The following is a 54,933-nucleotide window of genomic DNA, read 5'->3' as shown; positions in this document are numbered from 1 at the left end:
TGTGGCAGCCGGCGCTAACGCAATCACCCTGAAGAAGGGTATTGATAAGGCTTCCGATTTCTTGGTTGGCAAGATTCAAGAAAATGCAAAACCGATTGCAGATAGCAACGCCATTGCTCAGGTCGGTACGATCTCTGCCGGTAATGACGAAGAAGTTGGCAAGATGATTGCCGACGCCATGGACAAAGTTGGCAAAGAAGGTGTGATATCTCTTGAAGAAGGGAAATCCATGGAGACCGAGCTTGAGGTCACTGAGGGCATGCGTTTCGATAAGGGCTATATCTCCCCTTATTTCGCAACAGATACTGAGCGGATGGAAGCGGTTCTGGACGAGCCCTACATCCTCTTAACCGATAAGAAGATCGGCTTGGTACAAGATTTGGTGCCTGTTCTTGAGCAAATTGCTCGCACTGGTAAGCCTCTTCTGATTATTGCTGAGGACATTGAGAAAGAAGCCCTCGCCACCTTGGTGGTGAACCGCTTGCGCGGCGTGCTCAATGTGGCTGCAGTGAAGGCTCCCGGTTTCGGTGATCGCCGCAAAGCGATGATCGAAGACATGGCGGTGTTGACCAACGGCCAGTTGATTACGGAAGACCAAGGTCTAAAGCTTGAAAATGCCAAGCTGGAGATGTTGGGTACTGCCCGTCGCGTCACCATCAATAAAGACACCACCACGATTGTTGCCGAAGGCAATGAGGTGGCGGTGAAGACGCGTTGCGAGCAGATCAAGAAACAGATGGATGAGACCGATTCCACCTACGACAAGGAGAAGCTCCAAGAGCGCTTAGCCAAGCTGGCCGGTGGCGTTGCTGTTGTGAAGGTGGGAGCAGCAACCGAAACAGAGATGAAGGACAAGAAACTTCGTCTGGAAGATGCCATCAATGCCACTAAGGCCGCTGTAGAGGAGGGCATCGTTCCTGGTGGCGGTACAACCTTGGCTCACATGGCACCAATCTTGGAAGAGTGGGCAGCCGCCAACCTGTCCGGCGAAGAGTTGATCGGTGCAAACATCGTGGCCTCAGCGCTGACCGCTCCCCTGATGCGCATCGCTGAAAATGCTGGCGTGAATGGTGCTGTCGTTGCTGAAAACGTCAAGTCCAAGTCGTTTAACGAGGGCTACAACGCTGCCAACGGTGAGTATGTCGACATGCTTGCTGCTGGCATTGTTGATCCGGCCAAGGTGACTCGCTCTGGTTTGCAAAATGCTGCTTCGATCGCTGGCATGGTGCTGACCACAGAATGCATCGTGGCTGATATGCCAGAGAAGAAAGAAGCTGCTGCTGGCGGCGGTGGCATGGGTGGCGACTTCGACTACTAAACCAAGTTTCCCAAATGTGTTTTCAGCCTTCGTTCACGCGGGGGCTTTTTTAATGGATGGGTTGCCAGCAATCCATCTGTGTTTGCTGCTGAAAGCAATGAACAGAACTCAAAGACTGGGCCTGAGACTCCGGGTAGAAGAAGAAGCGGAAAACCTGGGAATTAATGTGCAGTCCCATGGAGAAAAGGCCTATGCCGAATGGGTAGATCTCCTTCGTTCCCATCAAATCGGTATAACAGCTGCTTTTGTTGTCTCTATGGCTTTTATAAGCCTTCATTCAAGGGTTTGTGAACGGTGAATTGGCTGGACGAAACTTGACTTAGCCGAGCCAGCCTGCGCTCAAAATGACAGCTAAAGCTAGGAAAAATGAAAGTGTTGTCCAGGTAATGCGATTGAGGGTTGCTTCTGCACTACTAGAGCTGGTGAACGATGAACTTCCACTTGCCGCAATCCCTCCCATTCCATTCCCTTTGGGACTATGCAAGAGAACAAGAAGAATCAGAACGGCGCCACTGCCGATCCAAACCCAAGAGAGAACAGTCGTAAGCATGAGTTGATCTTACTTAAACGGGTTGAGGCAGCTTGGTCTTGGCTGGAGCTGAGGCTTCGATTGGTTCAATCAAGGAGATTCCCGTCATGGCTTTGGGTTTGTCCAGATTGAGCAGCTGAAGAAGCGTTGGCGCAATGTCGGCAAGCCCTCCATTCTCACGGAGGCAAATGGAATTCCCCAATCCTTGGACCTTGCGTTTCTCGCCCTCGATCAAAATGACTGGGACTGGATTGGTGGTGTGTGCTGTCCAGGCTTGACCATCTGGTCCTTGCATGCGCTCTGCGTTTCCGTGGTCTGCAGTGATCAGCAACGTGCCACCCATTCGCCCCACGGCATCCAGGAGTTTGCCGATGCAGCGATCAACAGTCTCAATCGCTTGCTTCGCGGCTTCCATCATGCCGGTATGTCCCACCATGTCTGGGTTGGCATAGTTGATCACAACGAGGGAGTGCTCACCCTGCTGGATCGCAGCAACACAGCTTTCGGTGAGAGTGTCGGCTGACATCTCAGGTGCTTGGTCGTAGGTGGCGACACGGGGAGAGGGAACGAGGTGCCTCTTTTCTCCTTGAAGGGGTTGTTCTATTCCCCCATTCATGAAGTAGGTGACATGGGGATATTTCTCAGTTTCTGCTGTGCGGTACTGCTTCAGGCCGGCATCTGCGACCACCTGCCCCAGAAGCTGATCGAGTGATTCGGGTGGAAAGACAACGGAGACAGGCAGATCAGTTTCATATTGCGTAAACGTTACGACATCCAGCGTTGGCTGATGAATGCGCTTGAAGCCTTCAAACTCCGGGAGTGTGAGGGCCTGAACAATCTGTCTGGCTCGATCTGGACGGAAGTTAAACATCAGCAACGCATCACCATCTCGAAGTGGATCGTCGGAGAAGCGAACGGGTTCTAAGAATTCGTCGGTGATGCCTTTGGCGTAGCTGCTGGCCAAGACGGACGAGGGCTCATTGTCGTTACGGTCCAAATCAGGATCGGTCAGTAAGGCAAAAGCCCGTTCTGTTCTCTCCCAGCGATGGTCTCGATCCATCGCCCAGTAGCGGCCGCACAGACTGGCAATGCGGCCAATCCCATGACTGCTGATCGCGGCTTGGATTTTGCTCAGGTGTGTTGGTGCGCTTTGGGTCGGGGTGTCTCGACCGTCTGTGATGGCGTGGATAGCGACGTTCTTCAGACCCTCTTCTTCTGCCCATTCGAGAAGTCCACAAACGTGGTCTACATGGCTATGTACGCCGCCATCGGAGCAGAGGCCGAGCAGATGGAGGGTGCCACCAGTGTTGCGTAGACGTTCGGCGACCGATTGAAGAGCTGAGGTGCCGCCAAGCCGCTTCTCGCGCACGGTTTCACTGATACGCACCAATTCTTGACGGATGATCCGCCCGGCTCCAATGGTGAGATGGCCTACTTCTGAATTCCCCATCTGACCGTCGGGGAGACCCACATGAGATCCGCTCGCTTCAATAAGCGCATGGGGATAGGCATGCCAGAGCGCATCGATGACAGGAGTTGACGCGCTGCGAATGGCATTGTGCTCAGTCGAGTCACAGATCCCCCAGCCATCCAGGATCGCAAGAACCACAGGTGCAACGGAACCGTTGCGGAGAAGATTCGTTTCGAGGTTGTTCGGTACGTTCACTCCGTCAATCTCAGTTCTTAAGTCCCTCTGCTGATGCAAGTTACCTCCTTGATGCCCAAAAGGTTTTGATTCGTACTGTTCAGGTTTGCAAAAGCTGATCGTGCTGGCGAAAATCGTTCATACACTGATCGCCTTAAAAGAAAGCGATGGCAGATCGAGACGTTGGGGATGATCGGATTGAAATTCTCTCTGCGGATGACTTGCGAAAAACTGTGACGCGCCTGGCGTCTCAGGTTTTGGAGTCTGTGCCAACCGTTGAATCTCTGGTGCTTCTGGGGATCCCAACCCGCGGCGTTCAATTGGCTGGTGTCATTGCTAGCTCATTGAAAGATCAGAGCGGTCACGCTGTTGCCACTGGCACGCTCGACCCCACCTTCCATCGCGACGATTTAGGTCGAGTGGGTGTGCGCATGGTCCAGGCCACCGACCTTCCCGTGAGCGTGGAGGGAAGGGATGTTGTGCTCGTCGATGACGTTGTCTTTACGGGGCGAACTGTGAGAGCCGCGCTGGAGGCAATCCAGGCCTGGGGCAGACCACGCCGAGTTTCCTTGCTGGTCATGGTGGACAGAGGCCATCGGGAATTGCCAATTCAGCCGGATTTCTGCGGCAGGGTTGTGCCGACGCGTCGATCGGAAAGCATCGAACTGCGCCTGCTTGCCCTGGATGGGGAGGAGGGCGTTTTCCTTCGACGCGTCAATGAAAACAACCCTGAATGATCAGGCTTGCCTTAACTCGCCGGGGTCAGCTCGTCAGCTCGGAAGTGGGCTTTATAACGGCCAAAAGCCACAACGACAGGAAGGGTTGGGCTGATTGGACGTCCCTTCCAATCGTCGAGCACCTTGAAAACCTCTCCCTCACTTCCTTCCATATCGAAACTTTCTCCACGATGTTGGGGGTGATTGAAAACAACAACACTGGTGGAGACGACAACCTTGTCACCCGGCTGCATGGACGTCCGTTCAAGTCAGGCGATTGTCTCACGGAGAGTCAGTTCAAGGCCCTTCTTTAGTTCTTGGCCTGACACAACGTCTCAGGGCCGTCCTCAATGATGGTGCCGCCTAGATCGTTGCAACCGGCCATGAATGCTTCCCACGGAGGCATTCCTTCGCGGATGTGTGCTTCCACTACGTCGTTCAATAGATCTCTCGCCACAGTGTGAGCCGGCAAGGCTCCATGGCTGTGGTGTTCTTTCTGGTCTCTTAAATCGTCAATGGCCTGCTCTACTTCCTGGCGTATTGGTTCGGCTTGGCGTTGCCACCAGGGATGATCGAGCTGGTTGAGGGCGCTGAGTGCTTCCCACCACTGATCTTGGTTCACAAACTCTCTCAGCTGTTCAAGCTGAAGGCGATTGCGATTCCAGCTTTCCTTGAGGCTTTCGCTTAAGCGGCTTCCGGGTCGACCATCGTGCTTCTCCAGCGGACGAAGCATGGTCATTGCTTCGTCTAAGTTTCCAGCGCGAAATTGAGTGAGAGCCTGGTCGCGCAGCTCATCGCGCCAGAGTTTTAGCTGCCTTTGATCTTGCTCTTTTTGCTGTGGAGAGCCAACGCCTGAATTCACGAGCTGCTCTTGAAGGAGTAGAGCTTGACCTGGATCAGCTTGACCCCAGGTTTGTTGAGCCAGCCTTCGTCGACAAATGGCAAGCTCTTCAGGCGCTTTCTGTCCGAGCCAACGCAAGGAGGCTAGTTGCTCTCCATAGCGCAAGCAGGCTGGCAGGTCATCCCTGGAGAGCGCCCGAGTTAATTTCAGCGGCAGCTGTTGCTCCCATAAATAAGTCGCAGCACAAAGTGCTGCGACTCCACCAAGGGTCGCGGTGATCCAAAAATGGGGCAGGTGGCGACGCAGCGCCAAAGTCCAAAGCCTCTTTGCGGCAACTCCTTTCTATGGAGGGCAGAAAGGACTCTCAACGGTGTGTGGACGGACCATTTACTGCACAGTTATCAGAGTGCACGGTTCGATGGCCAAACCCGTTCTTAAATCTTCCCCGCTCATGACAAGTTGAGCGTCGTCATCAAGGTGAAAAGCGAGGCGCAGGCAATCTTCTCCTGGTTGGCCAAGTGGATTGAGCTCAAGGTGAATGGTCTTGTTTAAAAGAGGTCGAATGGTGTCTGGAGCGTTGCTGTTGTCTCGAACGGTGGGGAGCCCTCCGACGAACACCACTTCGTGTCGCCGTTCGCCTTGGGGTTCACCGAGCACGAGTTCAAGATCCTTTTGATTGAGGCGGCTTGCGCTTAGCTTCAGCACTAAAGGTTGAAGAGAGGGCCATGGCTGGCCGCTCAGAAATAAGGGATGCCAGTGATGGGCGTTACTACGACGATCCCAGCAGCGCAAATACACACCTTTTTGAAGGAGATCTCTGATCCTCACCCCAGGGGTGAGATGGAGCGCACCGGTGGCCACGGCTTGAACAGGTGGTGGTGTCAGCAAAGGCACCGGCTGCATGGTCTCTGATAACCATTGGCGCATTAGCGGAAGATGAGCTCCACCACCAACGGCGACGACGGCGTTGAGGTCTTCTGGTCCGCAGCCCTGCTGGCGGGCCGAGGCCAATGTGCGATCGAGCAGTCCCTCAAGAACCTTGAGCAATCCACGGCGCTCAAGAAGCGCGTTGAGTTGGTTGCGATTGAGCGACAAGGTGATGGGATGCGCGAGGTCGGTGCTGCTGGCCAACTCACTGAGGGTCTGTCCCTCGCCGACATCGGGGTTGCTGAGGCGGCATTTCAAACGTTCAGCCGCATTTAAAAGGCTCGTCTGACTTCTCAGAATCAGGTCGGGATCGTTGGGGAGAAGGTGATCCAGGATCCAGTGATCAAGATCCCTGCCGCCCAGGGCGATGCCGGCTTTCCCTAAGACCCTTGCCGAGCGCAGGGTTTGTTTGCTGTTTTTGAGGTCTAGTCCCCGAAAGCGCAGCAGCTGCGCCAGTGGAGCTGCCCTTCCCTCTCCTCCTTCTAAAGCGACAAGGGAGAGGTCCAACGTGCCCCCGCCAAGATCCACTACTAACAACTTGGAGCCTGCAGGCAGTCCTGCGCCTATGGCTGCGGCTGTTGGCTCATCTACGAGCGCCACCTCGTCAACCGGAAGGCTCCTGCAGGCCTGCAACAGCCATTGGCGATAACCAAGGGCCTGATCAACCGGAGCTGTGAGCACCAGCCGCTTCACCGACACTGTCTTTGGGAGGCATTTCCAGATCTGGTGCAACAGAATTTCGCCAGCTTGCTCAGGGCTGAGGGGATGGGATGGCAGGTCGGATTTGTCTAAAACTCCGATCCAGCGTTTGAAGTCACGATGAAGTTCTAGGGATGTCCCATCGGAGAGTCCGCTATCGAGGACTTGCCGGCCTACAAGAGGTTGATGGTTGGGACGAGCGTTGCTCCAGATAAGGCTCGGGACTTCACCTAAGCGCTGACTGATCGGTGGGAGGTCTAGAAGTTGAGGGGTGGCGGCGCTGCCGTCCTGAAAGGCCACCACCGTATTGGTGCTCCCAAGGTCGATGGCAAGAGTTCCTTGAGCGGAAAGATGAAGGTTTTGTTCGTCCTTTGGGGGCTGAACCTCAGCCATGGTCATCTTGATAAGGAGTCAAGGCTACGGGGCCCAGCGATGGATCGGTTGAGACGCCTGGTGTTTTCCTTCTACAGGGAGGATCCAGAGATTGAGGCTGAGTTGGAACCGCTGCGTGATTGCCGCATGTCCCGTGGTTGGGGATGCATTCGGATTGAGTGCATGGATGGCAAACACCTTGAAGAGGTGAGTGGTTTGATGTCTCACCTCAGACGTCCACTCCTCGCGATGGGCTTAGGTCGCCAGATCGTTTTGCGTGTGCCGGGTCGTCCCCAGCGCGCTTATCTCATGCAGGTTCCGTTTCACAGCGATTTGCTCACCTAGAGTGAAGTGTCGATGATTAGACAGAGATGATTTCTGCAGGTGTGGACTCAAAAGACCTCGCGAAGCGTGGCGAGAGCTTGATTCGTCAGTCCACCAACCGTTATCTAACAACAGTCAAGATCGCTTTTCGCGCAAAGCAGCGTCGTTTTGATGACTTTGATGGTCTCCTTGAGGAATCCAGCGTGAAGCCGGTTCATCGCGCCATCGTTGAGCTCTCCGATGAGCAGGATCAGCCTGATCTCCTGCCTGGATGATCCAGCAGGAGGGGCCTGGCTGGCGTCTCGCCCGTGACTTGAGCCGTAAGGACTTTCCCTTCCTCATCGGAGGGGAGTCTTGGGCAGTAGAGCTCACTGAGATGGAAGTGAAGGGGCTGTATGCCCTTCTTGTAGAGCTCGAGCACCAATACATGCTGATCCGTGATCAGCTGATGGAGGAGGAATCCATCACCCTGGAGTTGGAACAGCAGGAGTGGTGGGGGTGTTTCGATGGCACCCGTGATCGCTGGGGGCTGCAGGTGGTGCTTCAAGGCAATGGGATGCAACGGCGAGGACTGGAAGGCGCTTGGCCTGCTACAGCCGCTCAAGCGTTCTTGGCTGCTTTGAGAACAGTGTGGGATTAAACATCGGATTAGTTGGTCTGATCAATCAGTCTTTATTGATTTCTCCACGGAGATGCAGGGCAAACCGCACAGCTTTTCCACAGGCTGATGCGTCGTTTTTGAGTTGCGGGCTGCACCCCGTGGAAAAAACATATCTTTTGGGTCTCATGTGGTATATACGAGTGCGGCCTGCGGGTCCCCTGGGGAAGGACTAATCCCAGTTCAGTACTGCGTTTATGGCCTCAGTCTCATGGAGAGATTGGTTGCCGATGGGTTGATTTGCCTCTCTCGCTAGCCCCTTGTGCTTGTGGAGAACAGGCCATAGATTCTGGGCCAGGTGACGAAGGAGTCTGGAGTGGTTCAAGGCCAATTGTTGACCGATCAGGTTGTTGATTCCGAAGCTGTTGTTGCAGGCCAAGCAACGCCTGAGCCCGTCCAGGAAGAGGACATCGTTAGTTTTCAATCCGACATGCCCTTGCCCTTGCACCAGGCCATGGCGGACTTTATTGAGCGTTGCCCGAATTGGGATCAGTACCGACTCGTTCAGGCTGCTTTGGCGGGATTTCTTGTTCAGAACGGTGCCGACTCCCGAGAGCTCACCCGCCTTTACGTTGGCAACATGTTCCGTCGCGACTCTCTTCGCCACGATGTTTGAGTCCGGCAGCTGGCCATCAATAGAAGGGCGCTAAACGGAACGCTGAAGAGCAGTCCGAGGCTCGCTGCCATGAGCCCAAGCAAGTTGATTCCTAGAAGAAGTCCAATCAAGGCCATTACTTTGAGGCGATTGGCTTGAACAAGTTTGCGACTGTGCTCCATGGCTCGGAGTGGCCGATAGCCGTGATGGATCAGCAACGGAATGGAGAGAAGCTGGCCAACCAACCAGATGGCGATGGCGACACCACCCAACACGACAACCAAGCTGGCGAGAACACCACTGTGTGGTGCCAAAAATTGACTCAAAAGACGAATCGAACTGATTCCGCCAATGCCGATGAGGACCTCTAAAACCGTAAGGCCGCAGGTCTGCTTCAGCAACCAAAGAAATCGGCGTCTTGCCGTGGGTTGCTCTGGGTTTCGATCCAGTCCTCCGGGCAGGTGTTCGTCTGCCAGCTGCAGCAGAGCCAACAAGGGAGCTAGCGGCACAAGTGCCGCCATCACGAGCACAAAATCGCCGGTGTATTGAAGCAAGCGATTGCTGCTGAGCTGGAGATCTCGTGCGACCACACCTAAGCCCATCAGGCAGCACAGCATCAATGCAGTGAGGCCGATGAAGGACCAAGGAGCTTTCCTGAAGCCGATCCAGGCCCTTGGAATAATGGTGGCAATCGGCAGTCGCTCAGCAGAAATACTTGCGAGCGAATCATTGAAGTGGTCCAAGCCTCTTTAATAAATCCATCGCGATTTCTGTGTCAACCGGAAGAATGGAAAGTCGATTTCCGCGACGCACAACAGTCAGTTGGTCTGCTTGGTACGACTCGCGAAGATCATCAAGGGTCAACATGTCAGCGAACTGACCGCGATAGGCGAGTCGTACGCAATCCCAGCGCGGTGAGTCTGGTTTGGAAGCGGAATCGTGGTACTTGGAGTTTGGATCAAATTGAGTTGGATCCACGAGTCCGGTCTCCGTCACCTCCATTAGGCCGATGATTCCTGGCGGCTTGCAGTTCGAGTGATAAAAGAAGGCCTGGTCTCCAACGTTCATGGTGCGCATGAAGTTACGAGCTTGGTAGTTGCGAATGCCATCCCAAAGGGTGCTCTTCTCTTTTCGCAGATGCTCAATTCCATAAACATCAGGTTCACTTTTCATTAACCAATATGAGATGTCAGTCATGGTGATGGATTTGCGGAAATGGGGCCTTCGCAATTGCCCTGTGCCTTTAGTTTGCGAAGGAAAACTGAAAACTAAGTCAGATCGGCTTTAAGGGCCTCGATGGTGTCCCTATCAGTGAATGTCTAAGGACCTCGGAGGAAGATGGCACGTCCTTAACTATTCATTGGGGATATTGGTTGACAATTTTTCTGAAGTGATCGCCCCTAGCCTCAAAGTCTTGGTATTGGTCGAAACTGGCGCAAGCTGGTGAAAGCAAAAGGCTGACGGCGTTGAGTTGCTTCCCAGCTTGTATGGCGGAAGGAACCGCATCAACGAGATCAATGTGACAACTCACAGGTCCTGTAAAGCCTGAATCAAGAATCAGTGTTCTCAGCATCTCTCGATCGCGCCCGAAAAGGGTGATGGAGGAAGCCCTCTTTCGCAGAAGCTCAAGCCATCCATGCGCATCACCTTCTTTCGTTTGCCCACCAGCAAGCAGGGCAATTGGACCTGGCACGGCTTCGAGGGCTACGGCTGCGGCGTCGTAGTTGGTGGCTTTGCTGTCGTTGAAGATGTTCATGCCATGGGTTATGCCGAGAGCTTCTAGTCGATGGGGAACTCCCGAAAAGCTGCGTAGCCCGGCCTCGATCAATTCAGGAGACACTCCGGCTTCCAGCGCTGCTGCCGCAACCATCAGCATGTTTTGCTGATTGTGTTGACCAGGCATGCCGATTGCGTTCGCTGGGAATAGGGGGCCTTCGTGACGACACACCATCCCTTTCTCATCAATCCAAAGGGCAAGACCTTTTTCACCAGCTTTTGTGCTCGAAGCGCTTACCCAGGCTGCCTGGGGCCATGAGAGGCGTTGGCTGCTGAGGTGTGCGTCATCAGCATTCAAAATTGCGTGTTCAGAGCGCTCCAGAAGTCCTTGTTTGATCGCGCGATAGGCATCGATCGTTTTGTGGCGCTCCAAATGGTCGGGAGTCAGCGTGGTCCAAATGCCAATGGTTGGTCTTACTTCAACCGCTGATTCAATTTGGTAACTACTCATCTCCATCACGATCCAATCCGGTTGGGTCTGGGCTGGATCCATGCACTGCAGCCCTAATTCTGCGGCGGAATCGCCCACATTTCCTGCCATCGGGGCATGCAGTCCCGCTTGGTTGAGAACGTGATGCAGCAAATGCGTCACGGTGGTTTTGCCGTTCGTGCCTGTAATCCCAATCCAAGGGCACTCGCGGAGGGCTTGCCATGCCACGGCCATTTCACCTCTCACGGTGACGCCGTGATCGCGCAGCTGCATCAAGGTGGGATGGTCCCAGGGGATCCCTGGACTGATCACGACTTGCTCAACTTGATCCAACCAGGCTTGAAAGCTGGAGAACTCAAGAGGGCATCCCAGCTCGGTTTGGATGCCTTGATCTCTTAGTTGTTGTGCCTTGGATTGTTGTTGGGGACCATCGTCCCTTTCGAGCACTATGACGTGATGGCCTTGAGCATGAAGGAGGCGCGCTGCGCCGACCCCGGAGCGGCCAAGCCCCACGATCAAGCTGCATGCCATTGTCCAACTCCTGTCCCTAAAGGGAAGTGGGCGATACTGGAATCGAACCAGTGACCCCTACCGTGTCAAGGTAGTGCTCTACCTCTGAGCTAATCGCCCCCAGCTCTCAAGTTTGTCCTTTGAGATGGGTGGTTGATGAATGGCTCAACCAGGCACTGAAGTTAGCAGTTGGAGTGCCGTTTAAATCCACTCCACTCACTGGCGGAGGATGTCAACGCGCCATCTCTCGCGTTTCGTGCGTTCGATGTTCATGACCTCGATGCTGCCTCTCTCTTGAAGCTGCAGGCGGTCTCCAACTTTTAAATCCCTACTTGCCAGCCGCACGGGTTCCCAATTGAGCCGCAAACGCCCTTCTTTGATTTGTTTGACGACTTTTGAGCGGGAGATGCCAAAGCCTGCAGAGACAATGGCATCAAGACGGCATGAGGCCTCAACGCTGCTCAACCGGCGAGCAACTCTCTGAACAGGCCATTGCAGTGCTTCGAGTGGCAAGGATTCGCAGGCGATGATCACCTCGCGAAGGCTGCCTCGTTGTCCCTGCAGCAGGGCCGCGGCTTCCGGAGTGCAAATGGCCTGGGCTCCCCTATCTCCACGAATCCATAGGTCACCGAGAGACTCGTCAGCTATGCCGATGCGTTGCAGGGCCAGACGCATCTCTTCGGGAGAGGTTGGATCGAACAGGAAATTCCCCTCCACATTCAGACCAGCTAAAGGGCAAGGGGGCTCAGGCTCTGGGGAGGCTGCGTGTTGGATCAGCAACCGCTTGCGTTCTGCTCCGGGATAGCCGCCATCACGGCTGATCTTTAGTTCTGCCAGTGACTCAAGCTGATTGGCATCTTCCAGCACCAAGGCTGATAAGAAGGGACTCCATCGCGGTTGTCTGGTCCGCTGAACGTCTTCCGCAAGGTCGATCAATGCGCCCATCGTTGTGGGATGCCTGCAGGTCCGAAGCAGAGCATCGCGAGGAAGACTCATAGTTCGCTGAGGCGAACCACTTGCTGGGGACGTGCCTTTTGGACGGTTTGCCAAGGCAATTCCATCCCTGGCCTCGTTTCTAAGAGCAGCAGCCAGCAGCCTTCGATGTTCCGATTGCGCAGGATCCTGACGCCGTCTTCGTTTTCAGACGGCACGCTGGCGGCGGCCGCATAGCTACCCATGAGGCCTGAGCCCATGCCCAGAAGTCCTCCAATCAAGGCTTCTCCCCAGGGACCAAAGATTGCAAAAGTGTCGAGCGTGGTGATCTGGGTGAAGGTGCAGCCGGCAAAAAATCCGAAGGGCATCAACCAGCGCGCCATCGATTTCTGACGTCGACGGCGCGCCAGGCTTGGGTTGAGCAGGTCAACATCGTCCATCGCCTCAGCGGGCAAATCAGAATCAGAGATGGGTTGTTGTTCCTGTGGTTCGGACCCTTTCCCGGGGGCGGGTGCCACGAGGGCGACGCGAAGCAATGGCGTGCCTAAGTCTTGGAGCGAGAGGCGAAGACGGTCGGCAGCAATGCGCTCATTGAGAACCAGAACGCAAACGGGCATGAAAAAACAGCAGCCGAATGATCATTCTCTCTCGGAACTGTTTCCCCTGGAGCCGATTCTCTTGGAACTGTTTGGGCTGGAAGACACTTAGAGGAGAAGCTTCGGGCTGATCCCTACAGTTCATGGTGGCTCTCTCCCGCCGCTGGATGACAAAAGTTCTTGTTTCAGACCCCATTGATCAGGCGGGGCTCGACATCCTTGGCCAAGTGGCTCAAGTCGATGAGCGCATTGGGTTGTCACCGGAAGAGCTCAAATCGATCATTGGTGATTACGACGCCCTAATGATCCGTTCAGGGACCCAGGTCACAGCCGATGTGATTGAGGCTGCTGATCGGTTGCGGATCATCGGTCGTGCCGGCGTGGGGGTCGACAACGTGGATGTACCTGCGGCTACTCAACGCGGTGTGTTGGTGGTGAATTCACCAGAGGGCAACACGATCGCAGCGGCAGAGCATGCGCTTGCGATGTTGCTGTCGGTGTCTCGTCATGTGCCGCAAGCCCATGGTTCGATGCGGTCTGGGGCGTGGGATCGCAAAAAATATGTGGGAAATGAGCTCTATAAAAAAGTTCTCGGCGTGGTGGGGTTAGGCAAAATTGGCTCCCACGTCGCTCGCGTCGCGAAAGCGATGGGCATGGATGTGATCGCGTTTGATCCGTTCATCTCTGCAGAACGTGCCCAGCAGATGCAGGTGCGTCTCACCACTCTGGAAGCACTCTTCCAGCAGGCCGATTACATCACTCTGCATATTCCTCGCACACCTGATACGGAAAATCTGGTGAATGCCGAGCTTTTGCGCACGATGAAAAGTACGGCACGGATTGTGAATTGTGCGCGCGGTGGAATTGTTGATGAGCCTGCGATCGCGGAAGCGATTGAATCCGGGGTGATCGCTGGGGCCGGTCTGGATGTATTTGCCTCTGAACCGTTGGCTCAGGACTCCCCTCTGCGCGCCGTTGAACGAGGACTTGTCTTGACCCCTCATCTCGGAGCATCGACGGAAGAGGCCCAAGAAAATGTGGCGGTCGATGTCGCTGAACAAATTCGTGATGTGTTGCTGGGGCTGCCTGCCCGCAGCGCCGTGAATATTCCAGGGCTCAGTGCTGAGATCATGGAGCGCCTCAAGCCCCATCTCCAGTTGGCGGAAACCCTCGGTTTGTTGGTGAGCCAACTCAGTGGCGGTCAGATTCAGGAGTTGGAGGTGCGCTTGCAAGGTGAATTCGCCAGCCACCCTTCACAGCCCCTTGTGGTAGCAGCCCTTAAGGGCTTGCTCAGTACTGCGCTGGGAGATCGGATCAACTATGTGAATGCATCGCTAGAGGCCAAGGGCCGAGGCATTCATGTGCTGGAAATTAAAGACGATGCCAGTCGCGATTTTGCAGGTGGCTCGCTGCAGCTCACCACTCGCGGTGGTCAGGGAGGTCACAGCGTCACCGGTGCGGTGTTCGCCGACGGTGATTTGCGCGTAACCAGCATTGATGAATTTCCGGTGAATGTTCCGCCCAGCCGTCACATGCTGTTCACCAGGCACCGCGACATGCCAGGCATCATTGGTCACCTTGGCTCTCTTCTCGGAGAGCACAATGTCAACATCGCATCAATGCAGGTGGGGCGTCGCATCGTTCGTGGCGATGCCGTGATGGTTCTCAGTATTGATGACCCGATTCCACCCGCCCTGTTGACCACCATTCATGGCATTAACGGCATTCAGGAAGCCCATCCGGTCACGCTGTGATGTGGTGGCGCCTCTCCTTGCCCTTGCCTCCTGACCTTGAGGAGTCTCTTCTCTGGAAGTTGGAGTCCCTAGGGCTGCATCGCTTGGCTGTTCAACATGCCCCAGAGTCGCCGGATCAGCGCACACTGCTGGCATGGCTTCCAGCGTCGGAGTGGCCGCAGGATCAACGGGATCAGTTGCTGAACAGCCTTCGCCCGATGGCGGATACTTTTGGACTCGCCTTGGCAGAGCCGCTTTGGGAGGAGTTGGCCGATGAAGACTGGAGTCTTAGTTGGAAGAAGCACTGGCAACCAGATCCGGTGGGTCAGCGCTTGTTGATCCTTCCGGCATGGCTGCAGGTCCCTGAGGAGTACGCCCACCGTTTGGTTTTGAAGATGGACCCTGGCAGCGCTTTTGGGACCGGAAGTCATCCCACCACTCGCCTCTGCCTGGAAGCTCTCGAGGCGATGCCGCCCCACCATCAGCGGGTGGCCGATTTGGGCTGCGGGAGTGGAGTCTTGGGCTTGGCTTCTTTGGCTCTTGGCGCCAGCGAGGTTCTCGCTGCAGATACCGACTCACTGGCGGTTCGTGCGACGACAGACAACGCTGCCCTCAACGGTTTGAAGGCCGAGCAACTTCGCGTTAGCCATGGATCGATCGACACGCTTGCGACCTTGTTGAACGGAGAGGAGGCCGATTTGCTCCTCTGCAACATCCTGGCTCCGGTGATCGAAGCTCTAGCCCCGCAGTTCTCTTCTGTGCTGAAGTCCACAGGTCGCGGACTTTTGAGTGGCCTTTTGGTGGATCAGGCACCTCGGCTGATTGAGGTTTTGGCTGAATATGGCTGGCAGGCAAGGCCAATCGGGGAACAGGGTCGCTGGGGCCTGCTCGAAATCAAGCGCATTTTTCGATAAGCCCTTCTTATTAATGCCCCTTCTTTGATTGGGCTTCAACAGAAAACCCTGATGAATCCCGTATCAAGGCGTCTGTCCGATGTAGAATGGTTCCGTCCAGCAGATTCAGATCGATCCGATCTCTGCGCATTACTTCCATCCATGGCTTCTTATAAGGTCACCCTGGTCAGCGAGAGCGAAGGTCTTAACAATACCATCGAAGTTCCTGACGATCAGTACATCCTCGATGCTGCTGAAGAGCAAGGCGTCGATCTTCCCTACTCCTGCCGTGCAGGCGCATGTTCCACTTGCGCAGGCAAAATCACTGCCGGCACCGTTGATCAGTCCGACCAGAGCTTCCTGGACGACGACCAGATCGAAGCTGGTTTCGTTCTGACCTGTGTGGCTTACCCCACCTCGGATTGCACCATCAAAACTCACGCTGAAGAAGAGCTTTATTGAGTCCTTCAGCCCTGAGCTGAGGTCGTCATCAAAGCGATCGTTTGGCCACCCTCGCGGGTGGCTTTTTAATGTGAATACGGCTCTTAGGCTTTGGTCATTCCCGTGACACCTGTTTCTGCATTGCGTTCGGATGTTCAGGCACTGCTAGAGCATGGATCGGTGCATGCCAGTCCAGGGGGGCAGTACAGCTTTCGGGTGATTGGACCCTGTTGTCGTTTGTTTGATCGGGAGGAGCTCCCCTGGCCCTGTTGTCGCTTGGCTTGGCGCAGCAAGGAGCCAAGTTGGCGCCGGGTGGGGCGCCGATTTGTGCCAGATCTTGCTTCCAGGCGCTGCCCCTCATATTCGGTTGAGTTGCTCCAGCCGGGCTCTCGCCCTACAGCTACTCTCCTAACGCTCTTTTCGATGCGTTTGACGCCTGAGTTGCAGGAATGGTGGTACAGCCGGCTACCAAAATCAATGCTCGCTTTGAATCACACTCCTTCGCAGTCATTTGCTGAAGAGCAACATTGAAAGCACTTTGCTAGGCAGACTGCATTCTTCGGATTAGTTGTTGTGAGGAGAGATGGGCTTGATCCTTATTGTTCTTCAAAAGTGTCTTGAATCTTCAGGCTTTTCACTGATCAGTTGAGCTAATATTTTCTCTGTGGCATAGAACTTACTGCTCTAATGCTGCGCCTATGGCCATTGTGAAAAAACAACATCTCGCTTTGAAGTCAATGCAAAGAGGCAGGATTTGTCAGCAGAGTGTTGACTTATTGGGATGTTAGTCTAACAATTTTTCTGTGATGGTGAGGCTGAGATCTGAATGCTGAAGCCTGAGATTAATTAATTCTTGGTATTCTGTTGATTCATACGCAGTGACTGCTTTCTCTTTTGAATCAAATTCAACAATGATATTGACTGAGCCAGGAGTGCCTTCCCTTACATCAGCCTGAAGGTCACGTATTAGTAAACGCGCGCCGACTGTTGGAAGCCAAGCGGTGAATTTTTTGATATAAGGAACCATCCCTAGGGGGGTGTGAATATTGCCAGTCACAACCCAATAGCCTTTTGTCATGAATTTAAAGATTAGAAGAGCATGATTGCGGCTCAGTTCCTATAGACGAATCAAGTGGAGCTGAGCACTATGCAATGAAAAGAATAATATTACGCAATTAGGTCCAAGGATTTCACAACTCTCCGATCTTTTGGTCGAGAGATGATCTTGTCTGGAGACAAACGTATCCTGCATTTTTATGGTCAGGATGCATTCGCCTCAATCTCTTCGTCAAGAAGCGAAGGCGCTAAAGGCAATCGTGAGAATGATTCGGGTTACTTCGATTGTTCCGGCGATTGTTAGAACAGTTGCTGATTTTGTGACCCATGCTGCTGGCTTTCCTCTCTTAAGAATCAGGTTTGGTCCAGAGAAATTCAGTTTTGATGCATGTGGGAAGACAATGCTGTCTGCTTGCCCTGTTTTTAAGCCTTGACTAAGCCTTGAGTTGATTCCGATAGCTTTGTCGCTATATGCATATCCAAGGCAAACCGCAGCCGTTCTATTGAATGCTGATTGAGCTGATCCTGCTTGTGAAAGCCAAGACCTCATATAAGGAACTGTATATCGTCCGAATGTTTCTGAATATTCGGCTGAGTCCACCATTGCATCAATCACAGCATGATGCCCTTTTAACGCTTGGATTTCAATGTATTTGCTGATCTCGCTTTGATCATGAGGTGTCCTCCCTAAAATATGTTTGAAATCGAGCTCAATTGTTCTTTCTGGAGAACATTTGTCGTAGAAGTTTTTCTTGTAGAAGTCAGATTTAGCGAGCCCCCGTACAAAATCTTGAATCGAAATGCGCCCATCTCTTAATTGTGCTTCAAGAGAAGCGGATCTCTCATTGTCCATGACATGTGCATTGCCATAGACATGTTGGTAGGCAGCGCTTAGAGCCTTCTCTAGTGCCTCTGCAGACAGGTCCGGATAGTCCTCGAAAGTGACTTTGCTCCCGCATTGATTGTGAAGGCGAGGGCCTATGGCGAGTTTCATTCCCTCGCACTGTCTTCGCTTGAATTCGCTATTGCGTAGTGCCGCGGACTGGGAAGATTTATTCTGTGCACTCTTATATGAGATAGAGGGCGTAGCTTCGCGTTCACCGCCAAAGCTTGTGATGACTGATGTTGAGGAGAGCATTGTTGAAGAGACTCCAGATTTCTTTACGTAGAATATATCTTGAATTGGTTGAAAATATTACGTGGTCTGGTTGAAATTTTTTGTTTCGCAAGGTGCCAACATTTTATTTAAATTAAGTTAATAGACGTTTGTTGCCTTGTTGTTTTGGCCTTTGCTGGATCTCGTCTTGAGGGATTCAGCCTGAATCTCTGGACATGCTTTATCGCTGGCTTTTTATGCGTCTTCTATGCATAAATAAAGGGCCCCAAGATTGCTTGAGGCCCTTTATTCACACTTTTTGTGGCGGAATTATCTAATCAAAGGATTAGAAGTAAATTTTTCCGCCGCCCCATTCGACACCCAAGACTTTGGGAGCTACCAGGATGTACCCAGACATCAGGCGAAGATCTTCATCGGTGAGATCGCGCATGGCGGGGTAAAGATCTCGACTGCGCATGCTGGGATGCAGATCGGCAATGCTGTACTCCCCGTCATAGGACGTGGGGTCTTGGATGTAATCCACGAGAGCCGCAACGTTGTCACGGACTGGAGTGGCCAGCGCAAGCGTTTCAGTATCTAGGCCTACATTCTGGTTGGTTTTGGTGATACCGCCGGCGTGGCAGGTGCCGCAGCTGACGTTGAACACCTTCCGTCCTGTCTTGATTTCCTGCTCACTGAAGGTGACCAGGGCGCCATCGCCGTCAGCTGGCACCGTGAGGGTCTCGGCATCCCACTGGGCGGCCTGGGCGGGGGCACTGATCAATAGTCCAAGCAGCACCGGCAGTGCGATCAGCAGTCGATTCAAGGATCGACGCAATGTGGAGAAAAAAGAGGCCATGAAAGATGTCAGAGACTGACGTAGACAGCGCACCAAGTCCTTGTATCACGGGGTGGGATGCGGATGAGGCCCTAGAGGGTCTAGTGATCACGAACTGTTGCAGCGCGGGCACGCTCATCAAGAGTGATTCACGTCCACATTGAGGAAATCCTTGGCCAAAATTGTGTTCGGGAAAATGGCACGGGCCTCGGCAACTAAATCGTCGGCGGTGACTGCGTTTCCAGGGGCATAGCGAGGGCTGAGGTGGGTCAACGCCAACTGCTTAACGCCGGCTTCCGCAGCGGTCTGGGCCGCCATGGTGCTTGTGGAGTGTTGCCTCTTGAAAGCCATGTCGGCTTCGGCATGGGAGAAGGTTGATTCATGGATCAGCAGGTCGGCTCCCTGAGCCAACTGCACCGCTGCTTCGCAGAAGACGGTATCTGTGCAATACACAACGCTCACACCAGGCTGGTCTGGCCCGCATAAGGTCCGGCCATCGATGGTTCGACCGTCGTCCAACTTGACCGATTCGCCGCGCTTCAGAGCTGCATAGACCGGCCCCGGCGGGATCTGTAGCTCTCGGGCCTTATCGATGTCAAAGCGACCTGCTCTTGGTTTTTGTTCGACTCGATAGGCGTAAGCCGGAACGCGATGGTTGAGGGGGGCCGCGGTCACGATCAGATCGTCGTCTTCGAACACAACGCTGTTCTGTTCGGCTGCTTCGTGTACGCGATGGATCGCAAGCGGATAGCCGATGCGGGTGGAACTCGTGCGCAGAACCCCTTGGAGATACGCATCCAAGGGGTCAGGGCCGTAGAGGTCCACCCCATTGCTTGTGCCGCCGAGCCCCAAACTCGCCAACAGCCCTGGCAGGCCAAAGACATGGTCACCATGCATGTGGGTGATGAACACTCTTCTCAGTTGGGAGAGGCGCAAGTCGCAGCGCAAAAATTGATGTTGGGTTCCTTCTCCGCAGTCGAATAACCACAGTTCTGATCGCTGTGGCAAACGCAGCGCCACAGACGAAACATTGCGCCCACGGGTGGGCACGCCTGAACTGGTTCCAAGAAAGGTGACCTGCACGTCACAACGCGCTGACGCATCAAATCTGCCATGGGGACCTAGCCGCGTCCGAATCATCAGGTCACACTGAGCTGCCTGGTTCCGCTTGTAGTGCTCACTCGTACGTCAGCGTTCTTTCCTGTGCTGGCTGCTGCTTTGACCATGCCGATCGCTGTGATGGCGGTCAGCTTTGATCAGCGGGTTGCGCAAGCGGCACAGGAGCCGTCCATGCGGGTGTTGCTGTCTCAAGCTCCGGTGGTGAGGCTTCGCGCTGATGGCCAGCAGCCATTGCAGGTGAGGGGTCTGGGCGGCGGCAACCAACGCATGCGCGCGATCGAGGTGCGTCTGCGAGCGGGGCGCCTCAAGATCAGAGGTCAAATGAGCGACGGGTCGTCTCGCTCACTTTCAGCTCGCTCTGCGATCGAGGTGCAAAGCGACGATCCCCGAGGGATCTGGCTCGGCTCACGGCGTTATCGCGGGCGGTTGCAGTTTTTAGTGCGTCGCGGCCAGGTGCAGGTGGTGAACCACCTTGGGGTTGAGACCTATCTGGCCAGTGTGGTGGGGAGTGAAATGCCCCATCGTTGGCCGTTGCCGGCCTTGCAAGCTCAGGCCGTCGCGGCGCGCACCTATGCCCTCAGACAGCTCGGGAAGGCTGGAGACTTCGATGTGAAGGCCAGCGTGTCTAGCCAGGTGTACCGCGGGGTTGAATCCGAAACCCCCAGCACGATCGAAGCCGTTCAAAGCACGCGCTCGTTGGTCTTAGTTCACGCTGGCCGGATGATCAATGCTGTGTTTCACAGCAGCTCTGGTGGTGCAACGGAACCCAGTGGTGAGGTTTGGCGCAATCAACTTCCCTACTTGGTCAGCGTTGCGGATCACGATCAGCACAGTCCGGCGCATCGCTGGAACAAACGTTTTGATGATGATGCGCTGCGTGAGCTCTTTCGAGAAACCGGAGGCGTCAAGCGCTTGCAGGTTCTCAAGACAAGCTCAACCGGTCGGGTGCGTACGGCGCGTGTGCAGGGCCCACGTGGCTCTTTGGTGTTGACCGGCAGGGAGCTTCGCCAGCGTCTCGGCCTCAAAAGCACGATGGTTCAATTCGAGCTCATCAATGGTTCCACCGAGTCTTTAATCGCATCTGCTGAGACAGCCCATCAAGCAGCCCCTCCTTTGATTGGTCTTTGGCAAGACTCTGCGAGTGCTCCTGATACCTCTTCCAGCACCTCAGGTCGACTGGCGTCTCTACTGCCACCACCGCCGCTCCCCCCTCTCAACCCGTCAGCCTTTAATCAGCCACGTCCTCACCTCAGGGTGGGTGAGATCGTTCTCGAAGCGCGTGGTCAAGGCTTTGGGCATGGGGTTGGCATGAGTCAGTGGGGAGCCCATGGACTGGCGCTTCAGGGTGCTGATTTTCGTCAGATTCTTTTGCACTATTACCGCGGTGCAGAGATTCGCCCCTATCGCTCCAGTGATGACCCAACTGTGGCGCTTCGGCTCCGTTCAGAGTCAGCCTGGTGGGGTTGATGTCAGTGGCAGCTCTTCGTGTTCAAGATTCCAGACACGATCACCATCGTGCGCAGGCGCAATCCGCTGCAGCTCATGGAGGCTGTGGTTGATCAGCTTGAACAAGGAGTGCGGGACTCTCTTGAGCAACAGGCATTTCGGCCCCTTGGTTTGGCGACGGGACGCACCATGGAGCCGCTTTATGCCGCATTGGTCTCACGTTTAAGGGATTGGCCTACGGACCGTCTGCAGCTGTTGCGTCAGCGCTGGCTCAGTTTCAATCTTGATGAATATGTGGGTTTGTCACCGGAGCATCCCAGCTCCTTCTCTGCCTTTATGGGGCATCACCTGGTGCGGCCACTCGGGCTTCATCCGGCGCAGGTGTTGTTGCCAGATGGAGCTGCTGCCGACCCTGAGGCGGCCGCTGATCATTTTGCAGCTGAGATCCGCAGCGCTGGTGGGATTGGCTCGCAGCTGTTGGGATTGGGCAGTAATGGGCATGTGGGATTTAACGAGCCCCCATGTGGTCCAGATATGCGCTGTCGTGTGGTCAGACTCAGCCCCGCTACGCGATCACAAAATGCCCCTGCGTTCCAGGGCAGTCCAGGGTTGGTTCCGGAGCAAGCGATCACCCTGGGCCTGCACGAGATCCTGGCGGCGAATGAACTTCACTTGATCGTGACCGGTGCGCCTAAGGCGGGGATCCTGCGCAAGGCGTTGGATCTGGATGGTGATCCAGAGGTGCCTGCCAGCTGGCTACGGCGTCACCCAAAACTTTGGTTGTGGGTGGACGATGCGGCATGGGGTGAGGAAGGGCATTGAATCCATGACGATGCCCCAATGGCACTTTTGGATTGACCGTGGCGGAACCTTCACGGATCTGGTGGGTCGCGCTCCCAGTGGTGAGCTTGTGGTTCGCAAAGTGCTCTCAGAGCCAACGATCGATCGTGGTGATCCCGCTGTTCGTGCCATCCGAGAGGTGATGGGTTTGCCTCCGGCGGCCCACATTCCGCCGGGCTTGATCCAGGAGGTGCGATTGGGAACAACAGTCGCCACCAATGCCCTGCTTGAGGGGGCAGGGGAGCCTGTTGTTTTGATCACCAACCAGGGTCTGGCGGAGTTGTTGTTGATTGGTGATCAACATCGCCCTGATCTGTTCGCACTGGAGATTCCTGCTCCGAAGTCGCTTGCAGTGGCGGTTGTTGAATCCGGGGGGCGATTGAATGCCGATGGGAAAGAGGTGGAACCGCTTTGCCTTGATCCAGAGCTGGAGAAGACGCTTAGCGTTCATCGCAGTGCCGGTATCAACGCCTGCGCCATTGCCCTGATGCATGCGTGGCGTGAGCCGTGCCATGAGAGGCGACTGGCTGAGTTGGCGCAAGCGATCGGTTTCACCACGGTGGTTTGCTCCCACCAGGTGAGCCCACTGCCGCGCCTGGTCCCCCGGTCTCAGACCACCGTCGTTGAGGCAGCGGTGGAACAGCTGCTCTTTCGCTATCTCCAACAGGTGATGCAGTCACTTGGAGGGCAGACACGACTGCGGGTGATGACCTCGAGTGGTGGTTTGCAAGGTCTTGAGCAACTGTTGGCGAAGGACACAATCCTGTCTGGGCCTGCTGGCGGAATGGTCGGGGCGGTTGCAGCAGCAGTGGATGCTGGCCTAGGAGGTCAGGCGCTCGTAGGTGTGGACATGGGTGGCACCAGCACCGATGTGTTTTGTTTGCCAGCAGGAGCCTCTGACAAGGACTGGGAGCGCAGTGCTGAGACCAAAATTGCCGGCCTCGAGCTTTCTGCTGCACGCCTTCCGATCCATACCGTCGCCGCAGGTGGGGGCTCGATCATTCGTAGTGACGGCGATCGTTTGCAGGTTGGTCCTCGCTCTGCAGGCGCTAGCCCTGGACCAGCTTGCTATCGCTGTGGCGGCCCCTTAACAATCACCGACGCTCACCTTTTTCTAGGTCGATTGCAGGTGGAGGCCTTTCCCCCAGTGTTCGGCCCAGCGGAGGATTTGCGTCCGGATCTGGAGGTGGTACGGCAGCGCTTTGGGGAGCTTGCTTGCCGATTGGGACGCGATCCTGAGTCGCTTGCGGAGGGAGCGCTTGATCTCGCGGTGGAAACGATGGCTAATGCCATTCAGCAGGTGTCGTTGCTTCGTGGTCACGACATTCGTGCAGGCGCGCTTGTGGCCTATGGAGGAGCGGCCGGACAACTGGCATGCCGAGTCGCGGGAGTGCTGGGTCTCCGCCAAGTTTTGATCCATCCACTCGCTGGAGTGTTGTCGGCTTTTGGCCTGGGTCAGGCGCGCCTGCGGGAATGGCGTCAGGTCGTTGTGAGGCGTGCTCTTGAAGCGGACTTGTTGGCGTCCCTTCCTGGAAGGATTCGCAAGGAGTTGGGCTTTGCTGAGGAGAAGCTGCAGGCAGCTGGAGCAGGCCATGCGTCCCACTTTGAGCAGCGCATTCGGCTTGAACTTCGGGATGCTTCGTCCGAACAGGGATTGCTAATCCCGATCACTGATCTCACCTCCACCCTGCAACTTTCAGAGTTGGAAAGTGAGTTTGACCAAGCTCACCATCAGCGCTTTGGCTACAAGCCTTCCCGCACCACAGCCTTGATGTTGGAGCGGTTGGAGGTTGAGGTTGTTGCGGCACCAGCCCGCATTCACGACGACACCCAGATGGCATCAGCGCCCCAGTCGGTGTCTGGAGCTCTCAGAACAACAGCCACCATTCACTGGGCTGGGCTGGGTTGGCTGGAGGTTCCTGTGGTGCAGCGCTGCGATGCTTTGTTGCGTGAGCCATTGCAGGGCCCAGCCTTGATTCTTGATGCCACGGGCTGCACCGTGCTGGAGCCTGGCTGGTGGGCCCGCTGCGACTCCGCTGGCAGCTTGCTGCTCACTGCTGCTGAGCTGCCGTTTCAACGGTCAGCTCGGGATCAGCTTGTTGATGTTCCAGATCCGGTGGACTTGAGCCTGTTTCATCACCGCTTCATGGTGATTGCTGAGCAGATGGGGGAGCGGCTTCGGCAGACGAGCCGCTCTGTGAATATCCGCGAGCGGTTGGACTTTTCCTGTGCGTTGTTCGACCACAACGGGGCATTGGTTGCCAATGCTCCCCATATCCCCGTGCATTTGGGCTCCATGGGTGAGGCGGTGGTGGACCTGCTGCACCAGATCCAACGCGGAGAACGCCCGCCTCTGGAACCGGGCGAAACAGTGCTCAGCAACGACCCGTATCACGGAGGCACCCATCTCCCAGACATCACGGCGATGACCCCTGTCTTCGGAGAGGGGGAACGCCCGAGTTACTACGTTGCTTGTCGCGGACACCACGCTGATGTCGGGGGGCTCACGCCTGGTTCCATGCCTCCTTTCAGTCGTGAGATCGGAGAGGAAGGCCTACGGCTCCGCAACTGGCCACTCCTGCGAGGTGGAGTCTTGGATGTGGATGGCTGGAAGGCGATTTTGAGGGCAGAGCGGCAGTCGCCGCGCTCTCCCGATGTGCTTTGGGCGGATTTACAGGCTCAGGTGGCGGCCAACCGCCTCGGCGTGGACCAGCTCGAACAGTTGATGCTGCGTGAGGGCCCCAGGCGCGTCAATCGCTACATGCATTTTGTTCAAACCCATGCTGCGGAAACGGTGCGTCGTGTGATCAGTCGTTTGGCGGATCAGCAGTTCAGCGTGGAGTTAGACCATGGCGGCCGTTTGGAGCTTGCTTTGTATCTGGACCACAAAGCGCGAGCAGCTTGCCTGGATTTCACGGGGACGAGCCCCCAGGGAGAGCACAACTTTCATGCTCCGCTAGCAGTCACCAAAGCTGCTGTCTTGTATGTGCTGCGCTGCTTGGTGGATGAATCAATCCCCCTCAATGCGGGTTGCTTTGAGCCGCTTACTTTGGTGGTCCCCCAGGGATCACTGTTGAATCCACACCCCCCAGCTGCAGTGGTGGCAGGCAATGTGGAGACCTCTCAGGCGCTCTGCAACCTGTTATTCGCAGCGATGGGGGTGATGGCGGCGGGGCAGGGAACGATGAACAACCTCACGTTTGGAGATGAACGCTCTCAGTACTACGAAACGATTGCCGGAGGTGGTGGGGCAGGTCCGGGTTTTCAGGGGTCATCCGGTGTACAAACCCACATGACCAACTCCAGACTCACAGATCCGGAAATCCTCGAGCAACGATTTCCTGTGCGTTTGGAACGGTTTCAGCTGCGCCGGGGCAGTGGGGGAAAAGGACGCTGGTCAGGTGGTGATGGACTTGAGCGTGAGATTCGTTTTCTTTCACCTATGACGGTGGCTCTGCTGTCTGGGTCTCGCCGCGTTGCGCCATTTGGTTTGGCTGGTGGGCAGGCAGGTGCTCTGGGGATGACTTGGTTGAGTGAAGGTGAAGGCCCCTGGCAAGAACAACCAGGCTGCTTCGAGCAGAGGGTTCAAGCCGGTGATCGGCTTTGGATTGCAACGCCTGGCGGTGGTGGCTGGGGAAAGGCGGAACCTACGCGATGAATTAAAGGTTAAATTTCTTCGAATTGCTAAGTAGTAATCTCCTGTTTTGTAGTTTTTAATGGGATTGAAGCTTATTGCTCAGACCAACTTGAAAAGAGCTTGAACCTTATTAGTCAAAGGAAATCATGGTCTTCAGAGTGTTCATCTTGGCCGGCTTGAATAAATAGAGCGCTCAGAAATGGGATGATGCAGATGCCAACGAATAATTCCATAGAGGTTAAGCCTGTTGTCCATTCACCATGAATCGCGGTCGTCATAAGGGGGCGTATTGATTGTTACCTGGACAATCTTTTCTTGTTAAATCTGATGCTAAATGCCTGCAATGAGTATTTTGACCTTCAGAGATTTTGTAGCCATTGATGCAAATGTGTGCTGCTCTTTGGAAATTGATTTGTGTAGTGGAGTGGAACTTATTCCCCTCACTTGAAAAGCGAGACCTGCCTTCAAGAGAGATCTTGTCATTGCTGAATAAAGTGGTAATCCTTGTCATGCCAATGGATTTAGATGAAAATAATGTGCTTGACTCCTTTGGCTTTCCTTATCAAGAGTTCGGTCGATGAGCCCGCTGCAGAGTTGGTTGATTTGCTACATAAGGCATGGCCAGCCACTGCTGCAGCTGCAGACTTCAAGGTATTTCATGATGCGTGTTCTCTAACACGTTGTCATGTATCTGGATTAACCAGGATGATAGAAACGGATATCATATTTTTCTAGAGCAACGGGTTCATGATCCGATGAGCGAAATTGAAGCATTTCGACAGCAATTGATAGAGGCTAATCCGCGCTGTGCTTCTGGCAGTAATGACCCAATCACTTCGAATGAAAGGAGGGATCTGATCCATGTGGATCTGGTTGTCGCCCACCAGGCATTGGATAGGCTTACTGACAATCTTTTGAAGGAAATGGGCCATGCCTATAGCAAGGAAGCTTTGAGCTATTACGCACAGCTGCGTGGCGAATTGTGCGCTTACTTTAATGGAGTTTCATTGCTATTAGATGACTATCACGATGGAATTGAGTCGTCCAAATAATTACCGCGCACCATTTATCTCAACACTATGTTTTGCGTCTAAACTTATGGCTCCCGATGAATGTACTGATAAGTCTGATTCTATTGATGCAAAACAGGAGCCTCTAATGAGGCTCAGATTGAGCCACTCTAAAGCCATTGAGCAGCATTCCCTTTATGATGGTTACCAGATTCCTCGTCATCGATTGAATCAATGTATTGAGGGTGTTGATACTGCGGTTAGCTGGGATGATCTGACGGGAAGAAAGTAAAAGCCTTGCACGCGGAGGGCCGGATAATTCATATCCCTAAAGAGAAAGGAAGTGAGATGAGAATGAAGGATAAAAATCCTGCTTCGCCCTATTAAATATTACAATTGTTTCTCCGTTTCTTTGATAGCTTCTTAGGAGAGAATTGTGATTTTAGGAGTCTATGCTGATCTTTGCTATTCCATCTAGTCGTCTACACGTCTAGGGCTGGGGGTCAATATCTATCTACTGCTGATCAGTGTGTTGCGTGCTTATCCCTGACAAAATCTACCTTGTCCTTTGTTGGTTTTGATTTGCAGTTGATAGCGAATCATAAAAATACGCCAAATCTTCGTCTATGACTTTGATTTGAGCTGTAAAAGAAGAGAGGCCGCCCCTCCCGGATGGAAGAGACGGCCTAGCTCGCTCGTTTATGCATATCGCTAACCAAGATCCAGTGAATCTGTATCGGAGAAGCGTGAACCTCGAAACGACAACAGTGAACGGAAAGAGGAGTGCGAAGCGTTTGGCGTTTGGCGTTTGGCGCCTGGGGCCTGGTTCCTAAGTGGTGAGTGGTTGAACTCCTTAGGGCACCTGTTTCGGTGCAGATGGAGTGTCGATCGACGTGGCGTTCAAGAGATTGCCTACCGAAGGACGGAACTCGCCGTTGGGTGAAAAACTGTTGGAGCAGGGGCCAAGTGGTCAGGCTGCTTCTTTGATCTGCTGAGGTGGAGTATCGGCCGTCATGGCTCCTCCGATTTCGATACACAAACTGTGGCGCAGGCGAGCGAAAAGCACATCGGTGCAATGGCGCATTGCTATCAGAAGCAAAACCGACGAGATTAGGAATGGCGTGATTGTTGCTCTCGCTTCAATGCTGTTATGGCATTGCCTAGCGTCCGGAATCAGGTCAAACCATCGCTTGGAAAGCGTTCTTCCCACGGAGCCAGCACAGGCAGTCATAGACCGGGGATGGAACGGCTACTCCCGTTTTGAGCGCCAAGAAGGTGTTCTGGCCCACCCATCCCTTGGAGATCATCCATCGTCTGATGTGATTTGATTCTCTTTTTGCCTCTTTTGCTGAAGCTTTTTAGCTCGCTGCTGCACTTCGTAGTTGGAATTTCGCGTAAAGGAATAAAAAAAGACCACAAGAACCGCTGCCAGTCCTAGCGCTAAGAAGATAATATAATATCCAGGTAAAATATCTAGCATGTAGATTATGTTTTCTTAAATATAGCATGAAAGCGCTTATGGCCTAGTGTTCTTACTGTTGTTGCTTTGGAAGCACTTGTCACACCAAAGATACTGAATGCATGGAATACATGATTGATTTTCGCGTTCTTTAGCTTAGTTGATTAATGTTGAGATTGAATTTCCTTTCGCGCTTTGTTTGGTGAAGATGTCTGTCATCAGAGCTTGTTGACAGGGGTTGTCTTGATTGAACCTCGAGGAGTTAACTTTTTTGGCGGTCATCCTTTTGAGTAAAGGACGAGAGGTAAATCTTCGGCCGCTCCACCCTTTGGATGAAACGGACTTGTCCAGACTGATTCGGGCGGCACTTGTGGAATTTGGTGCTGATCGCCCCGGTTTTGCTTGGCAAGATCCGGAGCTAGATGCCATGAGCAAGACCTACGCCGCGTCTGGATCGATTTATCTCGTGGCCGTGGAGGGTGGGAATATTCTTGGGGGAGCTGGACTTGGACCCTTAAGAGGTGTGGAGGCTACTTGCGAATTGCAGAAGATGTACTTAGCTCCATCAGCGCGGGGGAAGGGTATTGGTTGGCGGCTTATGCGGAGCCTGTTGAAACAGGCTCGTGTGCTTGGCTATCGCTGGGTTTATCTCGAAACTCTTTCGGGAATGGTGGCGGCTCAACGGCTTTATCGGGCTTGGGGATTCCTAAAGATTGAACGCCCCCTTGGTCAAACAGGTCATGGTGGTTGCGACTGTTGGTTCCTCAAGGAACTGCATGGAATAGGGGGGGCTGAATAGCAAAGATCTACTGCTGAACAACAGGAATGAGGATGGAAAGGCCAAAACGTTATCCCTCGTACTGATCGGTTGGATCTCTTGAAGGGCCTTACTTGTTGCCCTTTTTCTCCTCTTTTAGGTCGATGCCAAGATCTTTCATGGCTGAAACCGTATCGCTCACCGCTGGTACGTAGGCAATCCTTCGTCTGACTTTGTCGAGCAGATCAGTGAGCTTGGCCGGTATTAGTTGTCTTATTTTCATGGGTCCCCTTTAATTGTAGATGATTTTGTCTTGAACTCCTTGAAAGTTTAGCGGTTTCAATAGCCCGTTTTCAATGTCCTTTATGGAAGTTCCTTTTGATGCAGGAATTGTTATAGCTCCCCTAAATGGGTGACGCATATGGTGTCTCCTATCACCCGTTTGGGGGAGTCTTTTTGGATGTTGGTGGCTGATAGTGATCTCATCACTCAGACCTACCTTTGATGCTTGTACTTCCAGTCTTTGCCATGAGGAAAGAGCGAAGAGAGCTCGTTGAATTAATGTCTATTCCCTTTAAATATGAACCAAGCTATTTCCAAACGAAGCTGTCTTTCGAGAAGTTTGTGTCTGAGATGGCAGCTCCAACTCTGCTTCACTCCCTCTCCATGATTAGGGGGTAAGGGGCAGTGGATCAAAAGCAACGGGCCGCTGCGTATCGATTACTTGCAGCAATTGAAGCCAATGAAATTACAAAGGATGATGCCAGTCCATATGCTCGTTCCATGGACTGTCTATTCTTAATGGGGTGGTTCTTTCTATCTGTACATATCCAGATTTCTGTGAACGGTTGCTGACCAGTATTGCTATCGATTGATCTGGTGTTCAGCTAGAACTGTTGTGGGTATTGCTTCCTCTCCCGCATAGAACACAATCAGATCCACGTCGATAGGCCCTAATGCTTTACCGGTATGAATCGTATTGACGACTTCAATCAAAGCATCGCCTTTTCGGTAAATCTTATGGCTTCCATCTTTTAATTGCAGTTCTAATGTTCCTTGTAAAATCACTGCTGCATTGATCACAGGATGGTAGTGCCAAGGTAAGGTCACTCCGCTTGCTACTTGGATCCTAAGGACTTTGATCTTTGGCGGCCCATCGGGATAATTCGGCAACTTACTGCCATCCCACATTTTGCTGGAGTTTGCTAACTCCTCAATCTTGACTCCATGGCTTGTGGAATGCTCGTAGTGGCTTTTTGCAAGTAATGGCCACAATAGTGATAGCGTAAGAACTATAGATACAGGGATAAATGTTTGTTTGATCCGACTATCCTGCAATGTTTTTGCCGCTGAGGTTAGGTTCATTGCTTAATCTTGTCGCTACATTTTCTTATGCTAATGCAAATCTTATTGCGAATCAAATAATATGTAGAGGTGGTGCTTTTGAAGGAAGGAACCCCCACAGCAAAAACTCAGCTTTTAGCGGGAGTTCCTTCCTGAGGGCTGAGATCAGCTGTAAACCTTGGCCATGAAGGGACCTGCCTGATCGTCAGCAAGAACAGGGGTTACCTCCCAATCCAAATACTCAGCCCATTCAGCAGCGTGCTCGTAGCAGGCATCAGCATTATCTGCTTCAACCAAAATCCAGCCTTCTACCGAGCCAGGGCCGTGAAACCGTTTCCATGATTTGCATTCCGGAAATGGTGCACCTGTTGATAAAAACTTTTTAGCCGCAATTGCGTGATAACCAGTTTTGAACGTCCAATGCATCAAAAAGGTCATTAATGCTGATCAATGAAGGCCTATCCATTTTGCATGGCTTTCCGAGAAGTCACGTAGCCTGTGATACGACAAATGGTGTTGTTGCTGCGCTTGTGGCTAATGGCTTTACTCATGAACGATGAGTGGTTAAATAATATTTCTAATCATAGGAATTCGACGCAGTTGGTGGCTCGCTAAAAATGATAAGAAGATGGCTATCGCTGTTGCCCCAAATCCAAGTATCCAGATGTTCTTTATTCCTAATGAATAACAGCTGAGCATGGCCCCAGCAAGGACCGGTATGTGAATCAAATAGGCGCCAAAACTGTCCTTGCCTGCTTTTGCTAGCCAATGGCTGTCCAGCTGTTCATTTGCTTGGCTCAAAGATAAAATTGCAGCGATAAAACCCCAGCCGATGAATGGAGTTGAAAATGCCATTAATGGTGTAATAAGCTCCAAGGATTCCTTGCTATGGGATAGTATGAATGGTGCATAGTTTGCTGTCATTAGTGCAAGTGTAGCCACCAGAGATAGATATAGCCACCGCAATGCCAGGCGCTTGTTAATACGTTCTAACCAATGGTGTGATGCTGCCTTGCAACCAACAAAGAACAAGAAGCCATACGTCCAGAGGTGCATTCCCTGATAGCCAAGTCCATCGAAATTGGAGTCTTTTAAGTCAGTCCAAAAGCCAGAAAAATGACCCATTGCTAGCTCCAGTGCTCCAAGAGTTGCAGCGCTGATCAGCCAGGATCGCCAGCCGGGTACAGGTTTTGTATTGTCAACTAGAAATGTGCTTTTTCTGGCAAAAGCCCAGCAGCAGTATATTGCATTGAATAAGATGAGTACTAAAAGGAACCATTGTGGGCCAATCCTATTGAGTGGAAGCTTGTTTATTCCCTGCCCAAATACAGTACTACCTGGAATGAGTAGGCCTGCTAATGGTGTTATATTGTTAAGTAGTAAAATTGCAATTATTAGAGGAATTCCAAGGCGTAGTAAACGGTGTTTGACGTAATGTTTAATTCCTCTTTTGTGCACTGAATTCGGTACGAGGTAGCCTGAGATTAGGAATAGGATATTCATATAAAATGTATTGCAGATCCAGCCAAACCAAAAACTTACTGCTTCATAAGTAGGTGCTAATTCAATCGTGTTCTTGATGTCAGTTGTGAAAAGTGTGCCCACTAATATCGTATGAGTTGCAATGACCATGGCGATCATTACGGCTTTGATTTGATCTAAAAAGTACAGCCTCCCTGTGTTGCTTATTTCCCCTCTTTGCATGATTGGATCTTGGCTTTTGATTGGTTTGTATCTCTTGATGAGGTGTCTCTGATGTCTTAGGTCTTTCCTGGACCTTCCTGTTCATTATGAGCCTTGGATTCATCGCTTTCTAAAATGTGAGATTGAGTGGCTTGCAGCTTGTTTTTGGTTTTTGCTTCTCGAACTGAGGTGGTTATCCAGGATTCCTTTGCTTTTTTCTTCCTTGCTTGTCCCAACGATGCAGATGGAGGCCCCTGACTCATGACCCCAATAGCAGGAACCGCCTCGGACTTACGGGCGTTGTTGTCGCAAGAGTCCTGCCATGTGATGCCCTGCTGTTTTGATGCCCTATCGGCAAGGATTGTGGAACAAGCGGGCTGCCCGCTCACATTCATGAGTGGGTTCTCCGTGGCAGCAGCTCGTGCTGGATTGCCTGATACGGGCCTGCTCACGGTGACAGAAATGCTGGATCAAGGCCGTAACCTCTGCAATGCCGTCTCGATTCCAGTGATTGGTGATGGGGATACGGGCCATGGCAACGCAGCCAATGTGCAGCGCACCATGCACCAGTTCAAGCAGGCAGGTTTTGCCGGGATCATGCTGGAAGATCAGATCTCTCCCAAACGCTGTGGTCATGCCGGGGTGAAGGAGGTCGTAGACCGTGATAATGCGGTCGAGCGCATGAGTGCTGCTGTTGAAGCCCGCCGCCAGGGCGCTGATCTCGTGATCGTGGCTCGAACCGATGCGCGATCGGCGTTTGCGGAACGCTACGGAGAGCGGCGTGCGCTGGATGAAGCGCTTTGGAGATTAAAAGCGTTTGCCGACCTTGGTGCTGATGTGCTGTTTCTGGAAGCGCCACGTTCAGAACAAGAGATGCAGCGCTTTTGCAATGAGGTTCCTGGCAAGCGTATGGCGAACATGTTGGAGGGGGGCGTGACTCCGTTGCTTTCACCCGAACAACTTGGAGCCATGGGTTTCAACCTAGTGGCCTATCCCCTTACTCTGCTTGCGTCCGCAGCATTTGCCATGCGGCAAGCCGTGAAGGATCTTCAGAACGGAAAAACTCCCGAGACCATGCTCAGTTTTCCTGAACTCAAAGCTTTGGTGAACTTTGATGCCTATGACGACACTGTGGGCAAACAAGCTCATTGATCTTGTCTCTGTTAAGAGAAGAATTATCGATCTTAATTGCTAAGGGTTATTGACAACTAGGTTTATTCCAATTTTATAGCTTCCTCGATTGACGCAAGGTTGGTGCTCACGCTGCAGACATCATCCAGCGACTCCAAGGCTTCTTGTAAGCGTTGGCAGGTTTCTGAAAGGAGTGGGTCTTGGATCTCCACAATCGCCAGGGGGTGCCAGCAGTGCTCCCAAGTCATCACGGACCAGCCACGATCCTGCAGCCCCTGTTGAAGCTGTTCGAGGGCTTCGAAGCCACCATGAACCATGGTGTTGCCATCGCTTTGCAACACATACCCTTCTGCATCGAGTTCGAGAAGGGTCTCCAGGAGAGACTCTTCTTCGCAATGGCCCTCGAGTCGCACCTGGCTGCGATGTTCAAAGAGATAACTCACGCAACCGGCTTCTCCGAGCTTGCCTTCGTGTTTGCTGAAGGCAAGGCGTACCTCGGCCGCCGTGCGGTTTCGGTTGTCGCTGAGTGCTTCCACCAGGACTGCCATCCCTTCTGGGCCATATCCCTCGTAGCGAATCAATTCAAGGCCGGAGCCTGCTTCTCCTTGGCCCGATCCTTTGGCAATCGCTCGCTCAATGTTGCCTGCTGGTAATCCTGCCGATCGCGCTTTTGCAATGGCTGTTCGCAGCTGAAAATTGCCGTTTGGGTCAGCTCCGTTGCGTGCTGCCACTGTGATCTCGCGCCCAAGCCTGGTAAAAAGCGCGCCCCGCTTCCCGTCCACCACCGCCTTGGTGCGTTTGATTTGAGACCATTTGCTGTGGCCGGCCATAGGGAGCAGGAGAGGGATCAGCCGCGCGCTTCAAAAACGACCTTGGGTTTGAGCTGGTCTTCGCTATTGGCGATTCCAATTCCTAACATGATGTTGTCAGCACTGAGAACAACGGTTGGCCCCTCTCCATTTTGATGGGGAATCGTGCGTCCGCAGCTCCAGTCGTTGCGTTCGAGCTCGGAGAGCATTCGGATTGGTAGGTGGGTTAGGGCGAGCTGGGGAGGGATGAGGGTGAGTGGCTCCATCGTTGGAGTGCTTTGTTCATTGGGATGCACTGGCAGTGCAATCGCATTGGCCTCCACGAATCCCAGCGCTTGGGTGCGCCGCAGCCAGTCCAGGCAACCGCCGCATCCGAGGGCTTGGCCAAGATCTCTGGCCAACGAACGGATGTAGGTGCCAGCAGAGCAGTGCACTTCAAGGGTGAGCTTGCCTTGCTCGGGATCCCAATGATTAAGAGAGAGGGAGTGGATGGTCACACTGCGGGCTGGTAAGTCCATCACCTCGCCGCGGCGGGCCCTGGTATGGGCGCGTTCTCCGTTGACGTGAACCGCTGAAACCTGCGGCGGACACTGCTCGATGCTGCCCCGGAATGGATTGAGGGCCTGATCCATCTCCTCCAGGCTTAAACGCGGCCAGTTCTGAACCGCAACGACCTCTCCCTGCAGGTCATCAGTGCTGGTGCTGGTTCCCAGCTGAATCACACCGCGATATGTTTTCTCCCCTGGCAGGTAGGGAAGCAGTCGCGTGGCCTGGCCCACGGCAATCGGCAGAACGCCCGTTACGGCTGGGTCCAGGGTGCCTCCATGACCGACTCTTTTTGTTTGGAGCACGCGACGCATACGGCTCACGCAGGCGTGGGAGGTGAGACCTGAGGGCTTGTCGATCACCACGAAGCCGAGTGGTGCATCCAAGGGGTTCCAGTGGCGGTTGTTCTGAATGTGGCATCCGGCCTGCACCTACATTGACGATGTCCTACCGGCAGAAGATGCAAAGTCTGAGCAATTCTCCCCGCATGGACATCGAGACCTTCTTGCACAGCGGCTTTTCTGTTCGTGACCATTTGGCTGAATATCTGCAGCTCACGTTGGAGCAGGTGGATCAGCGCTTACCCGATGGGAAGGATGATTTAGCCGCACTGCATCCGGGTGCTTTTCAAGCGGATCAAGCCACTGATTTTTACGAGACCACCGTGGGAACGGGGCATCTCTTTGAATTGGCGGCATGGCATCTCAGCAGCTCTGACTACATCGCAGACACGCTTCGTTTGCAGGAGGATTTTGCTCGAGGCACCGTTCTTGATTTTGGGGGAGGGATTGGGACCCATGCCTTGGCTGCAGCGGCATTGGACTCTGTTGATCGGGTTCATTTTGTTGATCTGAATCCAGAGAACAGGGCATTCGTTTGGTCCAGGGCTGTTGCTCTTGGTTTGGATCAAAAAATGTCGGTTCATCGTGATCTTGCAGATCTCAGTGGCCAAAGTTTCGATACGGTTGTTTGTCTTGATGTCTTAGAACACCTTCCTGATCCGTCTGATCAGCTCATGCAATTCCACTCATTCATGAATGAGGACGGACGGGCCTTATTAAACTGGTATTTCTTTAAAGGACATAGCGGCGAATATCCTTTTCACTTTGACGCCCCCGACCTTGTTGATTGCTTTTTTCGTACGCTGCAGTCGCACTTCCTTGAAGTCTTTCACCCACTATTGATTACAACAAGGGTGTATAAACCCGTGGAAAAGACCGCGACTTTTAGTTGCTAGTTTAGGCACGATAGAATATCGCAATGCTTGCTTGTGATTGAGTCATTAGGAGATTGACGATTGCATTGAAAACCTTCTTGAACGATCTCTTGCATGAGAGATTAAGTGGAAGATTAATATATTTCGCTAATAGCAGCTACTTTCATGCCACGCCTTTGCATGCAGGGATTTGCCCTGACCTTAACCATTGATCAAAAATCAACTGCATATTGATTCAATCACATTACAATCTATTTGGTTATTTGAATTATCCCCTTTTAAGAAAGATAAAGATCTACCAGTTTATAGTCTTACAAGCCCATCCAATTGTTTTGGCTAATAAACACCGCCGGCCCTGAAATCATGCTCTTCTTCCTTAAGGTTTGAAGAACTGCACGTAGATTGAGAATAGTGAAGAAGATTTTTATAGCCAGGTGGCACTAATCCTGGACATAGGATTCCAACCTCAATAGCCTGAGGGCAAAAATAAACTCCTTTCCATCGATTGATAAATCTCCCTTTGATTTCATCTGAAAACTGAAATCCACTCTCTGCTGCAAACTCTATGATCTGTTTTGGATTCATTGATGAGAGCCGAGAACGAAATTGTTCGTCACTACGTGCTCGATCAATAAATGCATGTAATTGAGACTTAGACATGGCATAATCATCTCTACTCGATATATACACTGTATTAACTCAAAATTGAGACGAAATTGTATTCACTGCGTATAATATTAAGTACAATGCAGATATCGGGAATACGACTTTTCGGTTCTATGAATTCTGCAAGAGACCTTTCGGCGTCATTGTGTAAATAATTATCACACTATACTTGATTGCCTTAGCATTGTCGATGCCTAAGATCAGAGCGTTAAATTTTAAATGTCATAGATCCTCACAATATCTCAGCGAGAAACGAATAGAGATTATAGTTTACACCTGCTTGATTTTTAGAGACAGCACACCAAGGTAGCAATCAGATGAAGGCAAGGAAGGCAAAAGAATATGTTTTCAGCAACTTGCTTGGAATGGAAACATATTGCAAGAATCATTATAATGAATATTACTCCACTTCAAATTTTTCTTGCAATATCACCCAGCTAAGCAAAGGTGAATTGCAAACAAGTTCGATCTGCGCTCCGATCAATAATGTTCACCTTGAAATTTTCAAGTCAAATCAAACATTGCTTTATGAAGAAGAAGCTAATCAAAATTCCATTGCATTTTGTTGGATAAATAATCAAGGCATAAAGCCCAGCAGTAATACCATTATTAGTGGTCATAAGATGAAGGATTTGAGCATTGCTGGATTTAATCGCTTAAATAAAACCGGAGGTAACACATGGGATATTGTCGGGGCCAATACCCTCCTCTGTTGCATGAGTCTGAAGTGGAAAATATTGAAAGAAAAAATTGATGAGATGAATGCTTATAATGCATATGCGAGGATTGAAGAATGTATCGGTATCGATTCAAAGAGTACTGCTAGTTATCAGCTTAAGAATTTATTCGAAAAGCATTTTACGAAGGGAATCACCACAGCTAGTGGATTTTATGATTTAGCCATTGCGACTTTGGAGGATTCTTGTGAGCAACAGAATCAGATCACCGAGAGATCTGATTCGACTGAACTGATAGAGGACCTTGTTAAATTATTGCATGAAGATAGACCAGGCTTGCCACCCTTGACGATTGGAGAAATTACCAAATACTTGAATTCTGAGCAGGAATCTGTAGGTCAAGCATGTAGATCGACCTTTAATATGAATATTCTTGATCTGATTAAAAGTATACGTCTAGAACAAGTCAAGAAGTCCTATCTAAATCCACACGTTCCCCGTGGCTTAAAGCAATTTACCAAACAGCATAATGCTTTATATTATGGCTTCAAAAATTGGGATTCTTTTCAACGTCTTTATTTTAGGACTTTCCTAGAGAGTCCTGAAGACACAATTGATAAAGCAAGCAAGATGAGTGTTCTTGTTTCTGACTTGCGTAGAGGAAGTATGTCATGAAAATCAAATTCGCCTATACAGATCCATTGCAATTATCTGAGACTCTTCAGGAATATGGTCAAGTTACAAGAATTACTCAGCTTGAAAGTGGTGAAGGTAGTTATTCTATGGCGCATAAAAATTCTTCTTCTATGGCTATAGCCGAGATCAGTGCATCAAAACCCCTTTTATATGAGGGATGGGGCACAAGTTGGTCTGTTGATTTTAATTGGATAACACCAATGAGGAAGGCAAATTATCCTTTTGGTTACTGCGAAGGTTTTAGTATGAACGATAATAGCCTTGGAGGTTTTAATACTTTTAATTCAAAACCAGGTGATTCATGGGGGAAATATTCTGAGTCATGTTCCTCTACGGCATGCATGTTAGACAAGAAAATATTGCTTGATAAACTTCAAGAATGTAAAGCAAGTCATGCCATTGAGAATTTAAATCATGCTATGGGCTTAGCGATCGATCATGAAGCATTCTCCCAATTGCGTAGACTTACTCGAAGGGACCTTGCTAAAGAAATTTCAAATCCTTCTAAATACTATGATTTGATGACTATATGTCTCGAAGAAGGAAGTCGTAGATTGTTTAAAAAGAAACAGGCAAAGAATCAGCGTTTGCTTGGTGAGATTGTTGATCTTTCTCATGATCCTTATAAGATGAGTTCTCCAATGTCTTTGTCAGAAGTTTGCCAGCACTTGAATGTAGGCCAAGCTTCTTTATATAGGGCATGCCAAGATACCTTTGGCATGGGAATTATTGAGATGATGACACAGGTAAGGCTTGAGGAGGCTAGAAGGTCGATGATTTATCACACTACGACCTCAACTTGTGATAATAATACTATTCGGGAAATAGCGATTCGTTTTGGCTTTAAGCATCAAGGTAGATTTTCGAGAAGATATTTTACTAGTTTTGGAGAGTTGCCAAGTCAAACGCTTAAACGCGCCACCCTTTTGTGAACGGACTTGCAAGTATTGACCTAGCATCGCAAGACAGATTGATTTGGCCTAAAGACAGTAGGGTTTTTCCCCCAAGCCTGAAGCCAACAGAAATATTAAGATCGTTCTATTGGTATCCGATTCTTACCAAAAAGACTAGAATAGGATGAATCTAGAGATTTATTTTACGAGTTTCTGGGAAATCTATCGTCATCAAGAATGAAGCGAATTACTTTTGAGTTGAATGATGAGCTACATAAAAAGCTCAAGCTTCTTTGCTATACAGAGTCTTTATCTATAGGGCATATCCTTAGGCAGTGTGTTTCTGAATTTTGCGATAAGCATGATGCTCATTTGATTGAATTGATTGATAAGCGATCCAAATAAATTATTAGACTTTTGAAGAAAGTTGATAACTTCATCTTTTTCGCCAATTTTTCATAATTGATTTGTCCTGATCTCTTTTAATAGCTAGTTAGCTAAGGCTGTTTGCCACTCCTCTTGGGGGCTTTTGCTCAACACACTCGGCACGCTTTGTTGAACTATGAAAACCGAAACACTGCGTTTCCGTAATGTGCATTCTGAGCTTATGTAAATAAAAATTGCCAATATAATCCTTATGAAATGTATTTTTTACGTTTGCAATTGATTGCTTGAGTAGAATTTTTTATTCATCTTATCCTTATGGCTGAAAGATTTGATGTTCTTGTCCAAGGGATGAGTGAAAGTGATGCGTTAAAGCTCTTGTTAGAGAACACCTTAAATGTTCAAAGACCTGCAGATCGTTATTTTGCAGCCACCAGGCTTGGCTTGAGTGCCACTGAGGAATCATTTGAGTTGCTTCTGCATGCTGTTGAGAAGCTTTCTATTGATGAATTGTATGACAGGATAACGCGTCGAAAATCTATTGAAGCACTAGGAAGGAGAAAAGATGTGCGAGCAATACCAACTTTAGTTGGTGTTTTGAAATGTACTGACAGCGAGGCTGTTATTAATGCAATTACCTCCTTGATCCGGATTGGTTGGGAGCCACTCCCTATTGATATTGATCTACTCTTAGCACTTTTGAATGGTGAGGTTACGCAGATGCGTGCAGTTGTTCAAGCTCATACCAGGCTGAAAATTAGGAACCCAAAATCGCAATCCGTTATCTATGAGCTTTGTTCTCATGAGAGTGTCTTGGTTTCTGGTGCAGCACGTGCATATCAGGCAAGGATATACGGTAGAGTTGATCTTTTAGATCCACTAGTTCCACAACTTACCGATTTGGTGGCCGGCAAAAGACGTTCGGCTGTGATTGACTTAGGTGATGCTGGTGATGAATGCAGACTTCCAGATTTGGTGCGTGCACCAGTCTCTATGTCCCTAAGGGCAAAAAGTTTCTTTGATATCGTTGATGTTAATAACTCAATTTCCACTTCAAAGAATCACTCGCTTTTAGAGCAACTTTTGACTGACAATCCTCAATATCTAAATTTCAAAGCTGAATGGCATTGTGATATGGACGCTGCCGAAATAGAGAGGAATCTGAGTCATAGGGACGAAGCGCGTCAATATGGGGCGGCATTAAGCCTAATGACTATCGATTCTAAGAGTTGTCTTGAAATTGTTGATAGTATGCAAGAAAGACTTTGGTCTGATTACGTCACACACTATTACCTTACATGCATTATTGGTTTGCGTAAATTTCACCAAAAAAGTGATTTGGTGCGAGCTGCTCTTTCAGAAACCACTCCTCAATATACAAAGTCGAGAATAGCTGCAGCTTGGGCTTGTCTTGAACTTGAACTCTACGATCAAATGGAGCTAATCTACGAACTTTCTGAATCTGCTTTTTGGAGACCACTTCGCTGGACGTGCCAACAAGTTTTAGCACGTTTGATTGAAAAACAACAGCTTGATTATCAGCACTGACTAAGTTGGTAATATGATACTAGATGATCACGTTATTGTAAGCTTGCGTTAAAGACGAAGAGGCTATTTTGAAAGATGAAATTAGTTTCTAGTAGACACGTATTTTGCACTCTTTTAGTAAGCTTCGATATAATCTAGGCCTATGTCAATGTTGGCTAGGAAGGCTCTGATAATCCTTCATGTCGATTGTGATTTAGAAACCTATTTGGCTCAGAATTCCTTGACCTGTGAGCAATTCTGTCCCAAGGCCTATGACAAACCCGATCATGGCGAGGCGTCCATTCCATGTCTCGGCAAAGTCAACGAAGCCGAATCGGGATGTTGTTTGATCGGTCATGGTTCAATGAAAAGGAGAATTTGTTGTTCTGTGTGTTGAGGCTTTTGATCAGCCAGCAACAGCGGAGATGCTGTGAGGTGCTTGAGGAAAGCTTGTGGGCATTGGATCAGGTTTCCCTTCCGCCAGGGCTTTGGCGCGGATATACATTTGGCTTGAAGTTGACCCAGCTGTTTCCATCGCTTTGGCAACAAGGTCCCAGTTGCGGATTTCGGTTGACATCTGAAGAATCTTGACTGAGAAGTTCATAAAACTTAAAGCTTCCTGCGGCTATCCGTGGCCTCAGCGTCCATCGAAATTGTTTTGATTGAAAAAACGACTCTGTTGATACCAATCAGCTCTGTTGATCTAGGGCATTGGACTCAAGGTTGGGCTTCACGCTGCAGTCATCTGCGATCGATTCCCAATCTTTCTGCTAACGCTGGCATTTTCATCAAATGTCTTGGTTCGTGTTTTTCAGAGGAGCGGGGGGATGCCCGCAAAGTTCTCCTCTATGCGCTCATCAGGCACCGTTGAGAATCTCTCTTTGAGTTGTTCCAGGCTTTGAATGGAATGGAATGGAATGGAATGGAATGGAATGGAACGGAACGTCTTGCAGTGCAGGCTTGCAAACTCCCCTCTTGACTTCCCCAACAAAAAAGAGCAATGGTCGCATCAAGGACCATTGCTCTTTTTTGAACAGACTTTTTATCTTTTCTCTGTTGTTTGGTCCGTTTGGATTACTGAGCAGCTGCAGCAACAGTGATGCGCTTGCGATTGCGAAGTCCGCGTCGGATCGACTCAAACTTGACGATCCCGTCGATCAACGCAAACAAGGTGTCATCCTTGCCACGACCAACATTGACGCCTGGCATCACAGAGGTGCCACGTTGGCGGATGAGAATGGAACCAGCCGTGACGGTTTCACCGCCGTAGGCCTTCACGCCGAGACGTTTGGAGTTGGAGTCGCGTCCGTTACGGGTTGAGCCTGTGCCTTTCTTGTGGGCCATGGGAAATCAAAGAGATGGAGTGAGGGAGCTGGTTGAGGGAATCAGCTGATGGCTTTGCCGCCGACGGAAATGGATTCGACCATCACTCGTGTGAGCTCCTGTCTATGACCATTCTTACGGCGTGTTTTCTTTTTGGGGCGCATTTTGTAGACGATCACTTTTTGACCGCGACGATGAGCCATCACTTTGAGTTCCACACTGGCGCCTTGGACGTAGGGTTTGCCAACGGTGGCGTCGTCACCGTTCTTGACCAGAAGCACCTTATCGAGGGTGATCTTGGCGTCGACGTCGGCATGAAGCCTGTCGAGGTCGTAATAACGGTTGGGTTGCACCCAAAATTGCTGACCAGAGGCCTCGACGATGGCGTACGAGCCTGTCTCTGGAGTGGTTTGTGAGCTGCTGCTGCTGGTTTCTGCCATGGGCTACGGGACGCGAACAGGCTCGGAGACTTAGGAGCCACCGATTTGGCCTGTGCCGCAATCGAAAGACAAACAAAGATCCTCGACCTTCATGCTCTCTTTCGTCAAGATTCACTTGAACACTTTTCGTTTTGGATGACCAGGCCGGCACTCACGATCGCGTTGTTATTGAGGTCGCCTGAGCTCGAATCAGCTTGCTGTCAGTGGTTGCCAGGCAATCGCTACACCCCGGTGGATCTAGGACTGGAGGACTCAGCGGTTGATGTTGTTTCCGCTTTGGAACAACAACGTGAGGCTGTTGATGCTGTAGTAATTGAGCAATCTCTCCTCCAAGAGCAGACACGAGAGGACTTGTTAGCTCGTGGTTTGCTCTTCCCGGCCGTTGTGGTGGGCGACTTGATGGGGCGTGTTGATTACCATCCCGAAGAAGTTCACCTGCCAGGCGATCAGGTTGAGCAGCTTGGTTACAACGTTGATGCAGCGATTTCACGCTTTCTTCGCCACGGTCAGAAAGATATTCGCCCAGAAGGGGGATCTGCTGAATCGGATCAGGTGGGCGTGCAGCCGGAGGGACGTGTTTGGAAGTTGACGAGCCGCTTGCAGGAGAGGCTTGGATACCTCGGTGTGTTTTATAAGCGAGATCCCTCGCGATTCTTGGCCAATCTTCCGCCCCATGAGCAGCGTGAGCTGCTGCAGTCGCTGCAGCGCACTTATCGAGATCTGTTGATTGGTTATTTCCGTGACCCAGCTGCTGCCAATCAGGCTTTAGAGAGTTTTGTCAATACCGCTTTTTTTGGCGACTTGCCCATTACCCAAACCGTTGAGATCCACATGACTCTGATTGACGACTTTTGGAAACAACTCAGATTTGAAGGGCATAAAGACGACTTCCTTCAGGATTACCGCCTTGCACTGTTGGATGTCATGGCTCACCTCTGTGAAATGTACCGACGCTCAGTCCCTGGAGATATTCCCTTGGTTCCTGCTGGATCTCAGCGCCGTCAGCTTCAGGATTCTGAGGTGACCTTATGAGCCCGCGCAAGACTTATATCCTCAAGCTTTATGTGGCTGGCAATACGCCGAATTCGATGCGTGCACTCAAGACTCTTCGCAATATTCTTGAAACGGAATTTAAGGGTGTCTATGCCTTGAAGGTCATTGATGTCTTGAAAAATCCTCAGCTTGCAGAAGAGGACAAAATTCTGGCAACGCCCACGTTGTCCAAAATTCTTCCCCCTCCTGTGCGTCGGATTATTGGTGACCTTTCTGATCGCGAACGAGTGCTGATCGGACTTGATCTTCTTTACGATGAGCTTATTGACAACGACCTCAGCTCTTCCCTGATGGATGCGTTGGATGTCCCGGACGTCGAGGAGGCAGATTCTTAAGTCACGGGGTGATCTAGAGGGTGCTGTGGATTTTCCTTATTAACGTTGGAGAGCAAGGTCGCGGTTATGCAGATTTCTAGCTCAAGTGGTTCCCCTCAGATGCAGGTCCAGAAGCTTCCGACTGGAATCGAGGGCTTTGATGATGTGTGCCATGGCGGCTTGCCAATTGGACGCAGCACCCTGATAAGCGGAACGTCCGGAACGGGTAAAACTGTTTTTTCCTTGCATTTCTTACACAATGGAATTGCTGATTACGATGAGCCCGGGATTTTTGTCACGTTTGAGGAGTCGCCACTCGATATTTTGCGTAATGCTGCAAGTTTTGGCTGGAACTTGCAGGAGATGGTGGAGCAAGACAAGCTTTTTATTCTTGATGCTTCACCGGATCCGGATGGTCAGGATGTGGCGGGCAGTTTCGATCTGTCTGGCCTGATCGAAAGAATTAATTACGCCATCCGAAAGTACAAAGCCAAAAGGGTGGCAATCGATTCGATTACGGCTGTCTTTCAACAGTACGACGCAGTGTTTGTTGTTCGACGGGAGATCTTCCGTCTGATTGCACGCTTGAAAGAGATCGGCGTCACCACTGTGATGACCACTGAGCGAATTGATGAATATGGGCCAATTGCGCGTTATGGCGTTGAAGAGTTTGTCTCTGACAATGTTGTGATCCTCCGCAATGTGCTTGAGGGCGAGCGCCGACGACGCACTGTTGAGATTCTCAAGTTGCGAGGCACCACCCACATGAAGGGTGAGTTTCCGTTCACGATGGGTGCCCATGGGATCAGCATCTTCCCTCTTGGGGCGATGAGGCTCACTCAGCGTTCATCCAATGTGCGCGTGAGTTCTGGCGTTCCGCGGCTCGATGAGATGTGTGGTGGCGGCTATTTCAAGGATTCAATCATCCTCGCGACCGGAGCGACGGGTACAGGAAAGACGCTATTGGTTTCAAAATTCATTGAGGACGCCTGCAGTAATAAAGAGCGAGCAATCTTGTTTGCCTATGAAGAATCACGTGCTCAATTAATGCGTAATGGCACAAGCTGGGGCATTGATTTTGAGCAGATGGAGCAAGATGGCCTTCTGAAGATTATTTGCGCCTACCCTGAGTCCACTGGTCTAGAAGACCACTTGCAGATTATTAAAACTGAAATCAGTCAATTCAAGCCAACGCGAATGGCGATTGACTCCTTGTCTGCGTTGGCACGTGGTGTAAGCCGCAATGCCTTTAGGCAATTTGTGATTGCCTTAACTGGGTATGCTAAGCAAGAAGAAATTGCAGGCTTTTTTACAAATACTTCTGAAGAATTTATGGGAAGTCATTCGATCACTGACTCCCATATCTCAACGATCACTGACACAATTTTATTGCTTCAGTATGTCGAGATACGTGGTGAGATGGCTCGAGCAATCAATGTTTTCAAGATGCGTGGATCCTGGCATGATCGCGGTATTCGAGAATTCTTGATCACTGGTAATGGACCACAAATTCAGGATTCATTCTCGAATTTCGAGAGAATCATTAGCGGCGTTCCTCACCGAGTAACGATGGATGAGCGAAGTGAATTGTCGCGTATTGCCCGTGGAGTTGCTCCAGAATAGGCATTATTTGGCCTCGAAATTTCGATACTGAATTGAACAGAAATTGCGTCAATTCAGTTCGATCTCATCTTGGTCATAGCGACTTTGTCGCTCAGCTTGCAGTTTGATTTCGTCTTGGTCTGATTGGGCTAGAGGTAAGTCAAACCAAAATGTTGTCCCTACATCTGGTTCGCTTGCCATGCGAATTACGCTGCTGTGTTTCTCTAAAATGCCTCTCACGATGGAGAGACCAAGGCCAGTTCCCACTTCCGTATGGACCGCATTTTCTACGCGATAAAACCGTTCGAAAATTCGTTGTTGTTTGTCTTCGCTGATTCCATAACCCGTGTCACTCACTTCCACCCGTAATTTTGGAAGGGGTGAAATCATTTCGCATTGCGGTGCCTCAAGCGAATCTTCAGGAAGAGGTGCCATCCAGCAGCTGTCGGGCCAGGCATAGGCGCGTAACACGATGCGGCTGCCACTACGGCTGAACTTGAGAGCATTCCCAACGAGATTGTCCAGCACCTGGAGGAGCAGGTCCCAATTGCCAAGAATGTCTGGCAGATCGATCGATGCCTCCAGGTCTAGTTCCACTTGTTTGTCGGATGCATTCAGTTGATAGCTGCGCAGGGTTTGCTCTAGGCCAGGCCTGAGATCGAGTTCAGAAAACTGAACGCTGGGATGGGCTTCGAGTCTGGAAAGATCCAGTACATCGTTCACGAGTCGTGTGAGCCGATCTGTTTCATCATTGGCAACGCCGAGAAACTCTTGCTTGTCTTTCTCGCTGAGTTGATCCCCCATTTCGTAGAGGGTTTCGACGTAGCTCTTGATGTTGAACAGCGGAGTGCGCAGTTCATGCGACACGTTGCTGATGAAGCGGCTCTGGGCCGCGTTGAGCTCCACTTCGCGGGTGAGGTCCTGCATCGTCACCGCGATTCCTTTTAAATTTTCTCCGCTGGGTTCGCGTACGGCTTGGAGCACGAAACGCAGGGTGCGTGGCGGCTCCCCGATGCTGCTTCGTAAATCATTGCTGTCACGGCCTTGATTCAGGACTCCATCGAGAGGCTCATGCAGCTCAATGGCTAACAGGTCAGGGATCGCATTGAGAAAATCCTGTCCTTCAAGATTGCGTCCCTCCCAGCGAAACAAGCGTCGAGCGGTTGGATTGGCCAACACAATTTGACCTTTCTCATCCAGCAAGACCGCACCGTCCGCCATCGTTGCGATCAGCGAGGCCTGCTTGACCTGGGCAGCCTGCAACTCTTCGATGTTGGCTGCGTCGTAGTCCTGGAGCTGCGAGGCCATCGCATTAAATCCATCCAACAACTCCCCAAGTTCGCCGCCTACAGGGAGGCCGATACGGGCTTGGAAATCTCCAGCAGCAATCGAGCGAACGCCGCGGAGCAGCTCCTTGACGGGTCGGGTGATGGTCAGCGCATTGAAGACAGCCCCAAGAATCACCAGGACCCAGATTGAAATAAAGACGGCCACGGTGACCTCTCGGGTGAGGGAGGCACTGGCAAGAGCCGAGTCATTGGGATTCACTCCGAGGGCGAGAACGCCGAGATAGCGACCCTCATGAATCAAGGGCACAAAAACATTGGTGACCTGCCCTTCAGGCGTTAGATGTTGACGGACGAGGGGATTTTTAGGCCTCGATCTCAGTTCACTAGGGAGTTCGAGGCGTCGATTGAGACGTAGGTCTCCTCTGGTGTCAGCGTCATTCCCACTGATGGGAATACCGAGGTAAACAACGCCTTCTGGATCTGCAAAAAAGATGTAGCGAAGGCTGCGGCTTGAACGCCAAAACTGTTCGGCCACATTGGCCAGCTCTCGGTCGTGTCCTTCTGCCACCAGCTCTGTGACATTGCCCGCTAACAGCAGCCCTAAATCGCGGGCGTAACGGGTGTCATTCATCACCGCATCACGTTGGATGCCATTGAGCGCGAAAAAGGTGATGCTGGTCATCATCAGGCTCACCACCAGCGTGGCGATGGCCAAAAGTTTGGTCTGAAGGCTGAATTCGGCCCACCAGAGGCGGATGCCACTCCAAAGGCCCTCCTGCTCTGCTGCAGTATCAGAAGAGGCTGACCCTGCCCATGAGGACGTAGTCGAGTTCGCAGAAGCTGGTGCCGAACCGCTACTCATGGCGCATCAAAACTTAAGAAAGCTTAGGTGTGCGCACTTGATGGCCAATGTCTGTTCTGAATTGCATGCCGTCGTATCGGACCTGCATTAATCCTTCGTAGGCCTTTGCGAAGGCCTGATCGAAATCTGCTGCTTGAGCCACCATCGCCAGAACGCGGCCGCCGGAGGTCTCCAGCACCCCCTCAGTGCTGTGTCGCGTACCTGCATGAAACAACTGACGTTGGTCCGTGTTGGTTGGACCTGGGCTGAACGCAACCGCAATCGGATCGCCTTTGCGGGGGCTGACGGGATATCCCGCTGCTGCCGCCACCACGCAGGCACTGCACCGCTTCACCTGTGTGAGCGCTGGGGCATCTGCAAGACGTCCGAGCGCACAGGCCTGGAGCACTCGAGCGAGTTCAGGCCCCATGAGAGGCATCAGGGTTTGGCATTCAGGATCGCCAAACCGGCAATTGAATTCGATCACCTGTGGCCCCTCGTCAGTCAGCATGAGACCCGCATAAATCACCCCCCGGTAGAGGATTCCTCGCTTGCGTAAAGCCGCAAGGGTTGGTTCCAGAATCTGTTCGCGCGCCTGCTCTAGACCCGCTTGATCGAGAAGGGGGGCCGGTGCATAAGCCCCCATCCCCCCAGTGTTTGGTCCTTGATCCCCCTCCAAAAGTCGTTTGTGATCCTGCGCAGGCGGAAGCAAAACCATGTCCTCGCCATCGCAAAGGGCAAACACGGAGACTTCTGGCCCGGTTAGGCGTTCTTCCAGGACAAGCTGCTCACCGGCTCGTCCGAAGCGCCCTTCAAATGCCTCTTGAATGGCGGCGGCCGTCTCCTCCACGGTGTTCGCCACCGTGACCCCTTTCCCCGCCGCGAGCCCATCCGCCTTCACAACTAAAGGGCGCTGCAGTTGTTGGAGAAGGGCGAGGCCATCCTGTTCGTTGGCCACGGTCCAGTAGCCAGCCGTTGGAATCCCGGCTTCTTGCATGAGTTGCTTCGCCCAGGCTTTGCTCGCTTCGAGCTGTGCACCCTCCGCACTCGGACCGAAGACTGCGACGCCTTGTCCTCGAAGTGTGTCTGCCAGACCAGCGGCCAAGGGGGCTTCTGGACCGATCACCACCAGATCGATGGCATGGTCGCTGCACGCCGCAGCCATGCCTTCGTGGTCAGTTTCTGCGATCGCCAGCGGAGTGCAGCCTTCCAAATCGCTGGTTCCAGCGTTTCCAGGACTGATCCATATGCCTTCGATCTCGGGGCAGCGCCTGAATGCCCAGGCCAGCGCCTGCTCTCGTCCGCCACCTCCGACCACGAGCACATTGCGCAACGGTGGCAGCGAGAGGGGACGGGTGGTGGAGATGGACATGGGCGGGTGCGAAACGGGGGGTGACCCCTAGGTTTGGAGTTCAGACGCAATGCTCGGCGCGTTGCCCTGACCTGTCCATCTTTGTTGAACGACTGTCAGCCCATGGGGCTTTCCTCCCTGCCACTGCTGTTTTTGTTGGCGGCAGCACCGCCGTTGGACGCGGCTCCTGTGCCTCCTGTCGCTCTGCCGATGTCCCTAAAGGCCTTTGAAACAGTCCTCCAAGAAGGTGACATTCCTCAGTTGTCGGCGGCTTGTGCCGATGCGGATCGTTTTGGACTGCAAGAGCGCCTTCGTTTACTGCGCGATCGTTTGATGCTGGTGGCGCCTTCCCCGCAGCCGTTGGCAGTTGTGATGGCGAATGCCCGGGCGCTGATGGCCTGTAAGGCTCCCGACAGCACCCAGATTGTGCTGAGTCGATTTGGGCCTGGACCAGGATCACAGCGCAGGGAGTGGTTGCTGCTCTCATGGCAAGCCGCCAGTGCAGCCCTCGATCAAGATCGCGCTGTGCTTGCCCTGCGGCGTTTGGCTGATGGCGATCTCACGCGTCTCGATACTGAACTGTTGATCGTGGGCCAATCGGAGGATGGTTTGCCGCTCACGCGCTCTGCTCTTGATCTGCTTGCGAACCATGAGTTGGCAGCTGGCCGGCCCGAGGAGGCCGTCACGGTGCTCCTGGCGGGTCGTACTCCAGGCGTTGTGGCATCGCGCAGGCTTGGCCAAGCTGCCGAACTGCTGGCTCCGCTTGATCTAGAGCGCAGTGATCTGTTGCTGGAAGCGGCCTTGGATCAAGCTGCAGCTGAGCAAGCCTGGGGTCTGGCGGAAGATTTGCTCCGCCTGCAGTTGCGTTTGGCGCTGCAGCAGGGGGGTGATGCTGACCGACCTCGCGAACGGTTGCGTCGTTTGGCAAGCCGGGTTGATGACCTCTTCACCCTGCTTGAGCTGGAACAGATCTCCCCTGACTTCGATCCACAGCGTTTGCAAGACCTTGAGGATCAGCTCCGCTCTCCTCGATCTCCCGGTGGCCATGCCTCCCTGGGAGAATCGGATTCATCCGAAGCTCCTGCTTCCAATCCTTTGGCCACGCCATGACCAGCACCCATGGGCCGCTCCTCTATGAGGGCAAGGCCAAGCGCATCTATGCCTCTAGCAATGAGGCTGAGGTTTTGGTCGAATACAAGAATGATGCAACCGCTTTTAACGCCCAAAAGCGTGCACAACTGGAAGACAAAGGCCGTCTTAATTGTCAGATCTCAGCGTGTCTGTTCGAGTTGCTGGAACGGGAAGGAATACCAACCCATTACTGCGGATTAAAGTCGGAACATTGGATGGTGGTCCAACGGGTCAAGGTGATTCCGATTGAAGTGGTGCTGCGCAATGTGGCAACCGGATCACTCTGCCGTCAAACCCCTATTTCTCAAGGAGCAGCGTTGGATCCGGCACTGCTGGATCTTTACTACAAAGATGATGATCTTGGTGATCCTCTCTTGACAGAGTCTCGCTTGTTTCTACTTGACCTAGTCAGTCCGGAAAGTCGTCAGGAAATCGAGACGTTGGCAAGGCGGGTGAATGCTGTTTTGACCCCTTTCTTCTTTGGTCTCAATCTGCAATTGGTGGATTTCAAGCTCGAGCTGGGACGCAATGCAGTGGGTGAATTACTTGTTGCTGATGAGATCAGCCCAGACACCTGCCGCCTTTGGGATATGAACAGTCTGGATGAAAAGGAGCGCATTTTGGATAAGGATCGCTTTCGTCAAGACCTTGGCGGAGTGATCGAGGCCTACGGGGAGGTCTGCAAACGGGTCCAAGGGGCAACCCCTAAACCACGCAACTACGGGTAAGGTCACCGGACATTTGCGGCCATTTCGGCCGGTATCCGCACCACCTCATGGTCAATCCCTCCTCAGACCGAACCAGGAACGCCGTTCGGCGGGGAGCATTGGGGCTTGCTCTGGCCCTGCCGCTTCTGACCAGCCTTCCTGCTCGAGCGCAAGCTGAGGCTGACTCCGATCAGAGCTCTGAGGAACAGATCCAGCTCGAGGATGCGTTAACTGGGGATAACGGGGATAACTCCGAGCCTCAATCTGTTGAGGTGGACGCGTTTGAAGGCGTACAGGAAGCGACTGTTGCTGGAGAAGACGAGAGACCTGCGCAGCCCAGAGTGCTGATTACAGAGGTGATGATCGATGGGATCGATGGTCACCCTGAGCAAGAGCGTGTGGAATTGGCTGCTTATGACGCCATGACCGTTCGCCCTGGTAGCCGCGTCACCAGGGATGAGCTCAAAATTGATTTGGAAGCGATCTACGCCACCGGCTGGTTCTCGGATGTACGCATCGAACCCGTTAATGGCCCTCTTGGCGTGCAACTTTTCGTTCAGGTTGTACCCAATCCCGTGCTCACAAAGGTTGAGCTCCTTCCTGAAAACAATGAGATCCCTCCACAGGTCATTGAGGACACCTTCAGCTCTGACTACGGACGCACGCTCAACCTCGCTGAACTTCAGCTTCGGATGAAAGAGCTTCAGACGTGGTACTCCAGCGAGGGTTACGCCCTTGCGAGAGTCACCGGTCCAACGAGAGTCAGTCCAGTTGGGGTTGTACAGCTCAAAGTTGTGATCGGCACTGTTGCTGGCGTTGAGGTGCAGTTCCTCAACAAGGAAGGCGAAACAACCAACGAGAAAGGTGAGCCAATTCGCGGAAAAACCAAACCTTGGGTCGTTACGAGAGAAATCTCGATCAAGCCAGGTGAGGCCTTTAATCGAAATCAACTTGAGGGTGATATCAAGCGCCTATATGGAACATCGTTGTTTAGTGATATCAAAGTCTCACTGAAGCCTGTTGCTGGAAATCCAGGCGAAGTCAACATTGTTTTGGGAATCGTTGAGCAGTCAACCGGTTCTCTTTCAGGTGGCTTGGGCTACAGCCAAAGTCAAGGTGTGTTTGGACAGGTTCAACTCCAAGACAGCAATTTATTTGGACGGGCATGGAACGTAGCTCTCAACCTCACCTACGGACAGTACGGCGGTCTGGCTAATGTCACGTTTACTGATCCATGGATCAAGGGCGATGCACATCGCACATCGTTCCGTACGTCTCTTTTCTTGAGTCGCGAAGTGCCTCAGGTGTTTCGGAGCCAAAACAATGGAGACATTGTTACTCTCACTGATTACGAAGACAACAAATCTTCCCGCGCTTACTCAATTAGTAAAACCAACAACCCTGCTGGTAGGAAGTTCGACAATGTTGGAGATGCTTCAGCCCTCTTTCCTGATGACAGTTGGTTTGATTATGAGGGTGACTCTGTTGCCTTGCAAAGGGTTGGTGGAAATATCATTTTCGCGAGGCCTCTTAACGGAGGCAATCCCTATAAAAATGCTCCATGGCAGGTTCTTGCAGGTTTAAATGTTCAGAGTATTCGGCCAATCAACTTTGAAGGCTCCTCGCGTGTTTATGGAACCTCTAGCAAGGGCAACGGAGATATTCCAAATGAAGATGTTATTTGTATCTCTTACAACTGTGCCACTGAAAACAATCTTGCTGGCTTGAGACTTGCTGCGACCTACAACACTCTGAACGATACTAGGAATCCCACTTCGGGTAATTTCTTTAGTTTTGGAACGGAGCAATTCCTTTCAGTTGGGGAAAATTCTCCAACCTTCAACCGCGTGAAGGCAAGCTATACGCAATTCTTTCCGGTGAATTGGCTGAAAATTGCTAAGGGTTGCAGGCCAAAGCCAGGCGAAAAAGCAAACTGTCCGCAAGCCATTGGTATTCAGCTCAAGACTGGTTCCATTGTTGGAGATCTCCCTCCCTATGAAGCCTTTTGCTTGGGTGGTTCGAATTCAGTGCGTGGTTGGCACGACTGCGACCTAGCGGTTGGACGTAGTTACGGAGAAGCAACCTTGGAATATCGTTTCCCGATTATCAGTATTTTCGCTGGAGAGATTTTTGCTGATGCGGGTACTGACTTTGGTTCCCAGAGCAGTGTTCCCGGAAAACCTGGCAAATTGCTCAAAAAACCAGGATCAGGCTTCTCCATCGGTACAGGTGTGATCGTGACAACGCCAGTCGGACCCCTTCGTCTTGAGGTTGCCAGTCAGGATTTCACCGGTGAGTGGAGATTCAACTTAGGTGTGGGCTGGAAGTTCTAATGGTGTCTTGGCCTGCGGATTACGACGGGCCATGGACGTTGGCATCCACTGTGTCGCGTTCAGGGATTGGCCTGCATAGCGGACAGCAATGTCTAGTCACCCTTGCTCCCTCTGAGCAGGAAGGGTTCTACGTGCGCTGGCTTGATCAAACGTCAAAACCTGTCCGTCTAGACCCCTCTCAGGTGCGCGACAGCCAGCTCTGTACCACCCTCGACTTCGGAGACAGACGGCTTTCCACAGTTGAACATCTGCTGGCCGCTCTTGCGGGCTGCGGGATTTCCCATGTTGAGGTCCAGGTCTCGGGTACAGAAATTCCGCTTCTTGATGGTTCCGCATTGGGCTGGGTTGAGGCGATCGCAGAAGCCGGATTAACTGCAGCGTCGACACCACGTCGTCCCCCGGTGGTGCTGTCTGCCCCGCTGGCTTTTTATCGCGGTAATAGCGCCATCGTTGCGACGCCTGCTGATCGCTTCACGCTGGTTGGTGTGATCGATTTCCCTCAACAAGCCATAGGTCGTCAGCAATTGGCCCTCGAGCTCACCCCTCAGCGGTTTATTGATGAGATCGCCCCTGCTCGGACCTTTGGTTTTCGCGAGCAAGTGGAACAACTTCGCTCCTCTGGTCTCATTCGTGGAGGCGCTTTGGATAACGCCCTCGTCTGTGATGGAGATTCCTGGTTGAATCCCCCGCTGCGTTTCCCAGATGAACCAGTGCGCCATAAGATCTTGGATCTAATCGGAGATCTGGCTCTCGTGGGTTTTCCTCAAGCTCAGGTGCTGGTCTATCGAGGATCCCACGGCCTTCATACTGAGTTGGCCGCGGCACTTGCCGATCAACTCGTTCCCCAACGCTGAGCCACTTGACCGTTCTTGCCTCTACCGACACGCCCTCTGCGGTGCTGAATGCCGAGCAGATCATGGGGTTGCTGCCGCATCGTTATCCGTTCGCTTTGGTGGATCGGGTGCTGGAGCACGTTCCAGGTGAACGCGCAGTAGCGATCAAGAACGTCACCTTGAATGAGCCACAGTTCCAGGGGCATTTCCCTGGTCGCCCTTTAATGCCTGGAGTCTTGATTGTTGAAGCGATGGCTCAAGTGGGGGGCTTAATTGTGACCCAGATGCCAGATCTCCCAAAGGGCTTGTTCGTGTTCGCCGGAATTGATGGAGTTCGTTTTCGTCGGCCGGTGGTCCCTGGAGATCAATTGAGGATTACTTGTGAGTTGCTCAGCCTTAAACGCAAGCGTTTTGGCAAAGTCAAGGCGGAGGTCACGGTGGATGGACAGCTGGTCTGCTCCGGTGAGCTGATGTTTTCTCTGGTGGATTGATCGTGATGAGTGATGAGCTCTCCACATCAGTGATCACGGACGATCGCCCCGCTCAGGTCCATCCGATGGCGGTGGTCGACCCCCGAGCAGAGCTCGCCCATGGCGTTGTGATCGGTCCTGGAGCCGTGATCGGTCCTGAGGTGAGCATTGGGGCTAATACCTGGATTGGCCCCAATGTGGTGCTCGATGGTCGACTACGTATCGGTGCTCACAATCGCATTTACCCCGGAGCTTGTTTGGGGCAAGAACCTCAGGACTTGAAATACAAAGGTGCTCCGACGGAGGTTGTTATTGGTGATCACAACACCATTCGTGAATGCGTCACGATTAATCGTGCCACTGATGAAGGGGAGCAGACTCGGATTGGTGATAACAACTTGCTCATGGCTTATTGCCATCTTGGGCATAATTGTTTGCTTGGAAACAACATTGTGATGTCGAATGGCATCCAAGTGGCAG

59 protein-coding genes, 1 tRNA gene and 1 pseudogene (2 of these 61 cut by a window edge) are annotated in these 54,933 nt (G+C 52.0%); 32 read left to right on the top strand and 29 right to left on the bottom strand.

Features of this window, described 5'->3' with window-relative positions:
• Nucleotides 1-1,318 carry the 3' portion of a chaperonin GroEL gene (groL, locus tag SynPROS91_RS09375; protein ID WP_186516239.1) on the top strand. Its footprint begins 314 nt before the window's first position, so 1,318 of the gene's 1,632 nt are visible here — the last part of the coding sequence; its start codon lies beyond the left edge, outside the window; it ends in the stop codon at nt 1,316-1,318.
• On the top strand, nt 1,299-1,616 hold the full coding sequence (locus SynPROS91_RS09370; RefSeq protein WP_186516236.1) for a hypothetical protein: 318 nt from the start codon (nt 1,299-1,301) through the stop codon (nt 1,614-1,616). The genes groL and SynPROS91_RS09370 overlap by 20 nt, the downstream gene beginning before the upstream one ends.
• Nucleotides 1,617-1,637: 21 nt before the next feature.
• On the opposite strand, the gene secG is transcribed toward SynPROS91_RS09370, so the two are convergent.
• Both secG and gpmI read right to left on the bottom strand, forming a co-directional pair.
• Nucleotides 1,638-1,868 carry a preprotein translocase subunit SecG gene (gene secG, locus SynPROS91_RS09365; protein ID WP_186516234.1) on the bottom strand — a complete coding sequence of 77 codons (231 nt, stop codon included), beginning with the start codon at nt 1,866-1,868 and terminating at the stop codon, nt 1,638-1,640.
• A 13-nt stretch (nt 1,869-1,881) separates the two neighbouring features.
• Complete coding sequence (gene gpmI / locus SynPROS91_RS09360; RefSeq protein WP_186516232.1) at nt 1,882-3,513, bottom strand: 2,3-bisphosphoglycerate-independent phosphoglycerate mutase; 1,632 nt, start codon at nt 3,511-3,513, stop codon at nt 1,882-1,884.
• Nucleotides 3,514-3,659: 146 nt separating this feature from the next.
• Between gpmI and pyrR the strand changes: the two genes are divergently transcribed.
• A complete protein-coding gene (gene pyrR / locus SynPROS91_RS09355) occupies nt 3,660-4,229 on the top strand; it encodes a bifunctional pyr operon transcriptional regulator/uracil phosphoribosyltransferase PyrR (RefSeq protein ID WP_186516229.1) in 570 nt (189 codons plus the stop codon).
• Nucleotides 4,230-4,240: 11 nt separating this feature from the next.
• Here the strand turns inward: pyrR and SynPROS91_RS09350 are convergent, their stop codons facing one another.
• The 3 genes from SynPROS91_RS09350 to SynPROS91_RS09340 all read right to left on the bottom strand — a co-directional run bounded on the left by SynPROS91_RS09350 (nt 4,241) and on the right by SynPROS91_RS09340 (nt 7,068).
• A complete protein-coding gene (locus SynPROS91_RS09350; protein WP_186516228.1) occupies nt 4,241-4,462 on the bottom strand; it encodes a ferredoxin-thioredoxin reductase variable chain in 222 nt (73 codons plus the stop codon).
• Between the two features lie 56 nt (nt 4,463-4,518).
• The gene (locus SynPROS91_RS09345) at nt 4,519-5,361 is read right to left on the bottom strand and encodes a hypothetical protein (RefSeq protein WP_186516226.1); all 843 of its coding nucleotides are present in this window, start codon (nt 5,359-5,361) and stop codon (nt 4,519-4,521) included.
• 75 nt (nt 5,362-5,436) lie between these two features.
• Complete coding sequence (locus SynPROS91_RS09340) at nt 5,437-7,068, bottom strand: Hsp70 family protein (RefSeq protein ID WP_186516218.1); 1,632 nt, start codon at nt 7,066-7,068, stop codon at nt 5,437-5,439.
• A 39-nt stretch (nt 7,069-7,107) separates the two neighbouring features.
• Here SynPROS91_RS09340 and SynPROS91_RS09335 point away from each other — a divergent pair, with 39 nt between their 5' ends.
• The 4 genes from SynPROS91_RS09335 (at nt 7,108) to SynPROS91_RS09320 (ending at nt 8,645) form a co-directional block, all read left to right on the top strand.
• Complete coding sequence (locus tag SynPROS91_RS09335; RefSeq protein ID WP_186516216.1) at nt 7,108-7,392, top strand: hypothetical protein; 285 nt, start codon at nt 7,108-7,110, stop codon at nt 7,390-7,392.
• Nucleotides 7,393-7,418: 26 nt separating this feature from the next.
• Nucleotides 7,419-7,646: a DNA-directed RNA polymerase subunit omega gene (locus SynPROS91_RS09330; protein WP_011620178.1), complete on the top strand. Its 228-nt coding sequence runs from the start codon at nt 7,419-7,421 to the stop codon at nt 7,644-7,646.
• The gene (locus SynPROS91_RS09325; RefSeq protein ID WP_186516214.1) at nt 7,643-8,011 is read left to right on the top strand and encodes a DUF1818 family protein; all 369 of its coding nucleotides are present in this window, start codon (nt 7,643-7,645) and stop codon (nt 8,009-8,011) included. The genes SynPROS91_RS09330 and SynPROS91_RS09325 overlap by 4 nt, the downstream gene beginning before the upstream one ends.
• 316 nt (nt 8,012-8,327) lie before the next feature.
• Nucleotides 8,328-8,645, top strand: coding sequence for a DUF2811 domain-containing protein (locus tag SynPROS91_RS09320; RefSeq protein WP_370586760.1), 318 nt, complete (start codon nt 8,328-8,330; stop codon nt 8,643-8,645).
• On the opposite strand, the gene SynPROS91_RS09315 is transcribed toward SynPROS91_RS09320, so the two are convergent.
• The 6 genes from SynPROS91_RS09315 to SynPROS91_RS09290 form a co-directional block, all read right to left on the bottom strand.
• Complete coding sequence (locus SynPROS91_RS09315; protein ID WP_186516212.1) at nt 8,597-9,367, bottom strand: hypothetical protein; 771 nt, start codon at nt 9,365-9,367, stop codon at nt 8,597-8,599. The genes SynPROS91_RS09320 and SynPROS91_RS09315 overlap by 49 nt on opposite strands.
• Nucleotides 9,351-9,821 (bottom strand): EVE domain-containing protein, encoded by a 471-nt coding sequence (locus tag SynPROS91_RS09310; RefSeq protein ID WP_186516210.1) that lies wholly within the window; start codon nt 9,819-9,821, stop codon nt 9,351-9,353. The genes SynPROS91_RS09315 and SynPROS91_RS09310 overlap by 17 nt, the downstream gene beginning before the upstream one ends.
• Nucleotides 9,822-9,981: 160 nt before the next feature.
• Nucleotides 9,982-11,361, bottom strand: coding sequence for a UDP-N-acetylmuramoyl-L-alanine--D-glutamate ligase (gene murD / locus SynPROS91_RS09305; protein WP_186516207.1), 1,380 nt, complete (start codon nt 11,359-11,361; stop codon nt 9,982-9,984).
• A 27-nt stretch (nt 11,362-11,388) separates the two neighbouring features.
• Nucleotides 11,389-11,460 (bottom strand) — tRNA-Val (locus tag SynPROS91_RS09300).
• Nucleotides 11,461-11,556: 96 nt separating this feature from the next.
• Entirely contained in the window at nt 11,557-12,336 is a 780-nt protein-coding gene (locus tag SynPROS91_RS09295; RefSeq protein WP_186516205.1) for a photosystem II S4 domain protein, read from the bottom strand.
• Nucleotides 12,333-12,890, bottom strand: coding sequence for a hypothetical protein (locus tag SynPROS91_RS09290; RefSeq protein WP_186516197.1), 558 nt, complete (start codon nt 12,888-12,890; stop codon nt 12,333-12,335). Before SynPROS91_RS09290 ends, SynPROS91_RS09295 begins: the two co-directional genes overlap by 4 nt.
• Before the next feature lie 146 nt (nt 12,891-13,036).
• Here SynPROS91_RS09290 and serA point away from each other — a divergent pair, with 146 nt between their 5' ends.
• The 4 genes from serA to SynPROS91_RS09270 all read left to right on the top strand — a co-directional run bounded on the left by serA (nt 13,037) and on the right by SynPROS91_RS09270 (nt 16,467).
• Entirely contained in the window at nt 13,037-14,623 is a 1,587-nt protein-coding gene (gene serA / locus SynPROS91_RS09285; RefSeq protein WP_186519681.1) for a phosphoglycerate dehydrogenase, read from the top strand.
• The gene (gene prmA, locus SynPROS91_RS09280) at nt 14,623-15,516 is read left to right on the top strand and encodes a 50S ribosomal protein L11 methyltransferase (RefSeq protein ID WP_186519682.1); all 894 of its coding nucleotides are present in this window, start codon (nt 14,623-14,625) and stop codon (nt 15,514-15,516) included. The genes serA and prmA overlap by 1 nt, the downstream gene beginning before the upstream one ends.
• A gap of 141 nt (nt 15,517-15,657) precedes the next feature.
• Entirely contained in the window at nt 15,658-15,957 is a 300-nt protein-coding gene (locus SynPROS91_RS09275) for a ferredoxin (RefSeq protein WP_186516196.1), read from the top strand.
• A 102-nt stretch (nt 15,958-16,059) separates the two neighbouring features.
• Nucleotides 16,060-16,467, top strand: coding sequence for a hypothetical protein (locus SynPROS91_RS09270; RefSeq protein ID WP_186516195.1), 408 nt, complete (start codon nt 16,060-16,062; stop codon nt 16,465-16,467).
• Nucleotides 16,468-16,720: 253 nt separating this feature from the next.
• Here the strand turns inward: SynPROS91_RS09270 and SynPROS91_RS09265 are convergent, their stop codons facing one another.
• The 4 genes from SynPROS91_RS09265 to SynPROS91_RS09250 all read right to left on the bottom strand — a co-directional run bounded on the left by SynPROS91_RS09265 (nt 16,721) and on the right by SynPROS91_RS09250 (nt 20,009).
• On the bottom strand, nt 16,721-17,014 hold the full coding sequence (locus SynPROS91_RS09265; protein WP_186516194.1) for a DUF1330 domain-containing protein: 294 nt from the start codon (nt 17,012-17,014) through the stop codon (nt 16,721-16,723).
• A 210-nt stretch (nt 17,015-17,224) separates the two neighbouring features.
• Complete coding sequence (locus SynPROS91_RS09260; RefSeq protein WP_186516193.1) at nt 17,225-18,130, bottom strand: phycobilisome rod-core linker polypeptide; 906 nt, start codon at nt 18,128-18,130, stop codon at nt 17,225-17,227.
• A 304-nt stretch (nt 18,131-18,434) separates the two neighbouring features.
• A complete protein-coding gene (psbV, locus tag SynPROS91_RS09255; RefSeq protein ID WP_222929390.1) occupies nt 18,435-18,947 on the bottom strand; it encodes a photosystem II cytochrome c-550 in 513 nt (170 codons plus the stop codon).
• 117 nt (nt 18,948-19,064) lie between these two features.
• Nucleotides 19,065-20,009, bottom strand: coding sequence for a ribonuclease Z (locus tag SynPROS91_RS09250; protein WP_186519680.1), 945 nt, complete (start codon nt 20,007-20,009; stop codon nt 19,065-19,067).
• Nucleotides 20,010-20,150: 141 nt separating this feature from the next.
• Between SynPROS91_RS09250 and SynPROS91_RS09245 the strand changes: the two genes are divergently transcribed.
• From SynPROS91_RS09245 to SynPROS91_RS09220, 6 genes are all read left to right on the top strand, one after another.
• Nucleotides 20,151-21,512, top strand: coding sequence for a SpoIID/LytB domain-containing protein (locus SynPROS91_RS09245; protein ID WP_186519679.1), 1,362 nt, complete (start codon nt 20,151-20,153; stop codon nt 21,510-21,512).
• Nucleotides 21,513-21,587: 75 nt separating this feature from the next.
• Nucleotides 21,588-22,313 (top strand): glucosamine-6-phosphate deaminase, encoded by a 726-nt coding sequence (locus SynPROS91_RS09240; protein ID WP_186519678.1) that lies wholly within the window; start codon nt 21,588-21,590, stop codon nt 22,311-22,313.
• A gap of 4 nt (nt 22,314-22,317) precedes the next feature.
• Entirely contained in the window at nt 22,318-25,989 is a 3,672-nt protein-coding gene (locus SynPROS91_RS09235) for a hydantoinase B/oxoprolinase family protein (protein WP_370586759.1), read from the top strand.
• Nucleotides 25,990-26,723: 734 nt separating this feature from the next.
• Nucleotides 26,724-27,020, top strand: coding sequence for a hypothetical protein (locus tag SynPROS91_RS09230; protein WP_255439718.1), 297 nt, complete (start codon nt 26,724-26,726; stop codon nt 27,018-27,020).
• A 971-nt stretch (nt 27,021-27,991) separates the two neighbouring features.
• Complete coding sequence (locus SynPROS91_RS09225) at nt 27,992-28,306, top strand: hypothetical protein (protein ID WP_186516191.1); 315 nt, start codon at nt 27,992-27,994, stop codon at nt 28,304-28,306.
• A 378-nt stretch (nt 28,307-28,684) separates the two neighbouring features.
• Entirely contained in the window at nt 28,685-29,236 is a 552-nt protein-coding gene (locus tag SynPROS91_RS09220; RefSeq protein ID WP_370586758.1) for an N-acetyltransferase family protein, read from the top strand.
• 88 nt (nt 29,237-29,324) lie between these two features.
• On the opposite strand, the gene SynPROS91_RS09215 is transcribed toward SynPROS91_RS09220, so the two are convergent.
• The 5 genes from SynPROS91_RS09215 to SynPROS91_RS09195 all read right to left on the bottom strand — a co-directional run bounded on the left by SynPROS91_RS09215 (nt 29,325) and on the right by SynPROS91_RS09195 (nt 32,484).
• A complete protein-coding gene (locus SynPROS91_RS09215; RefSeq protein WP_186516189.1) occupies nt 29,325-29,477 on the bottom strand; it encodes a hypothetical protein in 153 nt (50 codons plus the stop codon).
• Between the two features lie 581 nt (nt 29,478-30,058).
• Nucleotides 30,059-30,559: a cupin domain-containing protein gene (locus tag SynPROS91_RS09210; protein WP_255439716.1), complete on the bottom strand. Its 501-nt coding sequence runs from the start codon at nt 30,557-30,559 to the stop codon at nt 30,059-30,061.
• A gap of 144 nt (nt 30,560-30,703) precedes the next feature.
• On the bottom strand, nt 30,704-30,976 hold the full coding sequence (locus SynPROS91_RS09205; RefSeq protein ID WP_186516187.1) for a DUF3303 domain-containing protein: 273 nt from the start codon (nt 30,974-30,976) through the stop codon (nt 30,704-30,706).
• A gap of 126 nt (nt 30,977-31,102) precedes the next feature.
• Nucleotides 31,103-32,242 (bottom strand): acyltransferase, encoded by a 1,140-nt coding sequence (locus tag SynPROS91_RS09200; protein ID WP_186516185.1) that lies wholly within the window; start codon nt 32,240-32,242, stop codon nt 31,103-31,105.
• A gap of 56 nt (nt 32,243-32,298) precedes the next feature.
• Entirely contained in the window at nt 32,299-32,484 is a 186-nt protein-coding gene (locus SynPROS91_RS09195) for a hypothetical protein (RefSeq protein ID WP_186516183.1), read from the bottom strand.
• Here SynPROS91_RS09195 and SynPROS91_RS09190 point away from each other — a divergent pair.
• Nucleotides 32,483-33,373 (top strand): oxaloacetate decarboxylase, encoded by an 891-nt coding sequence (locus SynPROS91_RS09190; RefSeq protein WP_186516181.1) that lies wholly within the window; start codon nt 32,483-32,485, stop codon nt 33,371-33,373. The genes SynPROS91_RS09195 and SynPROS91_RS09190 overlap by 2 nt on opposite strands.
• A 62-nt stretch (nt 33,374-33,435) precedes the next feature.
• On the opposite strand, the gene SynPROS91_RS09185 is transcribed toward SynPROS91_RS09190, so the two are convergent.
• Both SynPROS91_RS09185 and truB read right to left on the bottom strand, forming a co-directional pair.
• Entirely contained in the window at nt 33,436-34,182 is a 747-nt protein-coding gene (locus SynPROS91_RS09185) for a YebC/PmpR family DNA-binding transcriptional regulator (RefSeq protein WP_186516179.1), read from the bottom strand.
• A gap of 17 nt (nt 34,183-34,199) precedes the next feature.
• Nucleotides 34,200-35,093 (bottom strand): tRNA pseudouridine(55) synthase TruB, encoded by an 894-nt coding sequence (gene truB, locus SynPROS91_RS09180; protein WP_186519673.1) that lies wholly within the window; start codon nt 35,091-35,093, stop codon nt 34,200-34,202.
• A 74-nt stretch (nt 35,094-35,167) separates the two neighbouring features.
• On the opposite strand from truB, the gene SynPROS91_RS09175 reads away from it, so the two are divergent.
• The gene (locus SynPROS91_RS09175; protein WP_186516177.1) at nt 35,168-35,944 is read left to right on the top strand and encodes a bifunctional 2-polyprenyl-6-hydroxyphenol methylase/3-demethylubiquinol 3-O-methyltransferase UbiG; all 777 of its coding nucleotides are present in this window, start codon (nt 35,168-35,170) and stop codon (nt 35,942-35,944) included.
• 315 nt (nt 35,945-36,259) lie between these two features.
• Here SynPROS91_RS09175 and SynPROS91_RS09170 read toward each other — a convergent pair whose 3' ends face one another.
• On the bottom strand, nt 36,260-36,583 hold the full coding sequence (locus SynPROS91_RS09170; RefSeq protein WP_186516170.1) for a Nif11-like leader peptide family natural product precursor: 324 nt from the start codon (nt 36,581-36,583) through the stop codon (nt 36,260-36,262).
• Between the two features lie 323 nt (nt 36,584-36,906).
• Between SynPROS91_RS09170 and SynPROS91_RS09165 the strand changes: the two genes are divergently transcribed.
• From SynPROS91_RS09165 to SynPROS91_RS09150, 4 genes and pseudogenes are all read left to right on the top strand, one after another.
• Nucleotides 36,907-37,941: an AraC family transcriptional regulator gene (locus SynPROS91_RS09165; protein WP_186516160.1), complete on the top strand. Its 1,035-nt coding sequence runs from the start codon at nt 36,907-36,909 to the stop codon at nt 37,939-37,941.
• Complete coding sequence (locus SynPROS91_RS09160) at nt 37,938-38,894, top strand: helix-turn-helix domain-containing protein (protein ID WP_186516158.1); 957 nt, start codon at nt 37,938-37,940, stop codon at nt 38,892-38,894. The genes SynPROS91_RS09165 and SynPROS91_RS09160 overlap by 4 nt, the downstream gene beginning before the upstream one ends.
• A gap of 159 nt (nt 38,895-39,053) precedes the next feature.
• Nucleotides 39,054-39,260, top strand: a pseudogene (locus tag SynPROS91_RS09155) (hypothetical protein); the annotation flags it as partial.
• A 297-nt stretch (nt 39,261-39,557) separates the two neighbouring features.
• Nucleotides 39,558-40,787 carry a HEAT repeat domain-containing protein gene (locus SynPROS91_RS09150; protein WP_186516149.1) on the top strand — a complete coding sequence of 410 codons (1,230 nt, stop codon included), beginning with the start codon at nt 39,558-39,560 and terminating at the stop codon, nt 40,785-40,787.
• 193 nt (nt 40,788-40,980) lie between these two features.
• Here the strand turns inward: SynPROS91_RS09150 and SynPROS91_RS12235 are convergent, their stop codons facing one another.
• The 4 genes from SynPROS91_RS12235 to rplU form a co-directional block, all read right to left on the bottom strand.
• The gene (locus SynPROS91_RS12235) at nt 40,981-41,124 is read right to left on the bottom strand and encodes a high light inducible protein (RefSeq protein ID WP_255439715.1); all 144 of its coding nucleotides are present in this window, start codon (nt 41,122-41,124) and stop codon (nt 40,981-40,983) included.
• A 48-nt stretch (nt 41,125-41,172) separates the two neighbouring features.
• Complete coding sequence (locus SynPROS91_RS09145) at nt 41,173-41,343, bottom strand: hypothetical protein (protein ID WP_186516148.1); 171 nt, start codon at nt 41,341-41,343, stop codon at nt 41,173-41,175.
• A 497-nt stretch (nt 41,344-41,840) separates the two neighbouring features.
• Nucleotides 41,841-42,110: a 50S ribosomal protein L27 gene (gene rpmA / locus SynPROS91_RS09140; protein ID WP_186516147.1), complete on the bottom strand. Its 270-nt coding sequence runs from the start codon at nt 42,108-42,110 to the stop codon at nt 41,841-41,843.
• Nucleotides 42,111-42,151: 41 nt separating this feature from the next.
• The gene (gene rplU, locus SynPROS91_RS09135; protein ID WP_186516146.1) at nt 42,152-42,529 is read right to left on the bottom strand and encodes a 50S ribosomal protein L21; all 378 of its coding nucleotides are present in this window, start codon (nt 42,527-42,529) and stop codon (nt 42,152-42,154) included.
• Nucleotides 42,530-42,664: 135 nt separating this feature from the next.
• Between rplU and SynPROS91_RS09130 the strand changes: the two genes are divergently transcribed.
• The 3 genes from SynPROS91_RS09130 to kaiC all read left to right on the top strand — a co-directional run bounded on the left by SynPROS91_RS09130 (nt 42,665) and on the right by kaiC (nt 45,519).
• Nucleotides 42,665-43,561, top strand: a complete 897-nt coding sequence (locus tag SynPROS91_RS09130) for a circadian clock protein KaiA (protein WP_186516145.1) — start codon at nt 42,665-42,667, stop codon at nt 43,559-43,561.
• Entirely contained in the window at nt 43,558-43,917 is a 360-nt protein-coding gene (kaiB, locus tag SynPROS91_RS09125; protein ID WP_186516144.1) for a circadian clock protein KaiB, read from the top strand. The genes SynPROS91_RS09130 and kaiB overlap by 4 nt, the downstream gene beginning before the upstream one ends.
• A gap of 66 nt (nt 43,918-43,983) precedes the next feature.
• The gene (gene kaiC / locus SynPROS91_RS09120; protein ID WP_186516143.1) at nt 43,984-45,519 is read left to right on the top strand and encodes a circadian clock protein KaiC; all 1,536 of its coding nucleotides are present in this window, start codon (nt 43,984-43,986) and stop codon (nt 45,517-45,519) included.
• Nucleotides 45,520-45,567: 48 nt separating this feature from the next.
• Here the strand turns inward: kaiC and SynPROS91_RS09115 are convergent, their stop codons facing one another.
• Together SynPROS91_RS09115 and purD are read right to left on the bottom strand one after the other, a co-directional pair.
• Entirely contained in the window at nt 45,568-47,649 is a 2,082-nt protein-coding gene (locus SynPROS91_RS09115; protein ID WP_186516142.1) for an ATP-binding protein, read from the bottom strand.
• Nucleotides 47,650-47,662: 13 nt separating this feature from the next.
• Nucleotides 47,663-49,000 (bottom strand): phosphoribosylamine--glycine ligase, encoded by a 1,338-nt coding sequence (gene purD / locus SynPROS91_RS09110; protein ID WP_186516141.1) that lies wholly within the window; start codon nt 48,998-49,000, stop codon nt 47,663-47,665.
• A 102-nt stretch (nt 49,001-49,102) separates the two neighbouring features.
• On the opposite strand from purD, the gene SynPROS91_RS09105 reads away from it, so the two are divergent.
• The 6 genes in view from SynPROS91_RS09105 to lpxA are tightly spaced (at most 47 nt apart) and all read left to right on the top strand, a layout consistent with a single transcriptional unit that may run on beyond the window.
• The gene (locus SynPROS91_RS09105) at nt 49,103-50,089 is read left to right on the top strand and encodes a hypothetical protein (RefSeq protein WP_186516140.1); all 987 of its coding nucleotides are present in this window, start codon (nt 49,103-49,105) and stop codon (nt 50,087-50,089) included.
• Entirely contained in the window at nt 50,086-50,838 is a 753-nt protein-coding gene (gene purC, locus SynPROS91_RS09100; RefSeq protein ID WP_186516139.1) for a phosphoribosylaminoimidazolesuccinocarboxamide synthase, read from the top strand. Before SynPROS91_RS09105 ends, purC begins: the two co-directional genes overlap by 4 nt.
• A gap of 47 nt (nt 50,839-50,885) precedes the next feature.
• Nucleotides 50,886-53,150, top strand: coding sequence for a BamA/TamA family outer membrane protein (locus SynPROS91_RS09095; protein WP_186516138.1), 2,265 nt, complete (start codon nt 50,886-50,888; stop codon nt 53,148-53,150).
• Nucleotides 53,150-54,004 (top strand): UDP-3-O-acyl-N-acetylglucosamine deacetylase, encoded by an 855-nt coding sequence (lpxC, locus tag SynPROS91_RS09090; protein WP_186516137.1) that lies wholly within the window; start codon nt 53,150-53,152, stop codon nt 54,002-54,004. The genes SynPROS91_RS09095 and lpxC overlap by 1 nt, the downstream gene beginning before the upstream one ends.
• Nucleotides 54,005-54,009: 5 nt before the next feature.
• Entirely contained in the window at nt 54,010-54,474 is a 465-nt protein-coding gene (gene fabZ / locus SynPROS91_RS09085) for a 3-hydroxyacyl-ACP dehydratase FabZ (protein ID WP_255439714.1), read from the top strand.
• A 5-nt stretch (nt 54,475-54,479) separates the two neighbouring features.
• Nucleotides 54,480-54,933 carry the 5' portion of an acyl-ACP--UDP-N-acetylglucosamine O-acyltransferase gene (lpxA, locus tag SynPROS91_RS09080; RefSeq protein WP_186516136.1) on the top strand. Its footprint extends 398 nt past the window's final position, so 454 of the gene's 852 nt are visible here — the first part of the coding sequence; it begins with the start codon at nt 54,480-54,482; its stop codon lies off the right edge, out of view.

Source organism: Synechococcus sp. PROS-9-1 (assembly GCF_014279775.1).
GTDB lineage: Bacteria > Cyanobacteriota > Cyanobacteriia > PCC-6307 > Cyanobiaceae > Synechococcus_C.
Note: the sequence above shows the minus strand (reverse complement) of the source record. Positions and strands in the feature narration are given on the sequence as shown.

Excerpts from the sequence above, each read along its gene's own strand:
- secG (WP_186516234.1), bottom strand. The coding sequence starts at position 1,868 with ATGCTTACGACTGTTCTCTCTTGGGTTTGGATCGGCAGTGGCGCCGTT.
- pyrR (WP_186516229.1), top strand. The coding sequence starts at position 3,660 with ATGGCAGATCGAGACGTTGGGGATGATCGGATTGAAATTCTCTCTGCG.
- SynPROS91_RS09350 (WP_186516228.1), bottom strand. The coding sequence starts at position 4,462 with ATGCAGCCGGGTGACAAGGTTGTCGTCTCCACCAGTGTTGTTGTTTTC.
- SynPROS91_RS09340 (WP_186516218.1), bottom strand. The coding sequence starts at position 7,068 with ATGGCTGAGGTTCAGCCCCCAAAGGACGAACAAAACCTTCATCTTTCC.
- SynPROS91_RS09335 (WP_186516216.1), top strand. The coding sequence starts at position 7,108 with ATGGATCGGTTGAGACGCCTGGTGTTTTCCTTCTACAGGGAGGATCCA.
- SynPROS91_RS09330 (WP_011620178.1), top strand. The coding sequence starts at position 7,419 with ATGATTTCTGCAGGTGTGGACTCAAAAGACCTCGCGAAGCGTGGCGAG.
- SynPROS91_RS09325 (WP_186516214.1), top strand. The coding sequence starts at position 7,643 with ATGATCCAGCAGGAGGGGCCTGGCTGGCGTCTCGCCCGTGACTTGAGC.
- SynPROS91_RS09310 (WP_186516210.1), bottom strand. The coding sequence starts at position 9,821 with ATGACTGACATCTCATATTGGTTAATGAAAAGTGAACCTGATGTTTAT.
- murD (WP_186516207.1), bottom strand. The coding sequence starts at position 11,361 with ATGGCATGCAGCTTGATCGTGGGGCTTGGCCGCTCCGGGGTCGGCGCA.
- SynPROS91_RS09295 (WP_186516205.1), bottom strand. The coding sequence starts at position 12,336 with ATGAGTCTTCCTCGCGATGCTCTGCTTCGGACCTGCAGGCATCCCACA.
- SynPROS91_RS09290 (WP_186516197.1), bottom strand. The coding sequence starts at position 12,890 with ATGCCCGTTTGCGTTCTGGTTCTCAATGAGCGCATTGCTGCCGACCGT.
- serA (WP_186519681.1), top strand. The coding sequence starts at position 13,037 with ATGACAAAAGTTCTTGTTTCAGACCCCATTGATCAGGCGGGGCTCGAC.
- prmA (WP_186519682.1), top strand. The coding sequence starts at position 14,623 with ATGTGGTGGCGCCTCTCCTTGCCCTTGCCTCCTGACCTTGAGGAGTCT.
- SynPROS91_RS09275 (WP_186516196.1), top strand. The coding sequence starts at position 15,658 with ATGGCTTCTTATAAGGTCACCCTGGTCAGCGAGAGCGAAGGTCTTAAC.
- SynPROS91_RS09265 (WP_186516194.1), bottom strand. The coding sequence starts at position 17,014 with ATGACAAAAGGCTATTGGGTTGTGACTGGCAATATTCACACCCCCCTA.
- SynPROS91_RS09260 (WP_186516193.1), bottom strand. The coding sequence starts at position 18,130 with ATGCTCTCCTCAACATCAGTCATCACAAGCTTTGGCGGTGAACGCGAA.
- psbV (WP_222929390.1), bottom strand. The coding sequence starts at position 18,947 with ATGGCCTCTTTTTTCTCCACATTGCGTCGATCCTTGAATCGACTGCTG.
- SynPROS91_RS09245 (WP_186519679.1), top strand. The coding sequence starts at position 20,151 with ATGCCGATCGCTGTGATGGCGGTCAGCTTTGATCAGCGGGTTGCGCAA.
- SynPROS91_RS09240 (WP_186519678.1), top strand. The coding sequence starts at position 21,588 with ATGGAGGCTGTGGTTGATCAGCTTGAACAAGGAGTGCGGGACTCTCTT.
- SynPROS91_RS09235 (WP_370586759.1), top strand. The coding sequence starts at position 22,318 with ATGACGATGCCCCAATGGCACTTTTGGATTGACCGTGGCGGAACCTTC.
- SynPROS91_RS09230 (WP_255439718.1), top strand. The coding sequence starts at position 26,724 with ATGAGCGAAATTGAAGCATTTCGACAGCAATTGATAGAGGCTAATCCG.
- SynPROS91_RS09225 (WP_186516191.1), top strand. The coding sequence starts at position 27,992 with ATGGCTCCTCCGATTTCGATACACAAACTGTGGCGCAGGCGAGCGAAA.
- SynPROS91_RS09215 (WP_186516189.1), bottom strand. The coding sequence starts at position 29,477 with ATGAAAATAAGACAACTAATACCGGCCAAGCTCACTGATCTGCTCGAC.
- SynPROS91_RS09210 (WP_255439716.1), bottom strand. The coding sequence starts at position 30,559 with ATGAACCTAACCTCAGCGGCAAAAACATTGCAGGATAGTCGGATCAAA.
- SynPROS91_RS09205 (WP_186516187.1), bottom strand. The coding sequence starts at position 30,976 with ATGACCTTTTTGATGCATTGGACGTTCAAAACTGGTTATCACGCAATT.
- SynPROS91_RS09200 (WP_186516185.1), bottom strand. The coding sequence starts at position 32,242 with ATGCAAAGAGGGGAAATAAGCAACACAGGGAGGCTGTACTTTTTAGAT.
- SynPROS91_RS09190 (WP_186516181.1), top strand. The coding sequence starts at position 32,483 with ATGACCCCAATAGCAGGAACCGCCTCGGACTTACGGGCGTTGTTGTCG.
- SynPROS91_RS09195 (WP_186516183.1), bottom strand. The coding sequence starts at position 32,484 with ATGAGTCAGGGGCCTCCATCTGCATCGTTGGGACAAGCAAGGAAGAAA.
- SynPROS91_RS09185 (WP_186516179.1), bottom strand. The coding sequence starts at position 34,182 with ATGGCCGGCCACAGCAAATGGTCTCAAATCAAACGCACCAAGGCGGTG.
- SynPROS91_RS09175 (WP_186516177.1), top strand. The coding sequence starts at position 35,168 with ATGCAAAGTCTGAGCAATTCTCCCCGCATGGACATCGAGACCTTCTTG.
- SynPROS91_RS09170 (WP_186516170.1), bottom strand. The coding sequence starts at position 36,583 with ATGTCTAAGTCTCAATTACATGCATTTATTGATCGAGCACGTAGTGAC.
- SynPROS91_RS09165 (WP_186516160.1), top strand. The coding sequence starts at position 36,907 with ATGAAGGCAAGGAAGGCAAAAGAATATGTTTTCAGCAACTTGCTTGGA.
- SynPROS91_RS09160 (WP_186516158.1), top strand. The coding sequence starts at position 37,938 with ATGAAAATCAAATTCGCCTATACAGATCCATTGCAATTATCTGAGACT.
- SynPROS91_RS09150 (WP_186516149.1), top strand. The coding sequence starts at position 39,558 with ATGGCTGAAAGATTTGATGTTCTTGTCCAAGGGATGAGTGAAAGTGAT.
- SynPROS91_RS12235 (WP_255439715.1), bottom strand. The coding sequence starts at position 41,124 with ATGACCGATCAAACAACATCCCGATTCGGCTTCGTTGACTTTGCCGAG.
- SynPROS91_RS09145 (WP_186516148.1), bottom strand. The coding sequence starts at position 41,343 with ATGTCAACCGAAATCCGCAACTGGGACCTTGTTGCCAAAGCGATGGAA.
- rpmA (WP_186516147.1), bottom strand. The coding sequence starts at position 42,110 with ATGGCCCACAAGAAAGGCACAGGCTCAACCCGTAACGGACGCGACTCC.
- rplU (WP_186516146.1), bottom strand. The coding sequence starts at position 42,529 with ATGGCAGAAACCAGCAGCAGCAGCTCACAAACCACTCCAGAGACAGGC.
- SynPROS91_RS09130 (WP_186516145.1), top strand. The coding sequence starts at position 42,665 with ATGACCAGGCCGGCACTCACGATCGCGTTGTTATTGAGGTCGCCTGAG.
- kaiB (WP_186516144.1), top strand. The coding sequence starts at position 43,558 with ATGAGCCCGCGCAAGACTTATATCCTCAAGCTTTATGTGGCTGGCAAT.
- kaiC (WP_186516143.1), top strand. The coding sequence starts at position 43,984 with ATGCAGATTTCTAGCTCAAGTGGTTCCCCTCAGATGCAGGTCCAGAAG.
- SynPROS91_RS09115 (WP_186516142.1), bottom strand. The coding sequence starts at position 47,649 with ATGAGTAGCGGTTCGGCACCAGCTTCTGCGAACTCGACTACGTCCTCA.
- purD (WP_186516141.1), bottom strand. The coding sequence starts at position 49,000 with ATGTCCATCTCCACCACCCGTCCCCTCTCGCTGCCACCGTTGCGCAAT.
- SynPROS91_RS09105 (WP_186516140.1), top strand. The coding sequence starts at position 49,103 with ATGGGGCTTTCCTCCCTGCCACTGCTGTTTTTGTTGGCGGCAGCACCG.
- purC (WP_186516139.1), top strand. The coding sequence starts at position 50,086 with ATGACCAGCACCCATGGGCCGCTCCTCTATGAGGGCAAGGCCAAGCGC.
- SynPROS91_RS09095 (WP_186516138.1), top strand. The coding sequence starts at position 50,886 with ATGGTCAATCCCTCCTCAGACCGAACCAGGAACGCCGTTCGGCGGGGA.
- lpxC (WP_186516137.1), top strand. The coding sequence starts at position 53,150 with ATGGTGTCTTGGCCTGCGGATTACGACGGGCCATGGACGTTGGCATCC.